General features: G+C 52.7%; 59 protein-coding genes, 1 rRNA gene and 1 riboswitch (1 of these 61 running past the window's edge). Of the genes, 49 read left to right on the top strand and 11 right to left on the bottom strand.

Translation table 11 applies throughout. From position 1 onward, the window contains the following. Positions 1-221, bottom strand: partial view of an amino acid permease gene (locus J2Z18_RS28120; protein ID WP_232239355.1) — the start only. 1,171 nt of this gene lie to the left of the window's left edge; only the first 221 of its 1,392 coding nucleotides appear in the window; it begins with the start codon at positions 219-221; the stop codon falls past the left edge of the window. Positions 222-396: 175 nt separating this feature from the next. Next, a riboswitch (Lysine riboswitch) is annotated at positions 397-589 on the bottom strand. Positions 590-748: 159 nt separating this feature from the next. Continuing rightward, positions 749-1,879, bottom strand: a complete 1,131-nt coding sequence (locus J2Z18_RS28115; RefSeq protein ID WP_028405763.1) for a virulence factor — start codon at positions 1,877-1,879, stop codon at positions 749-751. 710 nt (positions 1,880-2,589) lie between these two features. Between J2Z18_RS28115 and J2Z18_RS28110 the strand changes: the two genes are divergently transcribed. The 5 genes from J2Z18_RS28110 to J2Z18_RS28095 all read left to right on the top strand — a co-directional run bounded on the left by J2Z18_RS28110 (position 2,590) and on the right by J2Z18_RS28095 (position 8,065). Further along, on the top strand, positions 2,590-3,942 hold the full coding sequence (locus tag J2Z18_RS28110) for a cytochrome ubiquinol oxidase subunit I (protein WP_007131693.1): 1,353 nt from the start codon (positions 2,590-2,592) through the stop codon (positions 3,940-3,942). Next, positions 3,939-4,976, top strand: a complete 1,038-nt coding sequence (locus J2Z18_RS28105) for a cytochrome d ubiquinol oxidase subunit II (protein WP_028405764.1) — start codon at positions 3,939-3,941, stop codon at positions 4,974-4,976. Before J2Z18_RS28110 ends, J2Z18_RS28105 begins: the two co-directional genes overlap by 4 nt. A 4-nt stretch (positions 4,977-4,980) precedes the next feature. Beyond that, positions 4,981-5,082, top strand: a complete 102-nt coding sequence (gene cydS, locus J2Z18_RS31090) for a cytochrome bd oxidase small subunit CydS family protein (protein ID WP_007131691.1) — start codon at positions 4,981-4,983, stop codon at positions 5,080-5,082. A 137-nt stretch (positions 5,083-5,219) separates the two neighbouring features. Beyond that, on the top strand, positions 5,220-6,248 hold the full coding sequence (locus J2Z18_RS28100; protein ID WP_007131690.1) for an MBL fold metallo-hydrolase: 1,029 nt from the start codon (positions 5,220-5,222) through the stop codon (positions 6,246-6,248). 185 nt (positions 6,249-6,433) lie between these two features. Further along, positions 6,434-8,065: an ABC-F family ATP-binding cassette domain-containing protein gene (locus tag J2Z18_RS28095; RefSeq protein WP_028405765.1), complete on the top strand. Its 1,632-nt coding sequence runs from the start codon at positions 6,434-6,436 to the stop codon at positions 8,063-8,065. 124 nt (positions 8,066-8,189) lie between these two features. Here the strand turns inward: J2Z18_RS28095 and J2Z18_RS28090 are convergent, their stop codons facing one another. Next, positions 8,190-8,378, bottom strand: coding sequence for a hypothetical protein (locus J2Z18_RS28090; protein WP_007131688.1), 189 nt, complete (start codon positions 8,376-8,378; stop codon positions 8,190-8,192). Between the two features lie 240 nt (positions 8,379-8,618). Between J2Z18_RS28090 and J2Z18_RS28085 the strand changes: the two genes are divergently transcribed. Further along, entirely contained in the window at positions 8,619-9,494 is an 876-nt protein-coding gene (locus tag J2Z18_RS28085) for a cation diffusion facilitator family transporter (RefSeq protein WP_028405766.1), read from the top strand. Positions 9,495-9,680: 186 nt separating this feature from the next. On the opposite strand, the gene J2Z18_RS28080 is transcribed toward J2Z18_RS28085, so the two are convergent. Next, positions 9,681-10,016, bottom strand: coding sequence for a hypothetical protein (locus J2Z18_RS28080; RefSeq protein WP_028405767.1), 336 nt, complete (start codon positions 10,014-10,016; stop codon positions 9,681-9,683). Positions 10,017-10,206: 190 nt separating this feature from the next. Between J2Z18_RS28080 and J2Z18_RS28075 the strand changes: the two genes are divergently transcribed. The 3 genes from J2Z18_RS28075 (at position 10,207) to J2Z18_RS28065 (ending at position 13,036) form a co-directional block, all read left to right on the top strand. Next, complete coding sequence (locus J2Z18_RS28075) at positions 10,207-10,785, top strand: hypothetical protein (protein ID WP_007131685.1); 579 nt, start codon at positions 10,207-10,209, stop codon at positions 10,783-10,785. Positions 10,786-11,034: 249 nt separating this feature from the next. Then, complete coding sequence (locus J2Z18_RS28070; RefSeq protein ID WP_007131684.1) at positions 11,035-11,484, top strand: MarR family winged helix-turn-helix transcriptional regulator; 450 nt, start codon at positions 11,035-11,037, stop codon at positions 11,482-11,484. Between the two features lie 49 nt (positions 11,485-11,533). Next, on the top strand, positions 11,534-13,036 hold the full coding sequence (locus J2Z18_RS28065) for a DHA2 family efflux MFS transporter permease subunit (RefSeq protein WP_144870100.1): 1,503 nt from the start codon (positions 11,534-11,536) through the stop codon (positions 13,034-13,036). A 144-nt stretch (positions 13,037-13,180) separates the two neighbouring features. On the opposite strand, the gene J2Z18_RS28060 is transcribed toward J2Z18_RS28065, so the two are convergent. Further along, complete coding sequence (locus J2Z18_RS28060; protein WP_007131682.1) at positions 13,181-13,345, bottom strand: DUF1328 domain-containing protein; 165 nt, start codon at positions 13,343-13,345, stop codon at positions 13,181-13,183. 299 nt (positions 13,346-13,644) lie between these two features. Here J2Z18_RS28060 and J2Z18_RS28055 point away from each other — a divergent pair, with 299 nt between their 5' ends. The 11 genes from J2Z18_RS28055 (at position 13,645) to J2Z18_RS28005 (ending at position 25,779) form a co-directional block, all read left to right on the top strand. Next, positions 13,645-14,172, top strand: a complete 528-nt coding sequence (locus tag J2Z18_RS28055; RefSeq protein ID WP_007131681.1) for a DUF948 domain-containing protein — start codon at positions 13,645-13,647, stop codon at positions 14,170-14,172. 65 nt (positions 14,173-14,237) lie between these two features. Continuing rightward, entirely contained in the window at positions 14,238-14,759 is a 522-nt protein-coding gene (locus J2Z18_RS28050) for a hypothetical protein (RefSeq protein ID WP_144870059.1), read from the top strand. 91 nt (positions 14,760-14,850) lie between these two features. Further along, positions 14,851-15,195, top strand: coding sequence for a YflT domain-containing protein (locus J2Z18_RS28045; RefSeq protein WP_007131679.1), 345 nt, complete (start codon positions 14,851-14,853; stop codon positions 15,193-15,195). A 259-nt stretch (positions 15,196-15,454) separates the two neighbouring features. Further along, positions 15,455-16,630, top strand: a complete 1,176-nt coding sequence (locus J2Z18_RS28040) for a SpoIIE family protein phosphatase (protein WP_007131678.1) — start codon at positions 15,455-15,457, stop codon at positions 16,628-16,630. Beyond that, the gene (locus J2Z18_RS28035; RefSeq protein WP_210095665.1) at positions 16,627-20,286 is read left to right on the top strand and encodes a response regulator; all 3,660 of its coding nucleotides are present in this window, start codon (positions 16,627-16,629) and stop codon (positions 20,284-20,286) included. Before J2Z18_RS28040 ends, J2Z18_RS28035 begins: the two co-directional genes overlap by 4 nt. A gap of 111 nt (positions 20,287-20,397) precedes the next feature. After that, positions 20,398-21,264, top strand: a complete 867-nt coding sequence (locus J2Z18_RS28030) for a CheR family methyltransferase (RefSeq protein ID WP_028405770.1) — start codon at positions 20,398-20,400, stop codon at positions 21,262-21,264. A gap of 22 nt (positions 21,265-21,286) precedes the next feature. Further along, on the top strand, positions 21,287-22,969 hold the full coding sequence (locus J2Z18_RS28025) for a hybrid sensor histidine kinase/response regulator (RefSeq protein WP_210095664.1): 1,683 nt from the start codon (positions 21,287-21,289) through the stop codon (positions 22,967-22,969). 129 nt (positions 22,970-23,098) lie between these two features. Further along, on the top strand, positions 23,099-23,422 hold the full coding sequence (locus tag J2Z18_RS28020; RefSeq protein ID WP_007131674.1) for an STAS domain-containing protein: 324 nt from the start codon (positions 23,099-23,101) through the stop codon (positions 23,420-23,422). 30 nt (positions 23,423-23,452) lie between these two features. Next, entirely contained in the window at positions 23,453-23,902 is a 450-nt protein-coding gene (gene rsbW, locus J2Z18_RS28015; RefSeq protein WP_144870063.1) for an anti-sigma B factor RsbW, read from the top strand. Next, positions 23,899-24,669 (top strand): sigma-70 family RNA polymerase sigma factor, encoded by a 771-nt coding sequence (locus J2Z18_RS28010; protein WP_007131672.1) that lies wholly within the window; start codon positions 23,899-23,901, stop codon positions 24,667-24,669. Before rsbW ends, J2Z18_RS28010 begins: the two co-directional genes overlap by 4 nt. Before the next feature lie 129 nt (positions 24,670-24,798). After that, positions 24,799-25,779, top strand: coding sequence for a magnesium transporter CorA family protein (locus J2Z18_RS28005; protein ID WP_040739907.1), 981 nt, complete (start codon positions 24,799-24,801; stop codon positions 25,777-25,779). A 126-nt stretch (positions 25,780-25,905) separates the two neighbouring features. On the opposite strand, the gene J2Z18_RS28000 is transcribed toward J2Z18_RS28005, so the two are convergent. From J2Z18_RS28000 to J2Z18_RS27990, 3 genes are all read right to left on the bottom strand, one after another. Further along, on the bottom strand, positions 25,906-26,325 hold the full coding sequence (locus tag J2Z18_RS28000) for a DUF5665 domain-containing protein (RefSeq protein ID WP_144870065.1): 420 nt from the start codon (positions 26,323-26,325) through the stop codon (positions 25,906-25,908). A 136-nt stretch (positions 26,326-26,461) separates the two neighbouring features. After that, positions 26,462-26,872, bottom strand: a complete 411-nt coding sequence (locus J2Z18_RS27995) for a YtxH domain-containing protein (RefSeq protein WP_007131669.1) — start codon at positions 26,870-26,872, stop codon at positions 26,462-26,464. A 49-nt stretch (positions 26,873-26,921) separates the two neighbouring features. Next, positions 26,922-27,182 (bottom strand): GlsB/YeaQ/YmgE family stress response membrane protein, encoded by a 261-nt coding sequence (locus J2Z18_RS27990; RefSeq protein WP_007131668.1) that lies wholly within the window; start codon positions 27,180-27,182, stop codon positions 26,922-26,924. Between the two features lie 279 nt (positions 27,183-27,461). Here J2Z18_RS27990 and J2Z18_RS27985 point away from each other — a divergent pair, with 279 nt between their 5' ends. Both J2Z18_RS27985 and J2Z18_RS27980 read left to right on the top strand, forming a co-directional pair. Further along, entirely contained in the window at positions 27,462-28,478 is a 1,017-nt protein-coding gene (locus tag J2Z18_RS27985) for an asparaginase (protein ID WP_144870067.1), read from the top strand. Positions 28,479-28,533: 55 nt separating this feature from the next. Continuing rightward, on the top strand, positions 28,534-29,244 hold the full coding sequence (locus tag J2Z18_RS27980) for a pirin family protein (protein WP_007131666.1): 711 nt from the start codon (positions 28,534-28,536) through the stop codon (positions 29,242-29,244). Between the two features lie 172 nt (positions 29,245-29,416). Here J2Z18_RS27980 and J2Z18_RS27975 read toward each other — a convergent pair whose 3' ends face one another. Next, positions 29,417-29,641: a DUF1128 domain-containing protein gene (locus J2Z18_RS27975; RefSeq protein WP_007131665.1), complete on the bottom strand. Its 225-nt coding sequence runs from the start codon at positions 29,639-29,641 to the stop codon at positions 29,417-29,419. Between the two features lie 187 nt (positions 29,642-29,828). On the opposite strand from J2Z18_RS27975, the gene yyaC reads away from it, so the two are divergent. From yyaC to J2Z18_RS27950, 5 genes are all read left to right on the top strand, one after another. After that, positions 29,829-30,368, top strand: a complete 540-nt coding sequence (gene yyaC, locus J2Z18_RS27970; RefSeq protein ID WP_144878980.1) for a spore protease YyaC — start codon at positions 29,829-29,831, stop codon at positions 30,366-30,368. A 106-nt stretch (positions 30,369-30,474) separates the two neighbouring features. Next, complete coding sequence (locus tag J2Z18_RS27965; RefSeq protein ID WP_210095663.1) at positions 30,475-31,272, top strand: alpha/beta fold hydrolase; 798 nt, start codon at positions 30,475-30,477, stop codon at positions 31,270-31,272. Between the two features lie 170 nt (positions 31,273-31,442). Continuing rightward, entirely contained in the window at positions 31,443-32,126 is a 684-nt protein-coding gene (locus J2Z18_RS27960; protein ID WP_007131662.1) for a DUF6483 family protein, read from the top strand. Positions 32,127-32,152: 26 nt separating this feature from the next. Beyond that, positions 32,153-33,337: a class I SAM-dependent methyltransferase gene (locus J2Z18_RS27955; RefSeq protein ID WP_144870071.1), complete on the top strand. Its 1,185-nt coding sequence runs from the start codon at positions 32,153-32,155 to the stop codon at positions 33,335-33,337. Between the two features lie 324 nt (positions 33,338-33,661). Continuing rightward, positions 33,662-36,103, top strand: a complete 2,442-nt coding sequence (locus J2Z18_RS27950; RefSeq protein ID WP_210095662.1) for an O-antigen ligase family protein — start codon at positions 33,662-33,664, stop codon at positions 36,101-36,103. 341 nt (positions 36,104-36,444) lie between these two features. Here J2Z18_RS27950 and J2Z18_RS27945 read toward each other — a convergent pair whose 3' ends face one another. Beyond that, positions 36,445-36,759, bottom strand: coding sequence for a hypothetical protein (locus tag J2Z18_RS27945; protein ID WP_210095661.1), 315 nt, complete (start codon positions 36,757-36,759; stop codon positions 36,445-36,447). 153 nt (positions 36,760-36,912) lie between these two features. On the opposite strand from J2Z18_RS27945, the gene uptA reads away from it, so the two are divergent. From uptA to J2Z18_RS27845, 20 genes are all read left to right on the top strand, one after another. Continuing rightward, positions 36,913-37,533: an undecaprenyl phosphate transporter UptA gene (gene uptA / locus J2Z18_RS27940; protein ID WP_007131658.1), complete on the top strand. Its 621-nt coding sequence runs from the start codon at positions 36,913-36,915 to the stop codon at positions 37,531-37,533. Further along, on the top strand, positions 37,526-38,092 hold the full coding sequence (locus J2Z18_RS27935; protein WP_210095660.1) for a thioredoxin family protein: 567 nt from the start codon (positions 37,526-37,528) through the stop codon (positions 38,090-38,092). The genes uptA and J2Z18_RS27935 overlap by 8 nt, the downstream gene beginning before the upstream one ends. Positions 38,093-38,095: 3 nt before the next feature. Continuing rightward, positions 38,096-38,734 (top strand): MBL fold metallo-hydrolase, encoded by a 639-nt coding sequence (locus J2Z18_RS27930; RefSeq protein ID WP_144878984.1) that lies wholly within the window; start codon positions 38,096-38,098, stop codon positions 38,732-38,734. A 190-nt stretch (positions 38,735-38,924) separates the two neighbouring features. After that, a complete protein-coding gene (locus tag J2Z18_RS27925) occupies positions 38,925-39,113 on the top strand; it encodes a hypothetical protein (protein ID WP_028407080.1) in 189 nt (62 codons plus the stop codon). A 1,389-nt stretch (positions 39,114-40,502) separates the two neighbouring features. Then, positions 40,503-41,078, top strand: a complete 576-nt coding sequence (gene sigY / locus J2Z18_RS27920) for an RNA polymerase sigma factor SigY (RefSeq protein ID WP_007131654.1) — start codon at positions 40,503-40,505, stop codon at positions 41,076-41,078. Beyond that, positions 41,062-41,403: a YxlC family protein gene (locus tag J2Z18_RS27915; RefSeq protein ID WP_007131653.1), complete on the top strand. Its 342-nt coding sequence runs from the start codon at positions 41,062-41,064 to the stop codon at positions 41,401-41,403. Before sigY ends, J2Z18_RS27915 begins: the two co-directional genes overlap by 17 nt. Next, positions 41,396-41,605, top strand: coding sequence for a hypothetical protein (locus tag J2Z18_RS27910; protein WP_007131652.1), 210 nt, complete (start codon positions 41,396-41,398; stop codon positions 41,603-41,605). The genes J2Z18_RS27915 and J2Z18_RS27910 overlap by 8 nt, the downstream gene beginning before the upstream one ends. Positions 41,606-41,642: 37 nt before the next feature. Next, the gene (locus J2Z18_RS27905) at positions 41,643-41,837 is read left to right on the top strand and encodes a PLDc N-terminal domain-containing protein (RefSeq protein WP_007131651.1); all 195 of its coding nucleotides are present in this window, start codon (positions 41,643-41,645) and stop codon (positions 41,835-41,837) included. Next, entirely contained in the window at positions 41,834-42,766 is a 933-nt protein-coding gene (locus tag J2Z18_RS27900; protein ID WP_007131650.1) for an ABC transporter ATP-binding protein, read from the top strand. The genes J2Z18_RS27905 and J2Z18_RS27900 overlap by 4 nt, the downstream gene beginning before the upstream one ends. Then, positions 42,763-43,539 carry an ABC transporter permease gene (locus tag J2Z18_RS27895; RefSeq protein WP_007131649.1) on the top strand — a complete coding sequence of 259 codons (777 nt, stop codon included), beginning with the start codon at positions 42,763-42,765 and terminating at the stop codon, positions 43,537-43,539. Before J2Z18_RS27900 ends, J2Z18_RS27895 begins: the two co-directional genes overlap by 4 nt. Positions 43,540-43,639: 100 nt before the next feature. After that, entirely contained in the window at positions 43,640-44,020 is a 381-nt protein-coding gene (locus tag J2Z18_RS27890; RefSeq protein WP_007131648.1) for a hypothetical protein, read from the top strand. Positions 44,021-44,328: 308 nt separating this feature from the next. After that, a complete protein-coding gene (gene gatC, locus J2Z18_RS27885) occupies positions 44,329-44,616 on the top strand; it encodes an Asp-tRNA(Asn)/Glu-tRNA(Gln) amidotransferase subunit GatC (protein WP_007131647.1) in 288 nt (95 codons plus the stop codon). A 20-nt stretch (positions 44,617-44,636) separates the two neighbouring features. Further along, on the top strand, positions 44,637-46,094 hold the full coding sequence (gene gatA / locus J2Z18_RS27880) for an Asp-tRNA(Asn)/Glu-tRNA(Gln) amidotransferase subunit GatA (RefSeq protein WP_007131646.1): 1,458 nt from the start codon (positions 44,637-44,639) through the stop codon (positions 46,092-46,094). A 31-nt stretch (positions 46,095-46,125) separates the two neighbouring features. Further along, entirely contained in the window at positions 46,126-47,565 is a 1,440-nt protein-coding gene (gatB, locus tag J2Z18_RS27875; protein WP_007131645.1) for an Asp-tRNA(Asn)/Glu-tRNA(Gln) amidotransferase subunit GatB, read from the top strand. A 117-nt stretch (positions 47,566-47,682) separates the two neighbouring features. Continuing rightward, positions 47,683-48,144, top strand: coding sequence for a GNAT family N-acetyltransferase (locus J2Z18_RS27870; protein ID WP_007131644.1), 462 nt, complete (start codon positions 47,683-47,685; stop codon positions 48,142-48,144). Between the two features lie 52 nt (positions 48,145-48,196). Beyond that, positions 48,197-48,910 (top strand): MgtC/SapB family protein, encoded by a 714-nt coding sequence (locus J2Z18_RS27865; RefSeq protein WP_007131643.1) that lies wholly within the window; start codon positions 48,197-48,199, stop codon positions 48,908-48,910. A 214-nt stretch (positions 48,911-49,124) separates the two neighbouring features. Further along, on the top strand, positions 49,125-49,775 hold the full coding sequence (locus tag J2Z18_RS27860; RefSeq protein ID WP_007131642.1) for a hypothetical protein: 651 nt from the start codon (positions 49,125-49,127) through the stop codon (positions 49,773-49,775). Positions 49,776-49,800: 25 nt separating this feature from the next. Next, the gene (locus tag J2Z18_RS27855) at positions 49,801-51,120 is read left to right on the top strand and encodes a DUF4097 family beta strand repeat-containing protein (protein ID WP_007131641.1); all 1,320 of its coding nucleotides are present in this window, start codon (positions 49,801-49,803) and stop codon (positions 51,118-51,120) included. Between the two features lie 88 nt (positions 51,121-51,208). Beyond that, entirely contained in the window at positions 51,209-51,628 is a 420-nt protein-coding gene (perR, locus tag J2Z18_RS27850; RefSeq protein WP_007131640.1) for a peroxide-responsive transcriptional repressor PerR, read from the top strand. Positions 51,629-51,755: 127 nt separating this feature from the next. Further along, positions 51,756-53,468 carry a glycosyl hydrolase family 18 protein gene (locus J2Z18_RS27845; protein ID WP_210095659.1) on the top strand — a complete coding sequence of 571 codons (1,713 nt, stop codon included), beginning with the start codon at positions 51,756-51,758 and terminating at the stop codon, positions 53,466-53,468. Positions 53,469-53,609: 141 nt separating this feature from the next. On the opposite strand, the gene J2Z18_RS27840 is transcribed toward J2Z18_RS27845, so the two are convergent. After that, complete coding sequence (locus tag J2Z18_RS27840; protein ID WP_007131638.1) at positions 53,610-53,975, bottom strand: DUF2614 family zinc ribbon-containing protein; 366 nt, start codon at positions 53,973-53,975, stop codon at positions 53,610-53,612. A 224-nt stretch (positions 53,976-54,199) separates the two neighbouring features. On the opposite strand from J2Z18_RS27840, the gene J2Z18_RS30960 reads away from it, so the two are divergent. After that, complete coding sequence (locus tag J2Z18_RS30960) at positions 54,200-55,081, top strand: nucleotidyltransferase-like protein (RefSeq protein WP_007131637.1); 882 nt, start codon at positions 54,200-54,202, stop codon at positions 55,079-55,081. A gap of 733 nt (positions 55,082-55,814) precedes the next feature. Then, positions 55,815-55,985 (top strand): 16S ribosomal RNA (locus J2Z18_RS27830); the annotation flags it as partial.

The raw sequence follows: 55,985 nt of genomic DNA, 5'->3' as shown, positions 1-55,985 counted from the left end.
CCGAAGGCGGGACTGACGAACCGGGAGGCGTAAGTGCTAAACGAGCCGGCATCCGGCAAATACGTGGCCAGCTCGCCCAAGCTGGTCATCAGGAAGTATACCATCAGGCCGACGGCGGCATAAGCAATGAGTGCCCCGCCAGGGCCGGCGGAGGATATAGCCGTTCCGCTTGCCAGAAACAGGCCGGTGCCGATGGATCCGCCCAAGGCGATCATCGTCATATGACGGGCCTTGAAGCTTGGCTTCAGAGAGGCTGCTGGTGCTTTTCTAGAACTCAAGATCAAACACTCCTTCTATATAGTAAGAGATACGACTACAAGTCATTTTACCCCGAATAAAAAGAATAGACCCCAGGTCCTGTACCTGCGGTCTATGTGTAATCCGCATCAAACCCTCCATGAAGATAGCGCAACACGGGCGATTGCGTCATGCAATTCCCGTGACAGTTCCGTCCCTTTCGGCAACGACCCCAGCACAGAATACAAGAGTATATCCTGCACTTCGGCAGCCATGCCTTTCATCTGCGCTTCCCCGGCTCCTCTTCGCCTCGACGCGATTACTGATCATGTCTGCAACCTCTACCTCATCTTGGATTGATGAGGCTATCCTTCTATTCAGTTCTAACAAGAGATTCCTAGTATAAATCACATCGCGTGTGAGAATCAATGGTTAATTTTGTCGCCTGGAGTGTTGATCCGATTTCGTCCCGGCCATCCGCTTTAGGGGGCATGGACGGCATGACGCCCGCTTACGAGCGGGTACGCTTAGCCATTTGTTGCCACACCGTGCCGGCCGCTTCCTCGCCGGATTCGATCCGCTCCAGAGCCATGCGAGCCTGCAGGCTGACCTCGAATTCAGGGTCGTTCGCCGCCTCTTCGAGCGCCGAGCGCGCTTCTTCGGTTCCGACCTCATAGAGGAAGCGGGCGGCGCGCCAGCGTACGATCTTGCTGGTATCCTTCAGCGATTCGATCATAACCGGCGTAGCGGCAGCATCGCCGATATCGGACAGCGTATCGCCGGCTGTCCGGCGTACGGCCGGTGCGTCGTCACGCATTGCCTCGTACAGCAGCTCCATCGCATCAGGCGTGCGAATGTCGCCGAGATAAACGACGACAAGCCGCCGGATTTGCATCTTCGGATCCTGCAGCGCTTTGCGGAGCAGAGGGATATGCTTCTCGCTCGGCTCCAGCACCTCGAGTGCGGCATAGCGGACGCGCCAGTCATCATCCGAAAGGGCGGTCTCGATTTCTTCATCGCTCAGCTTGCGCCGCTGCTCCACGAATTCCTCGTCGTTGGCGCCGTGGGCGATCGCCTGCGCCACGACGCGATCCAGGCGCTCCTGCGGAAACGCCGCTTCCAGCTCCTGCTCGACCTCGCGCGCGATATCGGCAAGCTCGCCGTAGCGGACGCCGTATTCCTTCAGCTTGCGCTCTTTAATGAGGGTAGCGGTCGCAACCTCGGTCACCGCTTTGGTGAACCGGTCGGACAAGGCGATTCTCTCCTCCTTGGCGCCGCTCTTTACGCGGATCTGCATCGGAATGCCGCGGAAATACTGCACGAACACCTGGGCTTCGCCGAAGGCGGCCTCTTGTTCGCCTTCATTCAGTCCTGCTGCCAGACCCTCCTGGCCGAATATCTCCTGAACGGCGCCCAGGATGGAAGGCCAGTCCGCATTGCCTTTGCGATCGAGCGCGATGAAGTCCGCTGTATGGAACACGCTTTTCACACCAGGAATGTGCAGCAGCTGGCGGATCCAGGATGGAGCAGATCTTTCGTTTTCAACCGTATATGTTTTGCGTATGCCCGGCTCCAGCGTTTCGTCCAAGTGAAGCTTCATGGAGTTCGGGCTTGGGGTCGGTTCGATGAATGTAATCTTCATAGTTCAAGTATCGCCTCCTTATGCTCCTATTGTACCTCAGTTCCCCGCGGGAAAAAACATCGCATCCCGGCCTGGCCACCGGCAAGAGCGAATTTTTGGATAAAAAGAGGAAAGGTTTGTCAAACTATCCTTGAGCAGGACTGATTGACCTGAAGGCGACGACTAGCCTGACAGGATACCTAATTCTGTGCTTCTTACGGAGGACTTACATAGAAGCTTATATAGAAGATTTAGAAGAGCGATTCCAAAGTGGAGGGAGAAGACCGGGCATGTACCGTAAGCAGGAGAGAACGCTGGCCCTGGTGTGCTGGATCGTTGCCGCGATTATGCTGTACGGTGCCGTGAAAGGGTATCTGCGTTTCATCCATTTTTTCGGCTGATGCGAAGGAGAGGATGCGTGTTAGGCGGTTGCTAAACCGGAGCGATCCCGGATAACTAGAGTGCCCGGAGCGGTCTCGGAAACCGAGACGAGCCCAGGCCCCGAGCACCCGGAAGCGATCCCGGGGAGACGTTGTGCTCCCGGAACCCGAGCGCCCGGAGCGATATCGGGCAACCGAGGCCATCCCGGCAACCCAAGCGTCCTCAGCAGTCCCGGGCAACCCGAGCGCATCCGAGCAACCCGAGCGCACCCGAGCGCACCCGTGCGAGTCCGGCAACTCCGAGACGCCTGAGCAACCCGAGCAGCTATTAATATGAAGGAGTGAGCCTTAATGTCTTCACTGGATCCGGTATTAATGAGCCGGATATTGACCGGTTTGACCCTGTTTGTTCATATCGTGTTGGCGACGATCGGGGTGGGCATCCCGATTATGCTGGCACTGGCCGAATGGAGGGGGATCCGGACGGGAGATGACCATTATACGCTGCTGGCGAGGCGGTGGGCGCGGGGATATGTCATCACGGTTGCGGTAGGGGTCGTGACAGGGACGGCGATCGGACTGCAACTGAGCCTGCTGTGGCCGACCTTTATGCGCGTAGCCGGCAAGGCGATTGCACTGCCGTTGTTTATGGAGACCTTCGCTTTTTTCGTGGAGGCGATCTTTCTGGGCATTTATTTGTACACCTGGGACCGGTTCAAAAATAAATCGACGCATTTGCTGCTGCTCATTCCCGTAGCCATCGGCTCATCCGCTTCGGCTTTCTTCATTACCAGCATGAACGCCTTCATGAATCAGCCGCAAGGGTTTGAGCTGGTTGACGGCGTGTTCACGAACGTGAATCCGTTTGTCGCGATGTTCAATCCGGCAACGCCGACGAAGGTGAGCCATGTGCTGGCCTCCGCGTTTACGACGAGCGCAGGCGTGCTGGCAAGCATTGCGGCTTTTAGCCTTCTTAAGGGAAGCACGCATGTATATTTTAAAAAGGCGCTGAAGCTGACCGTCGTCTCCGCCTTCGTATTTGCAGTTGCCACGGTGGCCATCGGGGACTTCTCGGGCAAATTTTTGGCCAAATACCAGCCGGAGAAGCTGGCGGCGGCGGAGTGGCATTTCGAGACGATGACGAGGGCGCCGCTCATTTACGGCGGCATCCTCGATGAGAATCATGAGGTCAAATACGCTTTGAAAATACCGTACGCGCTCAGCATTTTGGCAGGCAACAACCCCGCAACGAAGGTCATCGGGCTGAACGAGTTCCCCGAGGATGAACGGCCGCCGCTCTCGGTCCATTATTACTTTGATCTCAAGGTGACGATCGGGGCGCTTCTCGTGCTGATTCCGCTGTTATATTTGTTTCGCCGCAAGCTTCCGGGCAAAAAGCCTTATCCAAAATGGCTGCTGCTCAGTATAGTGGCATTAGGGCCTTTAGCGATGTCGGCGATTTGGCTGGGGTGGTTTTTGGCGGAGATCGGAAGGCAGCCGTGGATCGTGCGCGGCTACATGAAGGTGGCGGACGCGGCGACAACCTCCACCAGCGTCGGCTGGATGCTGCTCCTGTTTATCGTATTGTATCTTGTGCTGTCGGTGTCTGCGATTCGCGTGCTCAGCCAGCTGTTCCGGAACAAGAGCGCCGAAGAGGAAATCCGGGCGCTGGGACTTGAAATCGAAGGAGAGGACCGCGCATGAGCTATGCAATGGTAGCCATTACGATATTATGGACATTTCTGTTCGGTTATTTGGTCGTTGCTTCGATTGATTTCGGCGCGGGCTTCTTCAGCTTTTACAGCGTGCTCACCGGACATCGGAACAAGATCCACAACATTATTCAGCGGTACTTGTCCCCCGTATGGGAAGTGACCAACGTCTTTCTGATCTTCTTCGTCGTCGGGCTGGTCGGCTTCTTCCCGGACGCGGCCTTCTATTACGGAACTGCGCTGCTCGTGCCCGGCAGTTTGGCGCTTGTCCTGCTTGCCATCCGCGGAGCGTATTACGCTTACCATACGTACGGGAGCCAGACCGAGACCCGGACCAATAAAGTCTATATGGCCCTGTACGGGGCGACAGGACTCCTCATTCCGGCTGCGCTGTCCACGATCCTCGCGATCTCCGAGGGGGGAATCATTGATAAGGATAACGGGAAGGTTGTGCTTCATTGGTACAGCTTCTTTACGAATCCGTACACCTGGTCCGTCATTATTTTGGCGCTGGTGAGCGTGCTGTATATCTCGGCGATGTTTCTGACCTACTATGCCCAGCGGGCAGGGGATGAGGTTGCCTTCGGGATCGTTCGGGGGTATGCGCTGGCATGGAGCGGGCCGACGATTCTCGCATCCTTATTCGCCTTCTTCCAGATCAACCATCAGAATCCGGTGCATTTTCAGAACATGCTGCATATGGCCTGGATGTTTATTGCTTCCTTCTTATGCTTCTGCATCGCCGCTTATCTCGTTTGGAAAAAAGTCAAGCTGGGCCTGGCCTTTGTCATGGTGGTGCTTCAATTTGCGTTTGCCTGGTATGGATACGGCAGGTCGCATTTGCCGTACATTCTATACGATTATATTCACGTCCATGAGAGCATCACCAACGATACGATGGCAGTCGCGCTCATCACCGCATTTGTGCTGGGGCTGTGCGTGCTGATCCCATCGCTGATCCTGCTGATGCGCCTGTTCCTGTTCGATGCGAATTACATTCGCGGCAAATCCGCGAAGAGAGGGTGAGACGATGGAGGATTTCGGTATCTTTGTCGCCCCGTTTCTGACCGTAGCGGCAGCCGTGGTGTTCCTGGCCGTCTATGTCGTCAAATATAAGGACCCTTCAGATTAATCAGGGGGAGTATTATTCGCGCCGGCGATTTGCTGATTCGCTGCATTTCATTTGCGTTATAAGAAACAACAAAGCGCAAAAGTTGAGCGGATAGGCCGGTACAGGGTACAATACTGGATATGGAAGGAGGAGGCTGCATGCCAAAAGTCCGCTATAACAATATCGATAATGTCAGCACGGACAAAACGTTAAAGCAGTTTAAGCAGTGGCGTGACGAGCGCCGTCAGAAGAAGAAGGACTATTCGTACGTCATTCCGAACCTGACGCCGGATTTGCCGTATTTGCACAGCAACCGGCACGAAACCTCCGTTACATGGGTCGGGCATGCGACCTTTTTCATTCAATATGAAGGTATGAATATCGTTACCGATCCGGTATGGGCGCGGAGAATGGGATTTACAAAAAGGCTCGGTGAGCCCGGAATTCCGATTCAAGACATTCCACCGGTCGACGTCATTCTGATCTCGCATTCGCATTACGATCATATGCATTTTGCGTCCATTCGGAAATTGTACCGGTCCGAGACAACGATTATCGTCCCGGTCGGACTGCGGCGCAAGATGGTCAGAAAGGGCTTTCGCCGCGTGATCGAGCTGCAATGGTGGGAATCGGCCACGATCGGCAGCGTGAAAATATCGTTTGTCCCGACCCAGCACTGGACGCGGCGCACGCCGTTCGACACCAATACCTCGCATTGGGGAGGCTATGTGCTGGAGCCGGCGCAGCAGGAAGGGCGGACGCAAGACGACGGCGCGGACCAGGACAGCTGCGACGTAGCACAGGGTGGGGAAGGAGCACGCCTGCTCCCGCCGAATCTGTATTTTGCCGGGGACAGCGGCTATTTTCAGGGCTTTAAACTCATTGGCGAACGGTTCAACATCCATATCGCCTTAATGCCGATCGGAGCGTATGAGCCGGAATGGTTCATGACCTCCCAGCATGTCAATCCGGAGGAAGCGCTGCAGGCGTTCCAGGACGTAAAGGCCGAGACGATGATCCCGATGCACTACGGAACCTTCAAGCTGGCCGATGATACGGCCAAGGAGGCGCTCGACCGCATGGAGGCGGAACGCCAGCGCCTTGGGATCGCAAAGGAACGCATCCGGGTATTGAAATACGGAGAGACGTTCAAGATCCAGCCGGAATGCCGGAATGCAGAGTCATAGTTCCCTGTCGATGATGCGGGGGGACGCGTGAATTGAATTGGACCTCTCACTATTCGCTGATTGTCAGAGCGGGTGGTGGGAGTTTTTTGTTTAAACTGTTTTTAATCCGCCGATACGCTTCGATAACTGCCGGACTTATGCTATAATGTGCTGTAACCACAGTGAAAAAGGATGGTAATGCGATAATGATCAGTACAAGCGGCGTAACGCTCCGCTATGGCAAACGAGCACTATTTGAAGATGTAAATATAAAATTCACGGCAGGCAACTGTTATGGCCTGATCGGCGCCAACGGGGCGGGCAAATCGACATTTCTGAAAATTTTGTCCGGCGAGATCGAACCGAACCAAGGCGAGGTTCATATGACCCCGAACGAACGCTTGGCCGTTCTGAAGCAGAACCATTATGAATATGACCAATATCCGGTTCTGGAGACCGTCATTATGGGACATGCGCGTCTGTACCAGATCATGAAGGAGAAGGATGCGCTGTATGCGAAGGCCGATTTTTCGGAAGAAGACGGTATGCGCGCAGGTGAGCTGGAAGGCGAATTCGCCGAATTGAACGGCTGGGACGCCGAGCCGGATGCGGCTGCACTCCTGATCGGTCTCGGCATTCCGCGCGAGCTGCATGACAAGAAGATGGCAGAGCTTTCCGGTAACGAGAAGGTGCGGGTTCTCCTCGCCCAGGCGTTGTTCGGACGTCCGCACAACCTGCTGCTTGACGAGCCTACCAACCACTTGGACCTCGAGTCGATTCAATGGCTGGAGAACTTCCTGATGGATTACGAAGGCACCGTTATCGTCGTATCCCATGACCGTCACTTCCTGAATAAGGTATGTACGCATATTGCGGATATCGATTTCGGCAAAATCCAGCTCTATGTCGGCAACTACGACTTCTGGTACGAGTCCAGCCAGCTGGCGCTCCAGCTGCAGCGTGAATCCAACAAGAAGAAGGAAGAGAAGATCAAGGAGCTTCAAGCCTTTATCCAGCGGTTCTCCGCCAACGCTTCGAAATCGAAGCAGGCGACGTCGCGGAAGAAGCAGCTGGAGAAAATCACGCTGGAGGATATCCGTCCTTCCAACCGGAAATATCCGTTCATTAACTTCAAGCCTGAGCGCGAAGCAGGCAAGCAGCTGCTGACCGTTGACGGAATCACCAAGAGCGTCGAAGGCGAGAAGGTGCTGGATAATGTCAGCTTCGTGGTGAACAAAGGGGATAAAATCGCATTTGTCGGGCCGAACAGCTTGCCTAAGACGACGCTGTTCCAGGTCATCATGGGCGAGACTGAAGCCGAATCCGGCGAATACAGCTGGGGGGTTACGACAACCCAAGCCTATTTCCCGAAGGACAACTCGGCGTATTTCGATGGCGTGGATCTGAACTTGGTCGAGTGGCTGCGCCAGTATTCCAAAGACCAGGACGAGACATTCCTGCGCGGATTCCTCGGACGCATGCTCTTCTCCGGCGAAGAGGCTTTGAAGAAGGCCAGCGTATTGTCCGGGGGCGAGAAGGTCCGCTGCATGCTTGCCAAGATGATGCTGAACGGCGCGAACGTGCTTGTGTTCGATGAGCCGACGAACCACTTGGATTTGGAATCGATCACGGCCCTCAACAACGGGCTGATTGATTTCGACGGAACGATTCTGTTCACTTCGCATGACCATCAGTTCATTCAGACGATTGCGAACCGGATTATCGAGATTACGCCAAGCGGCATCATCGACCGCGTCATGAGCTATGACGAGTATCTGGAGAGCGAAGAGATCAAAGCTCTTCGTGAACGCATGTATGCTGTAGAAGCTACCTCGTAATAACGCCGCGCCGGGTCCTCCCGGCAAGGGAACGTGAGGTACGATTAAAAAATGCTGCATCTCTTCATGAAAGAGACGCAGCATTTTTTTTCGCGTTTTCGGATAGCAGCGGTGGCAGGCTCTTTTAGGAGCCGCCGGTGCGGCGACGCTGATTGTTTGGTTTTTTGTTATTTTGGCTTTTCAGTTTAGGGGTTTGGCCAGGCTGGAACTGCCCCGGTTTGCCGGCAGCCGAGTTCTGCTGCTTCTTCTGCTCCAGCTTTTGACGGATGGCATCCGCCAAATTGATTTTTCGCGATTCCTGATTCTCGGGCATGGGATCACCCTCTCCTTCGTGGTTTAGCTGTTCTCATTTTATTCGTTTTTAAAACCCCCCGCAAGGGTAACAATAATTAATACTGTTTTTTACGAATGACCCGGGCTCGATGCGGTACATCCGGTGAAGGCGCTTATTAACATCGACGCGCAAGAATAGCCATAGCCGATGTGAATATGGATAGGATCAAGAGGTTCGCTTCATGCTGCCTTGTTAAGCTGAGTTAAAGGAGAGACGCGCATCGTGGATGTCTATGAGAATATAAAAAAGGGGGAGCGCGGGGCATGGGTCAGCATCGGGGCATACCTGGCGCTCTCGGCATTTAAAGTTGTAGGCGGCAGCGTATTTGCCTCCAGCGCTTTGCTTGCCGACGGCTTTAACAATATGACGGACATTGTAGCTTCGGCAGCCGTATTAATCGGCCTGCGCATCTCCCGAAAGCCGCCCGATTCCGACCATGCTTACGGGCATTTAAGAGCCGAAACGGTCGCTGCACTGATCGCATCATTTATCATGGCGTTTGTCGGAATTCAGGTGCTGGTTGAGGCGGGGCGGTCTTTTTTTGAAGGGGCCAAGCAAATCCCGAATGTATGGTCTGCGGGCGTGGCCGGCATTTCCGCGATCGTGATGCTGGGTGTGTACCGGTATAACCGGAATCTCGCCCGGCGCATAAACAATCAGGCCTTAATGGCTGCGGCCAAGGATAATTTATCGGATGCATTGGTCAGCGTGGGGGCGGCGGTAGGCATCATCGGCTCACAGTTCGGTCTCCCTTGGCTCGACACGGCCGCTGCAATTGCGGTAGGTTTGCTCATATGCCGGACAGCCTGGGGGATATTTAAAGAGTCGACCCACAATTTGACCGATGGCTTCGACGAAAGCCGCCTGTCCGATCTGCGGGCTACGATTGCTAGCACCCCCGGCGTGGAAGGGATCAAGGATATGAAGGCGAGAATCCATGGCAACCGGGTCCTGGTGGATATCGTTATTGAGGTAGATCCTCATATCAGCGTTCTCGAGGGGCATCGGATCAGCGACCGGATCGAGGAAAGAATGGAGAAAGTCCATGACATCATGAGCGTGCATATCCATGTGGAGCCCAAGGGAACTGGATGACCGTGTCCTGAAGCGAATCATAAGCATAAAACGCAAAGAAACCGTTCTGTTATGTAATGCGGGTAAAGGACCCAGCCATTGACGAATGAACGGTTTCTTTTATGCGCTTAATACTTTATTGCTTAGCAAGCAAAAACAGACTTACTAAAAATTATGTGTTTAATAGAGCAGCTCAGCGGCTTTAGATTAATCGACGTAAATCCAAGCGGTACCGAGCCAGGTATAAATTTCAACCCATTCTCCACCGCGAGCGTCTTCAAAGCGATTGCCGGTTGTATCGACTTTTTGCGGTGCCAAAGCGCCGACTTTTTTGCCGTTAGGTGCGTTATAGAAGTAGGTAACCTTGGTCAGCTCATGCATTGGCGTTGGGTTCAGGACCACTTCGTCAGGCTTAATGATCGGCTCTTCCGTATTGTTGTACGTTGCGTTTGTAACCGTTCCGGTGATCGGATCTGCGCTGGCAACGGCTGTAAGGGACAGGGCCAGAGCAAGTGCTGCGGTAATGCCTAAAGTTTTTTTCATCAATAAACTTCCTCCTTGGGACCGTAGAATGATTTGACAAAAACGTAATACCACAATCTGGATAACTTGAATCACTAAATTGTGGATCTTTTCGCTCAAAAAGTGACAAGCCTGTCTTCTTCATATATACTTTGAGACGAAAGAAGCCTATTATACAGCGATATTTTTACTTCGTAAAGGGGGGACTGCGATGGCGCGCCGAAAAAAAAGAGCCGGTCGATTTTTCCTGGTCATCCTGATCCTTTTGCTTGTCGTAGCCGGTGCTGCCGTCTGGTTTGTATATCCTACCCAGACTCTTGATTTAAAGTACCGTACCGTAGATTTCAAGGAAAAGCTGATGACGATGGTTTCGGACCGGGACACCCGCATGAAGCTGAGTATTGAGGAAGTATCACAGCTTAGCAAAAAGAATTTGGTCAAATATATGAATACCCATGACTTGGGCGTCGAAATTACAGGGGCCGATTTTCAAATGAACGGCACCGTGATGACAGCACAAATGAACGGCCGGTATGGCGTGCTGCCCTTTGGTGCTGTTTTGAAATTTCAAATGTCGGCAAGAGGAAGCCATCTCATCCTGAATCACCAATCCACGACAATCCGGGGCGTCGAGGTGCCTCAAAATGTGTTCATGCTGGAACCGATTGAAATCTCGATCAAGGATTATTTGCCGGATTTGGTAACCGTTAAGGATGTTAAGTTTTTATCTGACGGACTGGAGCTGAATTTTTCGCTCGATTGGATGTCCATACCGTCGCTGTTTAAGTAAGCGGATAGGCGAAAGACCCAGAAATCGAATCCATATTCGATTCTTCTGGGTCTTTTTTGATGTCAGGAATTTTTCAGAAAAACCAAGAAAATTAAATATGTAAAGATTGACACGAGTATTTTCGCCTACTATAATCATTAATTGTTTAACAAAAAATCTTTTAGTACTAAAGTATTTAGAGAGCCGTGTTTCGAGAGACCCGGGGCTCTAAATCAATCGGTGCTGGATGGTAAAGGAGCGGGCGGGACGATGCCGATTCGGAATGAAATCCTGGAGTTGGAGATGTTATTCAAGAAGATGCTTCGGACGATTCAGAATGAATGGCAGAAGGAAGGCTTCCCTAAACTAGGCAGGACGCAATATACGGCTTTGGAAAAACTTCATGAGCAGGGCCCCCTTCGGTTGTCGGATTTGGCCGATTCGATTCATGTTACCTGCGGGGCCGTGACCGGTATCTCGGACAAATTGATTGATGGCGGATTTGCCCGCCGTGTTCGGGATCAGGTGGATCGCAGAGTCGTTCATCTTGAAATTACCGAGCAGGGCAGTGAGCTGATTACCCAGCTATCCAAGAAGCGGAATGAATTGAGCGAGATGTTGTACGGTTTTTTGACGGATGAAGAAATTAAGCAGCTCGGCTGCTTGTACCGAAAGATAACAGCGAACATTGAGCATATCCAAGGTAAGCTGTCCACATAGAAAAATCCGTAGTTGTGCAAACTTACTTAAGAAAGAGAGTGAAGCGATGATGAGTACCCATACTGCGGTTCGCCCCGGCGAACCTGTTAAGAAAGGGCCAATTATAGCAGCCCTGATGATCGGCGCTTTCGTCGCCATCCTGAATCAGACCCTAATGAACGTTGCTCTGCCCAGCATCATGGAGAATCTGGCCATTAAGCCGACGGTTGCCCAGTGGCTAACAACCGGCTTTATGCTCGTAAACGGCGTTCTTATTCCTGTAACGGCTTATTTGATCGCGCGTTTTTCGACGAGGCAATTATTTATAAGCGCGATGCTTCTGTTTACGATTGGGACATTGGTCTGTGCCATCAGTCCGAATTTCGCATCCCTGTTGACCGGACGTCTTGTCCAGGCTGCAGGTGCAGGCATTCTTATGCCGCTGATGACAGTTGTGTTCCTGAACATCTTCCCGGTGGAGAACCGGGGCAAAGCGATGGGCATGATGGGTATCGCGATGATCTTTGCGCCTGCAATCGGTCCGACGCTCTCCGGCTACATCGTGGAGCATTACGATTGGCGCGTTCTGTTCTATATGATCCTTCCGTTCTCGGTGATCGCTACGCTGATCGGTATTTTCTTCCTGAAAAATGTCACGGAAGTCAGCCGGCCAAAGCTGGATATGCTTGCCGTCATTCTGTCGACGCTCGGGTTCGGCGGCCTGTTGTACGGCTTCAGTGATGCTGGCAATGACGGATGGTCAAGCACGCCGGTCATTTCGACGCTTGCCGTCGGTACGGTTGCGCTAATCCTGTTCGTGTGGCGCGAGCTTAAGGTCAAGGATCCGATGCTCGAGTTCCGAATCTTCAGATACAATATGTTCACGCTGACCACTCTCATTAACGTCATTGTTACGATGGCCATGTACGCCGGTATGATTCTGCTGCCGATTTATTTGCAGCAAATCCGCGGCTTCACTCCGGTTGAATCCGGATTGCTCATGCTTCCGGGAGCGATCCTGATGGGCATTATGTCCCCGATTACCGGCGCGATCTTCGACCGGGTCGGAGCGAAGTGGCTTGCCGTAATCGGCCTTGCCATCACGGTCATAACGACTTGGGAGTTCAGCAATCTAAGCGAAACGATGTCCTACGGTATGATCATGATCATCTATACGGCCCGTATGTTCGGCATGTCGATGCTGATGATGCCAATCCAGACCGCCGGACTGAACCAGTTGCCACGCAGCCTGAACGCGCACGGAACGGCCATGTCCAACACGCTCCGTATGATTTCCGGCTCGATCGGTACAGCCATTCTCGTAACGGTCATGTCTACGCAAGCTCAAAGCCATGGCGAGGCTTTGATGAAGACCGGTACGTTCGATCCGAATAACCAGGCGGATCTTCTTCGCCTGAGCCATGAGTCTACGATATATGGCATTAACTACGCCTTCGTCATTGCGACTTGGATCGCTGTCGCCTCGCTTATTCTGGCCTTCTTCATTAAGAAGACGAAGCCGGCGAAAGAGCCTGCCCCTTCGGGAACCAAGGAAGCGGCAACGACGGTGTAATGGAACATTACCAGATAACGAACTAAAAACGGGTGTCCCCCCTGCAGCATGGCCGCAGGGGGGACACCCGTTTCTTTTTGTGCAGAGGAGGAGGTTGCCGTTCCTCTTTATGTCTAAGCTGTAAGCAAAGAGCTTCTGATATCACTACATGCTTCGTCTGCGTCCGGTAAATAGAGTAATGATAAACAGGACGACGAAGATGAAGAACAGCACCTTCGCGATGCTGGCGGCAGCTTCTACGATGCCGAAGAAGCCGAAGATTCCTGCGATCAGCGCAATAATCAGAAAGATTACGGACCATTTCAACATAAGGATTCACCCTGCTTTCTGAATTGATTTTTGGAACAGTTTGAAGCAGTCGGATATGGTTCCTTTAGGGTGCCGGCAAGCCGAATATCCGGACCGGCTGGAATCTGACGTGGATCGTCTCTATGCGGCACCCCGCCTTCGTAGTGTTCTTTAACCGCGGCGATCCGAGCTGAAACAAGGCTGCTTGGCCGTATCCCGTGAATAAAGGTGCAGCTGGCCGGAGCTTGTTTCGCGGGCTGAGGGATAGGGTAACTATTGCGTAACCAAAACCAACATACGGGAAGGAGAGGTCGTACATCATGCTAACCCAAATCAGTGTTGCGATCATTGCTGTTGCTTTCGCGGTCCTGGTCGTTTATCTGATCAAGACGTTGAAGGCAGCGACCCAATCGCTCGAAAAAGTAACCCAAACCCTTCAGGAGGTTCGAACCACGATTGACGAATTGAGCTATGAAGTTAAACAGACGATCCGCAACACCAATGATATAACGGTCGATGTTCAGCACAAAATGAAGCAGATCGACCCGGTCATGGACACCGTTCGTAATCTGGGAGAAGCGCTGAGCGAGGTAACCTATGCGGTTAAACAGATATCCGCCGGCATGGTCAGCCGTTTCAAGCAGGCCCGGCTTGAGAAGAAGCAGCCGGTGGAAGCCGAGCAGCCGAAACATCTGCCTCTGACGGCCGAAGAACGTACGTTGCAATCCTATGACGCGGTATACCATCAGCAGGAGCAAAGCAAGCCGTCAAAGAGCCGGAATTGGCTCGCTTACGTAGATACTGCGATCGGGCTGTGGAACAGCTTCCGCCGCCAAAAAGCAAGATAAGCTGACGCTGATGTCAGGATGCCATTTTTACGTAAGCAGTTAAGCGGAAGAAAGGAGGAGGTCGCATGTGGAAGGTCATCGTCTTAGCAGCGGGACTTTTGATGTACTTGGGGGGTGAAGCGGGGAATCCTGCGAACACGGCAGGCATGTCCCCGGGGATCGTTCATGCCGCAGAAGCCGGGCAAGCACACAGCAGCGACAACTCTCCGCAGAGCTACGGATCGTTAAACGGCATAACCTTGACGGATCGCAAGCAGGACGTTATACGCAAGCTGGGAATGCCAGACCAGGTCAAGCGTGATGCTATAAGCGGAGTGACAGAGTTTCATTATAAAGATATGGAAGTCGGGATTCGACGTGGCTTGACCGAGTATGTTCATGTGAAGCCATCGGCCAAAAGCTTCCGGGTTGAGGACCGGTCGGTTGGAATGACTTCGGCACAGATCCGGACGGCGCTGGGCAAGCCGTACTTTAAAGCGGAGGACGGCGATGTATATTTGAACAACGGCCGTGCGCTGAAGGTATTTAAGAATCGTGAAACCGGACAAATAACCGGCGTTGATTTATTTTTCGATTATCTGGAGTAAAAGGTGTTTCAAAGCAGAGCGTTATGGTTAATAACCATTGGACTATAACCTATTATATCGAGTAAATCATCAAATAGGGGAGGTTTTCGTTATGGCATCAACAAATACGAAGTCTTATGCGAAAGTGGTGGAGAACGGGACGCTGGCCGTTCAGGAGGTTCAAAATCTGAGGCAGTCCGGTTATGATAACGACCGCATATATGTACTGGCTCATGATGCGAATCATACGGACCGGATTGCTGACGTATCGGATGCCAGCACGGTAGGTTTGAAGGAGGAAGGGGTAATCGATGCGGTGGCGAATTTCTTCCGCTCGCGCGGCGATGAACTGCGTGCCAAAATCGTATCCCTAGGATTTACGGAGGCGGAGGCGGCTTTCTATGAGAAGCAACTGGATCTTGGCAAAGTGCTTGTTGTTGCCAAAAGAGACGATTGACCTAAGCAGAAGCGGTGTCTGTGTTGATATTGAGGGAAGGCACAAGTATAGCGGGTCAAAGCATAGATAAGGAATGGGACTTTGAGAGGTCTCATTCCTTATCTGTGTTTTGCAAGAATACGTTATGGCCATCCGCTAGACGATGGAAATATCATGGAGAAGAGCCTTTTTCTTAGATGAGAGATTAGGATTATTCGTATAGTATACTAGTAGGAAAAATAGATTTCTTTCGTATCAGAGAGCGTTGAAGGAGAGGACAATGAGAATATTAATCGTGGACGACAATCCGACTAACGTCATTATTATTCGAGAGATCTTGAAGAAAGAGAAGTATCGGGACACGCTATCTGCATCTTCAGCGCTTGAAATGTTCGAGCATCTTGGCCTGGAAGATCACGGAAGGGCGAAGTGTCCCCGAAGAGCCGGGATTGACCTGATTCTGTTAGACATGATGATGCCGGAGATGGACGGAATCGAAGCTTGCCGTATTGTCCAGCAATACGATCATTTGAAAGATATACCCATTATTATGGTCACCGCCGTCGGCGATTCGAAGAAGCTTGCAGAGGCATTGGATGCCGGGGCCGTGGATTACGTGACCAAGCCGATCAATAAGGTAGAGCTCATGGCGCGTATTCGCCTCGCGCTTCGGCTGAAGCATGAGAAGGATTGGCATATTGAGAGAGAGCAGCGGGTCCAGGAGGAACTGAGGCTGGCGGCAAAGGTGCAGAACGCGGTGTTAAGCTCTCCGATTGAAGATGAATTGCTTGAAATTCACGCGCTATACCAGCCTTCGGCAGAGCTCGCCGGTGATTTATACGCGTGGTATCCGCTGGGAGATGGACGCTATGGCGTCATCCTGCTGGATATGATGGGGCATGGGATCACTTCGTCCCTCTTTTGCATGTTCATCGCTTCGGTCCTCAAGGACACGGTGACCACCTATGTTGAGCCGGAGAAGGTCATTCAGGAATTAAACCGCAGGTTCAACCAGCTGCATATCGAGGATCAATTGATCCAGTACTACTTCACGGCCATCTATCTGGTGGTGGATACCCGCCTGAAGCGGGTGGACTATGTAAACGCCGGTCATCCGCCCGCACTTTTCTTTGGGGAAGATGGAAGCGTCCAAACTCTGGATCAAGGCTGCTGCCCGGTCGGTCTGTTCGACCGGATTGACGAGATGGAGCCAAGAAGCCTTCATTACGAGGGCGACGGCCATTTGGTGTTGTACACGGACGGGATATTGGAACAGGTTCCGGGGGGGCATGACGAGAAGCTGGAAGATCTGAAGCAGCATTTGAGCGGCCCTCATCACTGGAGAGAGAACGAAGTCATGGAGCGCTATTTCGTCGACGATCCGTCCCAGGAACGTGAGGATGATAAATGTTTGGTCTGGATCACGCTTAGAGAGAGGGAGAGAACAGATTCATGAAACTTAGAAGCAAGTTAATTATCGGTTTTTCGACCTTGCTTGCCCTTATGCTCGTTCTTACATTGATCGGATACGACCGGGTCAGTTATATGAAAAGCCAGATGGATACGATATATGATGAGCGCTATGACAAGGTTCGGACTTCAAGCGCTCTTCGAGGTGAAGTCAATGACATGGCGCGTTTACTTACAAATGCGGTCATAAGCAATGATCAAGGCACCTTCTCCGTATCAAGGCAGCAGATTGAGACGATGACGGAGGAAGCATTCGAATATTTCAAGTCAATTAGTGGAACCGTCAATACCGCCGAGGAGCAGCAGCTCCTTACCCGGATTGATAAGGCGCTCAATGACTATATCGTGTATCAGAATAAAACGCTGGATCTGCTCTCGAAAGGCAGCTCGGCGGAGGCGAACACACTCCGCAACACCACGGGGCAGACCGTCCAGGAGGAGGCTCTGTCGAGCCTGAATGAGCTGAGTGCCTATCAAAATATGAAAATCTCCGACGATATTGCCGCCGCCCGGGCTGCCTATAACCGTTCGGTCCAAATCTTCATCTATATTATGGCAGGCGGGCTGCTGATCGGGCTTCTGGTTATAGCCTGGATCCTCCCAAGCATTACCCGAGGCATTAATGTGGTATCCATGATGCTGAAGAGCTTTGGGGAAGGCCGCCTGAAGGCGATCCGCCGCATCAAGGTAACGTCGAAGGATGAGTTTGGCGATGTGGCGCGCGTATTCAAGGAACTGTCCGATGACATTTTGGAGAAACAGCAAATTGAGCAATCCTATTTGCAGGCCCAGCAGGATCAATCCTGGATTAACTCGAACATGGCCAAAATGACGGAGCTGCTGCAGGGCATCCATTCGCTCGAAGAAGTCGGGCAGCGTTTCATTAGTGAATTTACGCCGGTGCTTGGCGCGCATTACGGCGCGATTTATATCCGCCAGGAGGACAAGCATCCCAACCGGTTGGAAATGAAAGGATCCTACGCGTACGAGGGAGATGGGGAGCCCAAGGATGCCTTCATGGTTGGAGAAGGGCTTGTCGGGCAGGCGGCGCTGGATAAGAAGCCGATTTTGCTGAATAGCCCGCCTGAAAGCTATATAAATATTCAATCGGCCTGGGGCGCCGCTAAACCAAGCTCCATTATGATTTACCCGCTGCTGTTCGAGGGTGAGGTGCTGGGGGTTGTGGAGCTGGCATCCTTTGAAGAGAGAACGGTGCTGCAGGAGCAGCTGATGTCCCAGCTTAGCGAGTCCCTCGGCATCATTCTGAATAATATTATGGGGCGTCTGCGGGTTGAACAGCTGCTTCGGGAATCCCAGGCGATGACGGAGGAGCTGCAGGTGCAATCCGAGGAGCTTCAGACCCAGCAGGAAGAGCTTCGCCGCACCAACGAAAATCTGGAGGAGCAGACGCAGGCCCTTAAGCGCTCGGAGGATTTGCTGCAGCGTCAGCAGGAAGAGCTGGAGCACTACAATACCGAGCTTGTAGCGAAGACGCGTGCGCTTGAAGAGCAAGTGCAGCAGGTCGAAGAGAAGAACTACGAAATCGAGAAGGCGCGCGAGCAGCTGGAGAAACAGGCGCAGCAGCTCGCAACGACAACGAAATACAAATCCGAGTTCATGGCGAATATGTCCCATGAGCTTCGAACGCCGCTGAACAGCTTGCTGATTCTCTCTCAGCTTCTGACCGAGAATAAGGAAGGAAATTTAAGCGAGAAACAGATCGAATATGCCCAGACGATCTATATGTCCGGTTCCGATCTGCTTAAGATGATCGATGAAATTTTGGACCTGTCCAAAGTCGACGCCGGCAAGATGGAGATCAATTACGAGGAGGTTCAGCTGCCGGAGATCGAAACCTTCGTGGAGCAGAACTTTGCAGCGGTTGCGGCCCGTAAGCAAATCGATCTTCGTGTACGCTTCGGGGAACGAATCCCGGAATCCATCGTAACCGACGGACACAGGCTGAAGCAGATTCTACGCAATCTGTTGTCGAATGCATTTAAGTTTACGACGAGCGGTTCCGTGGAGTTGAAGGTGGAGCTGGCGGATAAAGACCAGCTGCCGCCAAATCTGATTGCGGATGCCGACTATATTGCTTTCTCCGTGCAGGACACCGGAATCGGCATCCCGGCCGACAAGCAGGACTTGATCTTCGAAGCGTTCCAGCAGGTCGATGGCACGACAAGCCGCAAATATGGCGGTACCGGCCTGGGGCTGTCGATTAGCCGGGAGCTCTCACGGCTTCTTGGAGGCGGCATTGTGTTGGAATCGGCTGAGGGACAAGGAAGCTGCTTTACGCTGTTCCTGCCGACCCGCCTGCCTGAAGCAATCTCTCGGAGTAAGGGGGAGGCAGCGGCATCGATCGAGGCGCCAACGACCGAATTGGTAATGCCGAAAGCGAAGCTTGTAGCCAAAGAGGTTAGGCCAGCAGTCCAGGTTGACGACGACCGAACGAATTTAGGACCGACCGACAAGGTGCTCCTTATTATTGAGGATGATATCAAGTTTGCGAATATTTTGCTGGATATGGCCAGAGGCCGCGGCTTCAAAGGCTTGGTTGCCTTACAGGGCGACATCGGCCTGCAGATGGCCAAGTCGTATAAGCCGGATGCCATCATCCTAGATATCCAGCTTCCGGTCATCGACGGGTGGTCTGTCCTTGGCGAAGTGAAGAGCTCGGCTGAGACCCGCCATATCCCGGTGCATGTCATTTCGGTCGTGGATGAAGTCAAGCAGGGGCTTATGATGGGCGCCATCGCTTATCTGAAGAAGCCATCGTCCCGTGAAGCGCTCGAGAACGCATTTACGCATATCGAATCGTATACGGAGAAATCGATGAAGCATCTGCTCATCGTCGAGGATAACGACGTTCAGCGCAATTCGATCATCGAGCTGATCGGCCACGATGACGTGTCCATAACGGCTGTATCCACAGGGGCCGAGGCGCTCAGCGAGCTGCGGAAGAAGCGATATGATTGCATGGTGCTGGATTTGATGCTGACGGATATGACGGGCTTTGAACTGCTGGATCAAATTCGTGACGACGAGGATCTGACGGATCTCCCGATCATTATATACACCGGTAAGGATCTGGATTCGAAGGAAGAATTGCAGCTCCGGAAATACGCAGAATCGATTATTATCAAGGATGTGAAGTCGCCTGAACGGCTTCTGGACGAAACAACGCTGTTCCTGCACCGGGTAGAGGCTGATCTGCCGGAGGACAAACGGAAAATATTGCAGAAGCTTCATAATAAGGAAGAGCTGTTTGAAGGCAAGAAGATTTTGCTCGTAGATGATGATATCCGGAATGTTTTTGCCCTCTCCAGCGTGCTTGAAGGATACAACATGGATGTGACGTTTGCCGAGAACGGCCGCGAAGCGATCGAGCTGCTTCAGGAGAATCCGGATTACGATCTGGTCTTGATGGATATGATGATGCCGGAGATGGATGGCTACGAAGCGATGCGCCGTCTGCGGGAAATGCCTGAGTTCGAGAAGCTCCCGATTATTGCCCTGACAGCTAAGGCGATGAAGGAGGATCGGGCGAAATGCATTGAGGCGGGAGCGTCCGATTATATGAAGAAGCCGATTCAAACCGAGCAGCTTCTGTCGTTGATGCGGGTTTGGCTGTATTCGTAAACGGCTTTTATGGGTAATGAACAAATAGCATAGAAGTCTGCGTTCAAAGAGCCGGTTTTTTCAGCACTTTGAACAACCTCTATAAACATTTGGAAAGCGGTGCAGAGGGTAATGTCATCTAAGGACCATACTGAATCAGAAATATGGAGAGAAGATAACGGCAAGGAGCTGGAGCAGATCGAGATCGAGCTGCTGCTGGAAGGCATCCATCGCTTTTACGGCTATGACTTCCGCAACTATGCCATCCCCTCCCTCCGCCGGAGAATTTGGCATCATGTCCATGCGGAGGGCGTACAGACCATATCGGCGCTCCAGAATAAAGTGCTTCATGACCGCGAATGCTTCCAGCGGTTGGTATATAATCTGTCGATCCCGGTAACGGAGATGTTCCGGGACCCGAATTTGTTCCTGACGTTCAGGCAAAAGGTCGTCCCGCTGCTTCGCACGTATCCGTACATTCGGATATGGCATGCGGGCTGCTCGACGGGCGAGGAAGTTTATTCGATGGCGATTCTTCTTCACGAAGAAGGGCTGTTCGAGAAGTCGCGGATCTATGCGACGGACATGAATTCCCGTTCCCTTCAGCAGGCCAAAGAAGGCGTGTTCGACATCAGACGGATGAAGCAGTATACGAAGAATTATATGGAGGCGGGCGGTACCCGTTCGTTCTCCGAATACTATACAGCGAAATACAATTCGGTTATTTTTCAACCTTTCCTGAAGAAGAACATGATTTTTGCCGAACATAACCTGGCAACGGATCGCTCCTTTAATGAATTCAATGTGATCTTTTGCCGCAATGTCATGATCTACTTCAACGACGAGCTTCGGAATCACGTACACGGACTCTTCCATGAAAGCCTGAGCCACTTCGGGATTCTGGTTCTCGGAGCGAAGGAGTCCATTCATTTCACGGATTATAGCGATTCGTACGAGGCGCTGGATCGAGTCGAAAAAATTTACCGGAAGATTAATTAGAAAGCTTTTCTAGGAGGATTCCATGGGGTTTCACGAACCGATTCATATATTGCTGGTAGATGATCGTCCTGAAAACCTGCTTGCCCTTGAGGCTGTTCTGGACAGCGAACAGTATACGCTGGTTAAAGCAACCTCGGGGGAAGAGGCTTTGAGGTACTTGTTGAAGTATGATTTTGCCGTTATTGTACTCGATGTCCAAATGCCGGGCATGGACGGGATCGAAACCGCAAGACTGATTAAGGCGAGAGACAAGACGAAGGATATCCCGATCATATTCATTTCCGCTAACAGCAAGGAAGCGGAGCATTTGTTTGCCGGTTATTCCGCCAGCGCCATCGATTATATGGTGAAGCCGTTTATCCCTCAAATCTTGAAATCGAAGATCGAGGGCTTTGTCGATATGTATCAGACGAATAAGCGGCTGAAGATTCAGTCGATGCAGCTGCATCAGAAGACGCAGGAGCTTGAAAAAATCAATCAAGAGCTGATCAAGGCCAAGGAAGAGGCCGAGATCGCCGCCAAAGCCAAGACGGAATTTCTGGCCATGATGAGCCATGAGATCCGCACGCCGATGAACGGCGTCATTGGCATGATCGATTTGCTGATGGATACCGATCTGGAGGAGGAGCAGCGGGAGTATGCAACGATTATCCGGAAAAGCGCGGACTCGCTGGTTGCCATCATTAACGATATTCTCGACTTCTCCAAAATGGAATCCGGCAAGATGGAGCTGGAGGAATATCCGTTTGATCTTCATTCCTGCGTACAGGAAGTGTTCGGCCTGTTCTCCGGTGAAGCGGCCAAGAAAAGTCTGGAGCTTTCCTATTACATTGAAGATTCCATTCCATCGATGGTTTTCGGCGATATGGGACGTCTGCGTCAGGTCCTGATCAATCTCGTCTCCAATGCCGTGAAATTTACGAATGAAGGCGGCGTCTATCTGGTCGTGTCGCTCACCCAGGCTGAGGGGGACCAGTTGACGCTTCAGTTTACTTTGAAGGATACGGGAATCGGAATTTCCGCCGAGAAGATGGACCGCTTATTCCAACCGTTCTCCCAGCTGGATTCCTCGATGACCCGCAGATACGGCGGCACCGGATTGGGTCTGGCCATCTGCAAATCGCTGGTTCAAATGATGGGCGGCCAAATCGTCGTGGAATCCAAGGAGGAACAAGGGGCGACCTTTGTGTTTACCATTTGTGTCCGTGCGCATGAGGAGGATAACCACCGTTTGCGGGAAGAGCAGCAGAACTCAAAGTACAGAGTGCGCGGAGTAAATCAACCCAGAATTATGATCGTGGACGACCATCCGATAAATCGCAAGCTGATGGACAGCATGCTTGGCAAGATGGGCCTTCGTGCAGATATGGCAGAGAACGGCAAGCAGGCTGTCGACCTCGCGGCCAGTTCCAAGACCTCCTATGATTTGATCTTTATGGATTTGCAAATGCCCGTCATGGACGGCCTTGAAGCGGCACGTCAGATCCGGGGGTTATGTTCAGAAGAGGACCGTCCGGTGCTTGTGGCCATGACCGCTAATGTGATGGACGGAATCCAGAAGCGCTGCCAGGAGGCCGGGATGGACGAGTACCTGAGCAAGCCGGTCAAATTCAGCTGCGTGGAGCAGCTCTTGTCCCGTTATATTCCTTGGGAATCGGAAGATCAGGGGATGCATGCTTCCCCGATACGGATTGGTAACGCATAGGGCTTGCAGCGGGTACAGCAGGATCTGCGAATTCCCATAAATTAGCTTCGCCGCATTTGCTGCATTCTGATTGAACAAGCAACATATCGGGTTATGAAAAGAGAAAACAAATTTCGGGAGAGAGTGTCTATGAATACAAAAACGAATGATAAGTTCAATGCCAAGACTCATATGAATGATGGTGTATGCACCGTGTTTTTGAGCGGTGAACTTGATTTATCCGTCGCTCCTGATTTTCGGTTGGTCATGGAACCCCTTGTCGGCAACTCTGAAATAGACTTGATCGTCAACATGAAGGAAATGACATACATTGACAGTACAGGCATAGGTATTCTTCTATCGATCCTGAAAGCGAGACACGGCATGCAGGCCCGTTTTGCGGTTGAGGAAGTTCCGCCTCAAATTCAGAAGTTGTTTGATATGACGGGTATTGCGAAGTTCTTTCAGACATAGAAGAATTCCCATAGGAAAGGATCGAAAGAGATGAATTCAGATGTACAAACCGTAACACTGCGTTTGCCGGCCAATGCTGAGTATGTTGATATTGTCAGGTTGAATTTGTACGGGATCGCCTCGAAGATGGGGTTCTCGTATGAGGAAATTGAAGATATGAAGGTCGCCGTGTCCGAGGCATGCAACAATTCGGTACTGTATGCGTATGGGCAGGAAGGCGGCATGGTTGAGGTTCTTTTTCAAGTGGCCGATGAGTCGTTATCCATTACGGTCAGAGACGAAGGGGAGAGTTTTGACAGTGTGGGAACGGTTGGCAGCCCGACCCTCCATGATAAGGATCTCAGCGAGGTCCAGATCGGAGGACTCGGTTTCTATCTGATGGAGGCGCTGATGGATGAGGTGAGCGTAACGAACCAGACAGGGAAGGGAACCGAGATTACGCTGACCAAGCGCCTTGCAAGAAGTGAGGAGCGGGTATGAGTGATAAGGCGACTCCCCCAGAGTCCAGAGATGAAGCCGTAGACTTAATACGGGAATATCAGCAGACGAAGGATAACGACGTTGCAACCGTGCTGATACAAAAATATGAGCCGATGGTAAAAATGGCGGCAGGCAAGATTGCCCGCAATCGCCCCGACCTGTACGAGGATCTGTACCAGGTGGGCCAGATGGCTTTAATTCGCTTGCTTCAACAGTATGATATCAGCTTAGGGATTCCTTTTGAGCCCTATGCCATGAAGAGCATGATCGGTCATATGAAGAACTTCCTCCGGGATAAGTCATGGTATATCCAAGTGCCGCGCCGGATCAAGGAGAAGGGAGCTTTGGTGCAGCAAGCCATCGATGAGTTAATGGTGAAGCTGGAGAGATCCCCTGATGTGAAGGAGATTGCGGAATACTTGGATTTATCGGTTGAAGAAACCGTCGAAGTGCTGGCCGGACGCGAATGCTATCATTATGTATCATTGGATTCTCCGTTATCCCAGGAAGAGACGGGGGCCACGCTTGGTGAATTAATCAGCTCGGATGTGAATGATTTCGATTCCGTGGAGAAGCGCATGGATCTTCAACAGGCGATGAGCCAATTGAAGGAACAGGAACAGAAGGTGCTGCTGTTGGCATTTCAGGAGGGACAGTCCCAGCGGGCAATTGCCCAGCGGCTGGGGGTATCGCAAATGAGCGTTTCCCGTATCCAGAAACGCGCAACGGAAAAACTGAAGCAGATCATGTCGAGCAATCTCTACTGATATGGACAAGCCTCGGGATGACAGAAGCAGAAGTAACGGCATATAAGGCATGCTTTCCCCTCAATGAGGATAAGCGTGCCTTTTTTGGAATTAATAAAGATATACGCTCATAAGTGGAGGTGGGAGATGATGCTAAGACCGGATCAAAGCGATGGCCGTGATGTATATTCATTTGCAGGAGGATGGACGTGGTTTGATGTCCGGACGAATGACTGGCTGTCTCCGTGGATCGGCGAGCTCCGGATGCAGTACCCCTATTCGGGGGAATGGTTTGACCTTGCCTCGTCTTTAAAGGGGCGGAATTACTTGTCCGTCCGCTTTAAAGGGGGAGTGGAGCCCGTTCTTATGGGCACGATGCTTTACCATGTTACGGAGGGGGCTCCGCAGGTCAGCCGTTCGGAGCAGTTTTATTTTTATGTGGAAGACGGGATTCTGATCACGGTTAATCTGGATGATTACACACGCAGTGCCATGGCTGAGGAGGACAGGAGATCGATGCTCCATCAGTGCGAGCGGCCGATCGATGGTCTCTGTGTTCTTGCCCGTACCATCCTGCATTATTTCCATGAGGGTATGGATCGTTTCGAAGGGAATCTTCGCCTTGTGGAGCAAGACATGCAGAAGCACAACCGGCGATCGCTATTGGACCGGATTTTGACAGCGCGGTTTGAGCTGCTGGATTGGAACAACTTGTTCATTCCGTTTCAAGAGCTGATTGCGGCGATGAAGGAAGGATATCATGACAGCCTCGAAGGCAGCCGTTCTTTTCAGCAGCTTCGTCACCGGGTGGAGAGGCTTGAGCAGCTGTTCCGCCATTATGAGCGGGAAATCGATACGCTGGTATCGATTGATGATGCGGTGTCCAGCTTCCGGGGCAATGAGATCATGAAGACGCTGACGATTTTTACGGTCGTGTTTACACCACCTACCGTGATCGGTGGGATCTGGGGGATGAACTTCGAAAATCTTCCAACCATTAAAACATCATGGGGATTTACCGTGATCATCCTGATTACCCTTATATGGATGTCAGGCATCTATCTATGGATGCGGAGTAAGGGATGGACAGGGGATCTGCTTCGGGTGAAGTCCAGAGATAAAAATATATAAGATTCATCATAACATCTTCAAGATAACGAACAAAGGTCCCTTCCTAGGGCTTGCAGCCAACCTTAGGAAGAGACCTTTCGCTTTATGGGTTGCATGGAACAAGGGATAAGAAATCCGTCAACGCGGTTACCTTGCCTGATCGACATAGCCTTGCAGATCCGCTATAAAATCGCCGATCATCGGCACGTTGACGAAGAAGCTGAGAATGTAGCCGAGGAGACCGAGGACAAGCGCAGTGCCTAAGGTCAAGCCAAGCCCCCGGGCAAGCCCTGCCGTCAGATTAGCGATAATGCGTTTCTTGGGGTTCATGTAATTGTCGATCAAATCCTTCATCTCGGACTTTTCCAGAGTCCCCGCGATTTTGTCGAGCCGCGAGTTCAGCTTCTTCACCTCGTGCCGGAGCTCAAAGGGATGCTCCTGCACATCCTCAGGGACGGCAGCCTTCCGTTCTTCCTCTCTCGTCCGCGATTCGTAGCGCGGCCTACGCTCGCTTCGAGAAAGGCCGGCGAAACGCGACCCGCTATCATACGGATTTGCTTTACTCATGGATTTCCCCCCTTTCATGATGGGATATTCAATGAAGACATCTTTCGGCTGAAAAAAAGCTTCCCGGCCGGAACAACAATGGCCAGCTTTAGTCAGCTGGCCATGAAGCGACCTAATTCGGCCGTTTGTCGAAGGCTTAGTAATTCGTCGTTTGTTTCAAATCGCGGTTGACGTCGGAGGAGGTTTCCATCGCCTTGTCCTTCACATCTTGAGAGGCCTTGGATACCTCATCGGATACATCCGCAGACGCCTCCTTGATACTGGACATCACGCTGCTCCGGCCTTCGTTCACTGTGGCCATGACTTCCGAGGCCTTGCTGCCCACGGTCTTGGCCAGCTCGGTTGCTTTATCGCTTACCGAACTGCAGACCTCTTTGGTTTTATCGGTCACGACACTCAGCTTCTCGGACAGATCCCCGCGAAGCTCACGTCCTGGCTTTGGTGCGAACAGCAGCGCTGCGGCAGCGCCCACCAACGCTCCGATAAATACACCTTTGAAAAATGGAGAGCCGCTTTGAACTGGATATTCTTGTTCTGTGTGATTCATAACTTTCACTCCTTTAAGTTAATATAATGTGGAATATGAATACGAGACTTTAGGCTGTGCGTCGTTTAAACAATTTGGCAACGAGGCCGAGCAGGAACACGAAGATGGCGGTTCCGATAACGGCTGGGACGATCGCAAATCCGCCAATGACAGGGCCCCAGGCTCCAAAGAGCCACGGTCCGATCCAGGCGCCGATGAAACCGGCGATCATGGACCCGACGATACCGCCCGGCATTTCATGACCAACCAGCGCATCTCCGATAATCCCGATGATAATTGCCATGACGATGCTAATAACTATGCCCCACATAAAATCGCCTCCTTTTCAGAGCAATGACTTTCGAGTGGGCTTGCTTATCTCGTATTTAAACGGGAGCCCTGACCGTGAAACAAGATCAACAACAATCGACAATGAAATTAATGTCCGCCCGTTGTGGAATTTTGGCTCATGCCATTTGCTGATATTTGTCTTATACTGAATACAGATTTGCAAAAATTCAGGTTCATTGTCGGATGCGCTGTCAATATGACTCAAAACCTATTCACATAGGAATGCGCTGTATACGGAATATAGAAGGAGTTCATGCTCATGGAAAATGTATTGGTTCAAGAATATCGGGCGGACATGGTGGAGTGCGCCCACAATGGACATATATGTATCGTGAATGAGGAAGGAGCGATACAGGCATATACAGGCGATCCGGGTTTTGTCGCGTTTACCCGTTCTTCCGCTAAGACGCTTCAAGCGATTCCTGCCATTCGAGGAGGAATGGCGGAGTTCTACGGATTAACGGACGAAGAAATTGCCATCATGGTCGCTTCGCACCGCGGGGAGCACCGTCATATTGAAGTGCTTCAGCAATTCGCGCGCAAGGTGAACATTCGTGAAGATCTTATGGTTTGCGCACCCAGCTGGCCGCTTGATGATGCAAGCAAGGAAAGCCTCCTGCGCACAGACGGAGACCGGAGCCGCTGGTATCACAATTGCTCAGGCAAGCACTACGGCATGCTCGCATATTGCCAAATGGCCGGCCTGCCTTTAAGCGGCTATGACCAGCCGGATCACCCGCTGCAGCAGGAAATCCTAAGAACCATCGCCGATCTCGCCGGGCTTGCTCAAGGCGACATTCGAACGGGAACCGATGGGTGCGGGCTGCCGGTGTTCGCCATGCCGCTGCAGGCGCTGGCGACGGCCTACATGAAGCTGGCATGTCCTGACCGGATCAAGGACGAGGCAACAAGAGAGGCTGTGCTGACCATAACGTCTGCGATGAACGCATCCCCGTTCATGGTAGCCGGCAGCGGCAAGGTCGATACGGTTCTTCTGGAGGATAGCAACATTGTGGCGAAGGGCGGTTTTAAAGGAGTGTACTGCTTCGGTCTTAAGAAGGAAAAACTAGGTGTTGCCTTTAAAATCGTTGATGGATCGGAGGAGGAGTGGGGCTGGATTGCAAAATCCATCTTGGAGCAGATCGGTTATGCCAATAAAGAGACCATTTCGCGCTTGGCGCAGGCATTCCCGACCGACATTCTGAACGACAGCGGCCGCAAGGTCGGCAGGGCGGAGACGGTCTTCAAGCTGGGCCACGGTCCTAGTCCGAACTGATTAGATCAATTTCCGCCGGGGTATTGATTAATAAAACGGCGGAGGTGAACCGAGCATGATCAAAATCATGACGGCTGCGGAAAGACATACAACCCATCATAACGGAATACACGGTGAATTCAGCTTTTCCTTTGGAGATTATGTGGATCCGCATAATGAGCATTTCGGGAGCTTGCTGGCTCATAATGAATATAAGCTGGGTCCGCTGGAGGGCTTCGATCGAAGATTTCACCATGACCTGGTCATCGTTTATGTCGTGCTTGAGGGAATGCTGACGTATGAGGACGACACCGGCAATCAAGAATTGAAACCGGGGACCGTACATGTCGTAAACACGGGATCCGGCGTATATCATGCCGAAAGAAACAGCTCTCCCGCGGCGGATGTATCGTATTTGGAGATGTGGTTCCTGCCGGCCGAACCGGGTCTTCCATCCAGTTATCATGAAGGTGCTTTTGCAGGGCAGCCGCAGAATCCACTGTCTCCGATCCACATAACAGGAAGCGGGGCGGGGAGCCTGCCGATGACATTGGATGTGAAGATGTACAGCGGCAGGCTGGAGACCGGACATGAACTGACGTTGCCGTCCGAGGATCGAAGGATCCATGTATATGCCATTAGCGGCCATGTCGAAATCACGACGGAGGAAGGGGTGTTCGACCTTACCTCCGGAGATACCGCTCGAATTCAGAAATGCGATAAGGTCAAATTTCGCGGGAATGCGAGTGAAGGCTTCTCGGAGATGATGATCATTGACATGCCATAGGGATGAACCCAATAAGCCCCCGGTGCTCGTTTAGGACAGGTGAGCATCGGGGGCTTTGGTATGGTAAATGCGTTTATTCTGCAAGAGCGTCAAATCCAAGATTTGATCAGGCACGGACAGGGTGCCGAGGTACTGGCAAGAATATTCAGGCGAGGGGCTAGAGAGGCTCTAATTACTTGCCCCGAAGGCGGCCGAGCTCCGAGACGACCGCTTCGACTTCCGAGATGCTGAGGTTATGTTTGGTAATGACCATTTCATATAAGTCATAAATATCGTCGTATTGGCTTACCGAAAAAGCGGAAGCCTGCATGGCGGCCGCACTGGCCATGCGCAGTTTTGATTTGATCTGTTCAATCATATACTCGACGTTGGCTTGAGTCTTTTCATTCAAATCCATGGTTAACACCTTCCTCTCAGGTGGATTACGCAATTCATCCCTGTATTGTAACACGGCCCCGACAGAACGACCAATAGTTTTGCCAAGAACGAGGAGAATGGGGTAAAATCAGGGAAAACCCGTTGCCCATTTTTCGATTCCGGCACGAATGGAATCCATGGGCTGGATATTGATGAGGAGGTCCGTCATGAGCGATCAAGCAGGCAAGCTCCCGATGGCACAGACTGCAAGAGTCAGGATGTCGGGCCAGGAGCTGGGGCCATTTTTTCGGGAAATTTCCAAACGGCATGACGCTGAAGATGTTGTGTTCTTATGCATTGGAACCGATCGTTCGACGGGGGATGCACTGGGGCCGTTAACCGGAAGCCGACTTCTGGAATACGGCTTCCCGCTTGTGATCGGAACGCTGCAGGAGCCCTGCGATGCCGGGAACCTCGAAACCCGGTTGAAGGAGATTCCGGAAGGAAAGATCATGATCGCCATTGACGCTTGTCTGGGCCAGCCTTCTTCCGTAGGCTTTTTCTACACGATGGAGGGTCCGCTTACGCCGGCCGCGTCCGTGGGCGGCAAACTGCCTGCCGTCGGCCAGTATAGCGTTGCCGCCGTTGTCAACGTCCACGGACCGAAGCCCTATTGGACGCTCCAGGTAACATCCTTGTATCAGGTCATGCAGATGGCGGAGCAAATCGCTTCCCAGGCCGCCTCGGCCTTTGGCCTTAGGCCGTGAGACATTCGTTTCAACCGGGGATTTTTGGTTTAATTATAGAGCATTCTTTTATAAAATGTGGGTGTCTGGCTGACGGCATCCGCTGGATAGAAAGAAGGGTATCGCTATGGAAAAAGTACAATGCAACGGCACCACAATTTGTTATGTCGATCAGGGACAAGGGGAGCCGATCATCCTCCTCCACGGATTTTGCGGAAGCTCTGCCTACTGGGAGCAGCTTCTGCCGCACCTTCCCGGATATAGACTCATTGTACCGGATCTCCGGGGACATGGCCGGTCCGATGCGCCGATGGGATCGTATGCCATCGAGCAGATGGCGGATGATGTACAGCTCCTGATGGATGAGCTGGATATTCAGAAGGCTGTGCTGCTCGGTCATTCGCTCGGGGGCTATATCACGCTCTCGTTTGCCCAGCGTTACGCTTCTCGACTTCACGGCTTCGGCTTGATCCATTCGACCGGCTATCCGGATTCTGAGGAAGCGAAGGAGAAACGGGTGAAGGCGGTCAGTACGATACAAGGCGAGGGCATCACCTCCTTCGTGGATAACCTCGTGCCTGGCTTGTTTGCGCCGGACACTGAGAAGCTTAAGCCGGAGTGCATCCAGCGGGCGAAGGAAATCGGGTATTTGACACCTCCCCAAGGCGCAATCGGCGCTGCCTTGGCGATGCGGGAGCGTCCGGACCGCCGGGATGTGCTCTCTGCTTCGACGCTGCCGATTCTGCTGGTAGCCGGAGAGAAGGACGCCATAATTCCGCCGGAACGCAGCTTTACGACAGACCATGACAATGTGACGAAGGTCGTAATTGAAGGAGCAGGCCATATGAGCATGATGGAGACGCCGGAGAAGCTTGGCGAAGCAATCGTTGCTTATATGAAGTCGCTGCATGCGGAAAGTGAATGAGCGTTTTAATCGAATAGATGCATACGAATGAGCGGATATTCCCGAACAGGGGTATCCGCTTTGTTCTGGCCGCTGGCTTTCTGATTCCGAATAGCCTACAATTTAAACGTCAGCAATACACGGTAGATTAGCCATTGCCCATGTCAGGGATAATAAGGGGAGGCAAGCTCATGTTACGGAGAGATTATCTTATGCGGATGGTAGAGGATATGACCCAAATGATTGCCAAAGTATTTGCCCTGAAGCAGGAGCGCAAGCATACCGAGGCTTTATGGGAGCTCGACGACATGCTTCGGCGCCAGTTTCGTCTGAATTCCAAGCTGCTGCGTTCACTGTCGGCCTCCGATATCGAGCAGTTGTTTTACAATCACGGTTACTTGGAAGCAGACAGGCTTCAAGGGGCTGCCAGGCTGCTTGAAGAAGAGGCGGAGATCGAGCAGGAGCTGGGCCGTGAGGATGAGGCTGTTCATCTCTACACCAAAGTGCTTCAGCTGTATTTGAAATCCGCATTGAACGGGGCCGATCCCGGATTATTCGATTTGCCGGGGAGAATCCGGAGCGTTAAGGAACGGCTCCGCGCGTACGAGCTGCCCGCTCGGCTGGTTCGTGACGATATGGCCTATGCCGAGCAGGAAGGACGTTACGCGGATGCGGAGAATCTGCTTTATCAGCTTCTGCAAAGCGGGGGGATCGATGCCGATGAAGCGACCCGCTTCTATCATCGGCTTCTGCTGAAGCCTGCGGAGGAGCTGGAGAGAGGACAGCTCCCGCTTGCGGAGGTTCATGAGGGCATGGAGGAGCTGAGCCGGCGATTCATGCCGGGGAAGCAGGAAGAACTGTCCGGCCGGGAGTAGCCGGTCTATCTAATAAGGAAAGTGAGATGTACCCTTTGGAAGCTTTAAGAAAATTGATTCATAACATCATGGAGCAGTCTGCGTTAATTACAGCGACACTGAGTCAGCTTCGCAAACGGGAAGGCATGACCTACAGCAAGGTGACGGTCAAGCCGGTCGAGCTCAAGAGCAAGCTTCATTACCAGTTTGCCTACTATTCGGGCACCAAGGTGACGCACCAGAATGTGCCGACGGAGGAAGCGGAGGCCGTCCTGATCGATATGTTCGAGAATGTCTTCCGCCAGGCGATGATTTACACGCCGGAAGCCGATTATCAGGTTCTGATCTCGAAAAAATACAAGGTGTCGATTCTGACAAAGTCCCCGACCAAGACGTCTGTGGACATGTCCCATAACCGCAAGAAATCGTACATTCTTGAAGAAGGCGAGCCGGTTCCGTTTCTGGTAGAGCTCGGCATCATGAACGAGGACGGGAAGGTATTCGCACGCAGGTACGATAAATTCAGGCAGATTAACCGCTTCCTGGAGATGGTGGAGGATGTCCTCCCCCATTTGCCTGAGGATCGTCCGCTGACGATCGTCGATTTCGGATGCGGCAAATCGTATCTGACATTCGCGCTGTATCACTATTTGGCGGTGAAGGCGCGCAGAACGCTGAATATTGTCGGATTGGATCTAAAGGCGGATGTGATCGAACACTGCAGTATGCTGGCGAAAAAGCTGAATTACAGCCAGCTGCGTTTTCTTGTCGGCGACATCGCGGAATATGACGAATTGGAGCGGGTCGATATGGTCGTCACCCTGCATGCTTGCGACACCGCAACCGATGCCGCGTTGGAGAAAGCCGTACGCTGGGGGGCTTCGGTCATTCTGTCGGTGCCTTGCTGTCAGCATGAGCTGTTCGCCCAGATCAACAGTCCGGTCATGGAGCCGCTCTTGTCGCACGGCATTTTGAAGGAGCGCTTCTCGGCGCTGGCCACGGACGCCATCCGGGCGAAGCTGCTGGACCTGATGGGATACAAGACGCAGCTGCTGGAGTTTATCGATATGGAGCATACGCCGAAAAATATTTTGATCCGCGCGGTCAGCGGCTCTGCCGGAGAGCGGGATAAGCTGTGGCAGGAATATACCGCATTTCGCGATTTTCTGAAGGCCGATCCTTATTTGGAGCGGGCCTGCAGGGATTTGCTGCCGGATCAATCATCGATTTAACGTTAATAATCAGGGCGACAGAAGCGGGAGTGTCCGCTTTTGTCGCCTTTTTGTATGCCCTCACGCACTGAACCCCTACGATGCCAACCATATATCAAGCGGGCGGGGGTTCGCTTCAAATTGCATCAGGAGCGGCAAATCAAAGCGGCATCTACACACTTTAGAAATCGTTCGTTCCTGTAGAATATCCTCCCCCGGGCATGTCCACACTTGCTAATAGATCTTGAATATGGGAAATATGAGCCGTTCATCGTTTATACGTTCTAACCCTTAGGAGGGAGCGGCGATAAGGACGGCGAACGGACGGGAGGGGAGGCGGCACGAATGGCACAGAGGTGCTCATGGTATGGCGGTCTGCTGCTGACAGGGCTGCTCCTTACGGCCTGCAGTCAAACCGGCTGGTTCTTTGATTCGGATTTGTATTTGGCGGCTGCAAGCTGGGCGGGTCTTCTTTTGCTGGTTTTCGGTCTAGCGCGGATCAGCGGATACCGTCGGTCCTCTCACCACCGGGCTGCTCTTCCGGTTATTACGAGAGATCCTTACCGGGCAATTGCAGCGGTAGGTATCGGGGGAATCCTTGGGATCTATGTGCTGCATGGTCTTCAAGGACCCGTCAGCATGGAAGGTACGCTGAAGGAGATCGTCCTGTGGGGACTTTACGGTTCGTTTGCGGCGGCAGCCTGGGAAGTAAGCAGGACAGCGGAAGGCATGGCATCCTTGAGGCTGGGATGGCATCTTATCGGCGCGGTGTTATGCGGAAGCGCGCTGCTTCACGTCTATGGCGTGCTGGATCTGCCGTACGGTATCTATCATACGGCAGATCCGGCCGTTAGCGCGACTGGCGCGAGGCTTGGCGGCCTGCTGCAGTACCCGAATACGTTCGGGGCCGTGATGGCCGCCTTCCTGCTTGAGCGCCTGTTCGCGCTGGCGCCCGCGCTGCAGGCACGGCCGGGCGCGCTCCGCGCAGCGGCTGCGCTGCTGCCGCTGCCGCCCTACACCGCCGCGCTGCTCCTCACGGAGTCGCGCGGCGCCTGGCTCGCGGCCGCACTTGCGTGCGCGGCCGGGCTGGCCCTTGAGCGGCGGCGGATTGCGCCGCTCCTTATTGCCGCCGCAGCGCCTTTGGCGAGCGCGGCGCTGGTGTACCGCCAGCTGGCCGATGCCAAGCTGGCGCCCGCGGTGCTGCCCGGCCTGCTGTGGCTGGCCGGGCTTTGGGCCGGCGGCGTGCTCGCCGGCCTGCTGCTGTGCCGCTTGCGGCACAGCGGGGGCCCCCGGCGGCGCGTGCTGGCGCCGGCGGCCCTGGTTGCTGCGGCGGCGGGATGCGCCGCAGCGGGGCTTGTGATCCTGCACCAGGTGCAGGATCGGGCGCTTGGCGGCGCGGCTACGCTTAGCGCGCGCCATCTGATCTATAGCGACGCGTGGCAGCTGGCCAAGTCGTCGCTGTGGCTGGGACAGGGAGGAGAGACGTGGCGGCAGTCTTACCGCGCCATCCAGTCCCAGCCTTATGTCGGGGGCGAGGTGCACAGCGGGTATCTCGATATGCTGCTCAATACGGGCATTATCGGCCTGCTGATTGCCTGTGCCGCGCTGCTTGCTTTGATTGCAGGGATCGGCAGGGCATGTCCGAGACTGCTGCCGCCATTTCTCGTGCTGACGGTGCATGCAGCCATCGATTTTGATTGGAGCTATCCGCTGGTATGGCTGCTTATGCTGTGGCTGTCCGCAATGGGAACAATAATGGCTCCTTTGGCGTGTCGGACCATGAGGCAAGAAGAGGGGGAGAACGCTTTCGTGCGAGATGTTTCTATCACAGAACGCCCCCAACCCATCGGTGCATTGCGTCATCTCCTATCTAAGCCGACTGGAATATGGAGCCGTACCGCATCCCAGCGTTCGGGGCTGAAGGGCCGGATGTCATTCCCGCCCTCCGAATTGCGGAAACCGATACTGTGCTGGCGATCCCGTCTGCTGCACTGGATCTCGTCCCGTAAGCCGACCGTACGGTACTACCGACATCAACGCACCGACTCCCCCAAGGAGGGCTTTCGGCGATACTTCCCGGGCACTCCGCTTAAGCCATTCTGTATGCCGCACCGGTTTGCGCTCCGGCTGTCCGCACAATGGCATCGTCTCCCGCTTCTCCTTGGGTTCCTATGCTGGGCGGTCTTAACCGCTTCATTGGGCATGAGCGAGATGAAGCTTCGGTTGGCGGCTTCAGCGGGTGAGGCGGAGCGGGGCGGGTTGCTCCGAGCCGCCTTGTCGTGGAATCCCGCAAATACCGCGGCTGCGTTCGGCTTGTCCGAGCTGCTGCCGCCAGAGCAGCAAGTGATTGTGCTGGAGCGAAGCCTGCGTTATGCGCCTCAGCATGCAGGTTTGAGCTGGAGGCTCGCGGAAGCGCATGCGTTGGCAGGGCGTGCCGATACGGCCGCCGTTTGGTATCGCAAAAGCCTTGAGCTGGATCGCTACAGTTCCGATAAGCAGACGCGGGCGGTGCTGGCGCTAACCTCGCTTGCCGTGAAGCAAAGCGCCACCGGGGATGTGTCCGGAGCCGGACGCTCCGCTTCGGCGGCAATGGGTATGCTGAAGCGCTACCGCGCTCTCGCCGAAGGGGTTCATGCATCGCCTGGTCTCCGGAACGACCGGCGATTTCATTTGACGGCGCAAGCCCAGCGGCAGGCTGCCTTTTTAGAGGGATGGAGCGGGCGCGGGAAGCGGCAGCTGATCCGGCCGCGCCCGGGGCAGGCCCCAACACACCCGCCACTGCCCTAGCTGCTGCTTGCTCGCGGAAAGCTCTGGCTGCCCGCTTAAAGGCATGCTGTATTCACCGAGGCTTTGTGCGCTCCAAGTAGCGCGAATGCTCCCACCGCAAGCCTTGCTTTACATAGCTAGGTTGGCCATGCTCCGTCCCCAGCATTGCTGCTCCCAGCGCAAGCGTTGCTGTTAGTTACCTAGACCATGCTGCTCTCGCTGCAGGTAAACTGCACATTTAGAGCTCCCGCGCTCCCACCGGGTTCTGCCGCTCTCACCGAAGAAATTGCCACCCTAGCCGCGAGTCTGGCAGCAACCAGGGGCGGCGCTTGTTACTTAGGCCAAACGCGGGCCACGATGGCCTAACCGCCAAAGGCATCGCGGAATGCCGATGCGAGCTGCCGCTCCGGAACCTGCCACAGCTCCGCGATCTCGCCGCAGACCTCTTTTTCCCACCAGTCGCACAGCAGCTTTTTATTGCTGTAATTATCATGAATCCAGATCAGGTTGCCGATGACTTTCCGGTAGTACAGCTCCTCTCCTTGCTTAACGGCTTCCGGCGGAATGAATTGCTTCAGACGTTTGGCCGTCCGGTACAGTTCCTTGCTGCAGGCCCGCCTGATGCCGCGCGGCGAGGGGATCTTGCTGCCCGGTTGTTTGGTGTTCGGAGAATACATCGCTATTCACTCCTTTTGCTTCACCATATGTCCTTCTTCGGGCGAAAGTCACAGTGTCTCCGGCAAATGGGCGCAGTAGAAGGCATGTCCGGGGCTATGGTAGAATAGGCTAGTAGAAGAAATCAGCGCAAACAGAAAGAGGTGGGCCTTGGCGTGGAGTTCTTTTACGATATTGTCGGCCGGTTGTTTGAATGGATTCAGCAGCTGGGATACTTTGGGATTATGCTTGGCTTGATGGTGGAGGTGATCCCGAGCGAGATCGTCTTGGCCTACGGTGGTTATTTGATATCGCTGGGCGAGGTTCATTTTCTCGGAGCCATGCTGTTCGGGACTGTCGGCGGCGTACTGGCGCAGCTGTTTGTTTATTGGATCGGCCGCTATGGCGGCAGGCCGTTTTTGGAGAAGTACGGGAAGTACATATTGATTAAAAAGCATCACATGGATTACGCTGAAGAATGGTTCGCCAAATACGGCACCGGGGTTATTTTTACGGCGCGGTTTGTGCCTGTTGTGAGACATGCTATCTCGATCCCGGCAGGGATCTCGAAAATGCATGTGGGCCGCTTCACGCTCCTGACGACGCTGGCGGTCATTCCGTGGACGGCTTTATTTTTATATCTGGGCTGGATGCTGGGAGACCGATGGGAACAGATTGGCGAGAAGGCAAAGCCTTATACGCAGGAAATATTGCTGGGGGCTTTGGCGGTCATGATTCTTTATTTTTTGATCAAATGGATAAAATCAGCGAAAGTGAGGTCGAAACAAGATGAGTAAACATGTGGCTTCCTATTTGGGAACGGGTATCACCCCGCAGCAGTTTGTTGAAGGAATGCAGAAGAACCAAGAGGCCTTCAAAGCGGGATACGAGCAGTTCGAGTGGGCGAATCCCGAAGATCGGGAGTTCTTCGAAAGTCTAAATTACCGCGATGATCTGAGAGTGCTTATCCTGGCAGCGGATTGGTGCGGGGATGTTGTCCGTAACGTGCCGGTCGTATTTCGGGCAATGGAAACGGCGGGGATCCCGACAGAAGTGTTCATTCTGGAACAAAATTTTGAACTGATGGACCAGTTTCTTACTATGGGCGGGCGTTCGGTGCCGGTCGTTATTTTTGCCGATACCGGTGGTTATGTGATGGGGACTTGGGGGCCTCGGCCTGCGCATGTCCAGAAGCATATGATCGAGTTTAAACAGAACAATCCTGACCGCGAAGCCGCGGATTACCAGGACAACCTCGCTGCTGCAAGACAAAAAATCATCCAATCCTATGGGGAAGGATATGAGTTTCATGCCGTCATCATTAAGGAACTGCGTGAGCTCATTTCGGGGTTTTAAACGATGGCGCTTCATATTGAAACCTTTAGCTTGGGCCCTCTGGAAACCAATGCGTATTTGCTGACAGGCAGCGAGGAAGGCAAAGCGATCATCATTGATCCGGGCATGAATCCGGCTCCGCTTGTGAAGCGGATCGCGGATTTGGAGATTGAAGCGATCCTGCTGACGCACGCGCATTTTGATCATATGGGCGGCGTAGAGGAGATTCGCAAGCTGAAGGGATGCCCGGTTTATCTGCACACTATGGAGAGCGAATGGCTGACCAATCCGAAGCTGAACGGATCGACGAGATGGCCGGAGGTTTGTCCGCCGCTGTCCACCGATCCTGCTGAATATGATCTGGCAGATGGGCTAGAGCTGCAGCTGATCGGCGAAACCTTCAAGGTGTACCATACGCCGGGCCATTCGCCGGGAAGCGTCAGCTTTCTGTGTGGAAATGATCTCTTCTCAGGGGACGTTCTGTTCCGGATGGGGGTTGGACGTACCGATCTCCCTGGCGGGCGGGAACGGGATTTAATCCATTCCATCCAAAATACGCTGTATTCCTTTTCCGACGAGGTTGTCGTATATCCCGGACACGGACCCCGGACCAAAATCGGATATGAGAAACAGCATAATCCGTACGTGCCGGCCAGAAGCTAACATAATTACGACAAAAAACGAGAAATTTGTCTAGACAAACGAAGACAAGATTGATACAATACGGTTAATTAAATGTTACCCATTGCGAAGCACGCAGACTGTGGAATCCGTCCCGGTTTGCGTTCTTTTATTTTATGGGCCTTTATGCGCGGTTTTATGTTGGGGTTGGATGTTATTAGGGGGAGTCGCTGTGAGAAAAGATGAGTTGTCGCTTTTGGACGGATATGTAGCCGGAAGCAAGGAAAGCATGTCGAGAGACCATCATCTGCGAGCGCAACCGGAGATATCATCAATCGTGTGGAGTCGGCTGGTAAAGGGGGAAATGCTCGTCCGGCAGCCATGGCATCAGCGTCTGCAGTATAGAAGGTACCATGAGTAGGTAGGCTTGCATGGAGGCAGAGCGGATAACGTAGATCAATCAGGGCAAGGTGAATATTGTAGATCAATCAGATCAGAGCGGATAAGGTAACTCAATCAGGGTAGGACGGATAATGTAGAACAGTCAGGGCAGGGCGAGTAACGCAGATCATTCAGTAATGCAGGATCAGTCTGTATTATAGAATTAATCTGTATTGTAGAATCAACTAATAATGTAGAACAATACATGGTAAAGGTTTAGTTAGGGAAATGAGCCCAGTGCACCTTTTTATGATGGCGTCGATGGAAGTCATATTTGTTGTCATACAGGTATACCTTGAAGCTCCTTATTTAGGGCGCGGTGTTCAACGTGCGTTTCTAAATGAGGGGCTCTTTTATTTGCAGTAGCTTTGTTGTTCCGCTGTCCTGGAGCGCAAACTCCCTACTTTGTCCGGAACAAGTCCCTTTTAGGTACTTGAGAAGCGCAAAGGGCCCTCCATTGCCAGAACAAGTTCCTTTTAAGTACTTGAGGAGCGCAAACGGCCCTCAAATGCCGGATTTAGGTACTTGTGGAGCGCAAACGGCCCTACAATGCCGGAACAAGTCCCTTTTAGGTACTTGTGGAGCGCAAACCGTCCTCCATTGCCAGAACAAGTTCCTTTTAGGTACTTGTGGAGCGCAAACCGTCCTCCAATGCCGGAACAAGTCCCTTTTAAGTACTTGTGGAGCGCAAACCGTCCTCCAATGCCGGAACAAGTCCCTTTTAAGTACTTGTGGAGCACAAACCGTCCTCCATTGCCAGAGCAAGTCCCTTTTAGGTACTTGAGAAGCGCAAAGGGCCCTCCATTGTCAGAACAAGTTCCTTTTAAGTACTTGAGGAGCGCAAACGGCCCTCCAATGCCGGAACAAGTTCCTTTTAAGTACTTGAGGAGCGCAAACGGCCCTCAAATGCCGGAACAAGTCCCTTTTAGGTACTTGTGGAGCGCAAACCGTCCTCCATTACCGGAACAAGTCCCTTTTAAGTACTTGTGGAGCGTAAACCGTCCTCCATTGCCGGAACAAGTCCCTTTTAAGTACTTGTGGAGCGCAAACCGTCCTCCATTGCCGGAACAAGTCCCTTTTAAGTACTTGTGGAGCACAAACCGTCCTCCATTGCCGGAACAAGTTCCTTTTAAGTACTTGAGGAGCGCAATCGGCGCCCCAGCACGCGGTTTACTGCCCCTGCACATAGCCTGCTGCTCTTACGCTAGGGCCATTGAGGCCCTAGCGCCCTTGGCTTTGCCCTATCGGAACCCTTAGCTTTGCCCTATCGGAGTTCATGCACGCATCCTATTAGTTGCCCTTGCGTGTTATACCGATAAAAGAAAATATAAATCGATTTGAACGATTCCATAGAGCAGATCGTATTACGATGGAAGAGAAAGAAGGTGATGGTTTCGCAATGATCCTTGAAGAAGAGGATTGGATACGAAAAGCGCAGCAAGGCGATACGAATGCAATGGGGCAGCTTTTTAAGCACCATTACAGCTTTTTATATAAATACCTGCTGAAGATCACGATGGATCAGAACGTGGCAGAGGATACCGCTCAGGACACCGTGATTCGGTGCATGGAGAATTTGCAGCGATATAACGGGACCTCGTCCTTCTCTTCATGGATGATTACGATTGCCACCAGGCTCTATATCGACCGCACCCGAAAGCGGAAGCGGGAGAAGAGGTGGCTCGAGGAAGAGCACCAGCGGTCGGTCAGACGGCTTCGCTGGCAGATGGAGCGGCAGGGGGAGGAGTGGACCGATTTATTGGATGGCCTTGCCGGGTTGTCCGAAGAGCATCGGATCGCGATTCTGCTGAAGCATTATTACGGCTACAGTTACGAAGAGATCGGCGGTATGCTCGGCATACCGGAAGGTACGGTTAAATCTAGAACCGCTTATGGCATTAAGCAATTGCGGAAGGAGTTGAAGAAGGATGGCGAACAAGCCTGATAAGGAGGACGAGGTTTTGCTGGAGGGCTTAAGCAGGGACCTCGAGCGCCTGGAGCGGGTGTTTGACGAGGGACCGTCGCCCTCCTTGGAGGAATTTCAGCTGCTAGCGGCGCATACCCTTCGGCGGAAGCGGCGCCGGATGAAATACGAGCTTGTGCTCTTTATGCTGACAGCCTTGCTCATCGTAAGCATCGTTTGTATGGCAGCGATGGCCGCTCCGATGGTGCTGATCTTGATCCATGGAGCCAGCATGCTGGCAGGCATCGCGATTCTCGCAAGCTCCAGGAAACTAAGATCCGCGGGAAAGAAGGGATCCCATGAATGATGTAAGCACGGTCCCGGTATGGTTGATTGTACTGATTGTCGTGCTGGTTATGACTCAGGGAACCTCCCTGTTCGTTGACGCGCGCAAGCGCGGGCTCGGGAAATGGGCTTGGTTCTGGGGGATATGGGGCTCTACCACGTTTCCGCTGCCGCTGCTGCTTTATGTTTTGCTGGTGGTTCGGAGACAACAAAACGGGAAATGAGGGGACCGGTTTCTATTAAACATGAAGGGTGATCAAAATGGAGATCAATTGGGGATTAATCTGGCCGATTATTGCGCTGCAGGCTGTGCTGGCAGTAACGGCCCTGGTGTCTTTAACCAAGGCGGAAACGGAACAAATTCGAGGACCGAAATGGATGTGGGTGCTGATTATCCTGCTTGGGAACATCCTCGGCAGCGTCGCTTACTTCATCGGAGGGAGAAGGGCTTCATGATGGAACCTGTGCTTCGCATTCACAACTTGACCAAACATATGGGGAGCTTGACTCCTGTCAAAGGCATTTCATTCAACCTGGAGCGGGGCAGCTGCACCGCACTGCTCGGACCCAACGGAGCCGGCAAAACCACGACCCTGCGCATGCTGGCAGGCCTTTTATCACCATCCCAAGGAGAGATCCGATACGGGAATTCTGGGGAAACCGGTGCGGATAACCAGCGATGGCAAAAGCGGATCGGATACCTTCCCCAGTACCCGAAATTTTACGGTTGGATGTCCGGCCTGGAATATTTGATCTTCAGCGCCAAGCTGTCGGGCTTGCCCGGCAAACAAGCCAAGCTGCGGAGCCTTGAAGTGCTTGAAATGGTCGGCCTGCAAGAGGCCGCCAATCGCCGGATATCAGGGTATTCCGGAGGAATGAAACAGCGGCTAGGCATCGCCCAGGCGCTAGTGCACGAGCCGGAAATGATTTTGCTGGACGAGCCGGTATCCGCGCTTGATCCAATCGGGCGACGTGAAGTGATGGATCTGCTGGACCGGCTTCGTGGCGAGGTGACGATCCTGTTCTCGACGCATGTGCTTCATGACGCAGAGGAGGTCTGCGATCGCATGGTGCTGATGGTCGACGGACGAATTGCCGAACAAGGCGAATTGTCCGAACTGCGGGCGAAATACCGTCAACCGCTCCTGCTGCTGGAGGTTGAGCCTGGGGAGCGGGAAGCTGATTGGCTAAGAAGTTTACCGGAGAGACATTTTATCGAAGAGGCCGAAATTCGCAATCGTGCTGCCAGGCTGGTCGTTCAAGATATGGATGAAGCAAGGGCGGCATTGGTGCGGGAAATGGCCGATGCCGGAATCCGGTTTCAGCGCATCGAAGCAGGGGCTTCCTCATTGGAGGATATGTTTATGAAGGTGGTAGGGGCATGAGCATGTTTTGGATTCATTTTAAAAAAGAAATGTTGGAAGCCGCACGGTCATATAAATGGATATGGGTACCTGCGGTATTCCTGCTCCTGGGCGTCATGCAGCCGGTCATGATGTATTACTTGCCCGACATCTTGATGATGTCCGGCGATATTCCGCCGGAAGCGGCTGCATTGATTACGGTACCGCCGCCTGAGGAAATCCTGGCCTCTACTTTGAGCCAGTTCAGCACGATTGGTCTGCTGGTACTTGTGCTGTCCGCCATGAATACGGTGGCAGGGGAGCGCTCAAACGGAACGGCGGAGCTCGTGCTGCCCCGGATATCATCCGTGCTGCCCATGATGATCGCCAAGTGGGCGGCGATGATGTCTCTGCTGATTCTTTCGTTCGTCCTGGGCTATGCAGGCTCGGCTTATTATACTTCTCAGCTGATTGGTACGCTGGAATGGGGCCCGATGCTCGGGGCGGGTGCATTCTACATCGCTTGGCTGGCTTGGATCGTAACCCTGGTGCTCCCGCTCGGGGCGGTGCTTCGCGGTCCAGCTGCGGCATTCATCGCTTTGGGCTCGGCGGCCGCGCTGACGATGCTCGCTTCCTTGCTCCCTTCGCATCTTCAATGGAGCCCTGGCCGTTTGAGCGCAATCGCTACGGAATGTCTGACAGGCGGAGATCCATCAGCGTGGGCACCTGCAGTGTCGGCCGTGTGCTTTATGGCCCTGTCAACGATAGCGGCGACTCTGCTGCTGAAGCGTCGGCCGTTGTTGCCGCAAGCCTAGTTTCGACGGAGTTCGGTTAGATTTCCTTATTGAGCATGGACATCTCTAGCTTTTTCTAGTAGACTATGGAGATAAGGATAGACAACTCAGGAGGTAGACGATGCTTCGTTTAGGGGAAAAGATTACAATCGTCGCGGACGCCTTTGAGCAGAATCTTCCAATCGGTCAATACGGATATTTGATCGCCTATGACCGAAATCCGGACAATGCGTTTGATTACGTTATTCGGATTCCGAACCTCAACCGTAATTTTTTCGTTCCGGCAAGCGATGTCGAGCTGGAATCTGTCGTGTTGAAACAGGAAGCCGAGCGGATCGAGCGGGAAGCGCTCATCGATTTCGCCCTGTCGACATATAACGAGAAGCTGTTCCATCAGGTGATGAACGGCGAACTGCAAGCTGTTGAAGAAGAGGAAGAATCGAAAGAAACGATGTCCCAGGCCGATTTCATCAAGCAAGTGAATCTTCGTGCCTGGATTTAGAAGAGTCGGCTTTAGCCGGCTCTTTTTTGTTTGATATCAGAAAGTATAAGGCCTCTGGCGATCTGCTGCCTGATAACGAAAGAGAAATTAGCCCCGTTATCCATCGTTCAGTGCTCCTAGTCATCCTAAGTTCGCACGGATTCGTCCTGGACAAGCCTCGCGAATGATTCATCCCGGAAAAAAACGGTGGGGACCCGAGCTTTCCGTTTCGATTGAATCTTGCATGCTTCTACAATATAATGAGAAAAGTTATCGAGACAGACTTTACCCCTTTCATCATCAGGGGCACGAAGGAGGAAGTCCAAGCCATGAGCATTACGGTCAAAGATGTTCAGCATGTTGCCAAGCTGGCTCGTCTGAACTTGACGCCGGAAGAAGAAGAGATGTTTACCGGCCAACTGAACGCGATTTTACAATATGCCGAGAAGTTAAATGAACTGGATACAGACGGCGTAGAGCCAACCACGCACGTTCTTCATCTAAGCAATGTCATGAGGGAAGACGAGGTTCGCGAGAGCCTGCCGATTGAGAAGGTGCTGCTGAATGCGCCGGATGAAGAAGACGATCAATTCAAAGTACCAGCTGTACTGGAATAGCCTGAAGGGAGGAGACATACTTGAGCCTGTTTGATTTGAAATTGTCGGAAATACATAACAAGCTTCATGATAAGGAGCTTTCCGTATCCGATTTGGTGGACCAAGCCTTTACAAGCATCGGTGAGCGTGAGGACCGGGTGAAGGCTTTTATTACGTTGGATGAAGAGGGAGCGCGTTCGGCGGCCAAGGCCTTGGACAGCAAGCTGGCCTCCGGCGAGAGCCGCGGTTTACTGTTTGGCCTTCCTGCCGGCATCAAGGATAACATTGTAACGGAGGGACTGCGGACAACCTGTGCAAGTCAGTTCCTGTCCAATTTCAATCCGGTGTATGATGCGACGGTTGTCGGCAAGCTGCGTCAGGCGGATATCGTGACGATCGGCAAGCTGAACATGGATGAATTCGCGATGGGGGGCTCGAACGAGAACTCCAGCTTTTATCCGGTTCGCAATCCGTGGGATCTAGAGCGGGTTCCGGGCGGCTCAAGCGGCGGTTCCGCTGCGGCTGTAGCTGCGGGCGAAGCTTACTTCACGCTCGGCTCCGACACCGGCGGATCGATCCGCCAACCCGCTTCCTATTGCGGCGTGGTCGGACTGAAGCCGACGTATGGACTCGTATCCCGTTTCGGCTTGGTTGCATTCGCATCCTCGCTCGACCAGATCGGACCGATTACGAAAAATGTCGAGGATTCCGCGTACGTCCTGCAGGCGATCGCCGGATATGATCCGATGGATTCGACTTCCGCCAAAGTGGACGTGCCGGATTATTTGAGCGCGTTGACCGGCGACATCTCGGGACTGCGTATTGCCGTGCCGAAGGAGTATCTGGGCGAAGGCGTCGATGCCGAAGTGAAGGAAACGGTCATGAATGCGTTGAAGGTGCTCGAGAGTCTCGGCGCCGTATGGGAAGAAGTTTCCCTTCCGCACACGGAATATGCGGTAGCGACGTATTACTTGCTGGCTTCCTCGGAAGCTTCTTCGAACCTGGCCCGTTTTGACGGCGTACGTTACGGCGTTCGCGCCGATAACTCGGGCAGCCTTATCGATCTGTACCATGAATCCCGCAGCCAAGGCTTCGGGGATGAGGTAAAGCGCCGGATCATGCTGGGAACATATGCGCTCAGCTCCGGTTATTACGATGCTTACTATTTGAAGGCGCAAAAAGCGCGGACGCTGATCAAGCAGGACTTCGACAAGGTATTTGAGCAGTATGACGTGGTGATTGGACCAACTGCGCCAACGACGGCATTCAAGCTGGATACCCAAGTCGATGATCCGCTGACGATGTACTTGAACGATATTTTGACGATTCCGGTCAGCTTGGCCGGTGTACCGGCCGTGAGCGTGCCTTGCGGATTTGCGGACGGATTGCCGGTTGGCATGCAGATCATCGGCAAGGCGTTCGACGAGTCGACGGTTCTGCGCGTTGCGCACGCCTTCGAGCAGAATACGGACCATCACAAGCGCCGCCCTGAGCTGTAAGACGCGTGGAAGAAGGAGGGAAAACGAGAGAATGTCTACATCAAAATATGAAACGGTCATCGGACTGGAAGTCCATGTCGAGCTGCACACGAATTCGAAAATTTTCTGCGGATGCTCCACGGCGTTCGGGGCTCCGCCGAATACCCATACATGCCCGATCTGCCTCGGTCATCCCGGCGTACTGCCGGTGCTGAACCGCCAGGCCGTCGAATATGCGATGAAAGCTGCAATGGCACTGAACTGCACGATCAGCGACGTCAGCAAGTTCGACCGGAAAAACTATTTCTATCCGGACTCGCCGAAAGCCTACCAGATTTCGCAATATGACCAGCCGATCGGACTGAATGGATGGATTGATATCGAGGTAGACGGGAAGACGAAACGGATCGGGATTACCCGTCTCCATTTGGAGGAAGATGCGGGCAAGCTGACGCACGTTGATGGAGGCTACGCATCGCTCGTTGACTTTAACCGGGTAGGAACACCGCTGGTCGAGATCGTATCCGAGCCGGAAATTTCCTCGCCCGAGGAGGCGAAGGCCTATTTGGAGAAGCTGCGTGCGATCATGCAGTACTGTGAAGTTTCCGACGTGAAGATGGAAGAGGGCTCGCTTCGCTGCGACGCCAATATCAGTCTCCGTCCTTGGGGACAGAAGGAGTTCGGAACGAAGGCCGAGCTGAAGAACATGAACTCCTTCCGCGGCGTGCAGCGGGGGCTTGAATATGAGCAGTTCCGTCAGGCTGAGGTACTCGATGAAGGCGGTGTGATCGTTCAGGAGACCCGCCGCTGGGATGAGGCGCAGGGCAAAACGTTCTCGATGCGGGGCAAGGAGCAGGCGCATGATTACCGCTACTTCCCGGATCCTGACCTGGTATCGGTGCATATCAGCGAGGAGTGGAAGGAAGCGGTCCGCGCGACGATTCCGGAGCTGCCGGATGCGCGGAAAGCACGATATACTTCGGAGTACGGTCTCCCGGATTATGATGCGGCCGTCATTACGGCTTCCAAGCCGCTAGCGGACTTTTTCGAGGACAGCCTGAACTATACGAAGGATGCCAAGTCGGTGTCCAACTGGATCATGGGCGATTTGCTGGGGTATTTGAACGCGAACAATCTGGAGCTTTCCCAGGTCAAGATTACCGGACAAGGCCTCGGTGAAATGATCGGCTTGATCGAGAAAGGCACGATCAGCAGCAAGATCGCCAAAACGGTCTTTAAGGAGATGCTGGAAAGCGGCAAGCTCCCTGCCCAAATCGTTGAGGAAAAAGGACTTGTCCAAATCAGCGACGAAGGCGCGATCAAGAGCATTGTGGAGCAGGTGGTTGCGAATAACCCGCAATCCGTGGAGGATTATAAGGCCGGCAAGCAGAAGGCTATCGGCTTCCTGGTTGGTCAAGTGATGAAAGAGAGCAAAGGAAAAGCAAATCCTGCGCTCGTGAATAAACTGCTGGTAGAAGTGCTAAACGGCTGATCAAGGCGATCTTGGCATCAACCTATACCAGCAGGGATCTATCCGATATGAAAGGAGCTTGTCCCTCTGACAGGGGCAAGTTCCTTTTTAAAATATGCGATGAAGGAGCTTACCTCAATGATTACCCGTTTATCTCTTGAAGACCGGGACACGGTACAGCAAATATGGAGTCTGCAGCATATGGCCTATCCGCTCGAGGCCGAATTGATCGGCTTCTCTGAAATTCCGCCGCTGCTCGATACGTTTGAGACGCTGCGTGAATGCGGGGAAACCTTCTATGGGTATATAGATGATGATGGAGAATTGATTGGCGCCATCGCGGTTGAACCGGAGCCGCATCAGGTAACGATCTCCCGAATGATGGTGCATCCCGGCCATTTCCGGAAAGGGATCGCCGGCTCGCTGGTCCGGCACGTCCTGGACAGCTACGGGGAAGTTCCTTTATTTATCGTTTCGACGGGAACGCGGAATACGCCGGCCGTCGCCCTGTACGAGAAGTTCGGTTTTGTGAGGGATCATGCCTTTGAGGTCGCTCCGGGTGTGGAGCTGACCGAGTTCCATCTCAGGGTTCACCCGTAGAAAAAACAAGTTTAAACTTGGAACGCAATCATCATGAGGAGGGCACTGCATTTTGAATAATCCATGGGTGATTGACAATGTGACGATACTGCTTCGTCTGCTGCTCTCCATGCTGCTTGGAGGCCTGATCGGGTTTGAAAGGGAGCGCTCGAACCATGCCGCCGGTTTGCGTACGCATATTCTGGTATGTCTCGGCTCTGCGTTAATTATGCTGCTATCCATCTACGGCTTTGCGGATTTTGTTGCCGAAGTCAATGTGCGGATCGACCCTGCGCGTCTGGCTACCGCCGTCATTACCGGCATCGGATTTCTTGGAGCGGGCACCATCCTGTTCACGGGCAAATCGATCACCGGCTTGACGACGGCAGCCTCGGTTTGGGTCGTGGGCGCCATCGGGCTTGCCGTGGGGGCGGGTTTTTATTTTGCGGCAATCGTGTCGACGCTGTTGATCCTGTTAAATCTGGTGGTCTTCAATAAGCTGGAGCAGCGTTATATACGGGGAAGCAAGCTCCATCTGATTACCGTGCATGCTGCAAACACGCCCGGTGTCCTGGATGAGGTATCCGGGATTCTTGAGGAGCAGGGCTTCGTTATCAAAAAATTGGTCGTGAATGAACGCAGTACGGTTCCTTACGGTGAATTACAGCCTGCGCTTCCGATGCTGGAGATTTCCCTGCAGGTTTTAACCGACCGGAGATTCGAGCCGGTTGAAATTACGCGGCGCATACGGACCATTGGGCAAGTCTGCATGGTGACGGCGGAATGATACATGATGAAGGATAACGTTACTGAAAAATGGCAGCTGCTGATCAAAGGCAGCTGCCGTTTTTTTAGGGGAAACTCCTGGCCCTGCATAAGGCCCTGGAAGGGCTCTATCCAGTTTTTTGCCAGTTACTTCACGCTTTGGTTAGGGTACTATCAAAGAAAACAGCGAACGCCGCGATCTACGCAAACACGGTATGCCGGAAGGAGGGAAGGTTATGCGTACAGCACCGGAACAAAGAGCCGCTCGCGGGAACAAGCCGCGCAAAATTCGTGTGAAACGGTATCGGGGCATGCGGGGCAGGCAGCGGAAGCGCATCGCCCTTTTATTGGCTGCGCTCATCCCGGGCATGGGTCATATTTACCTTGGCATGTACCGCCGGGGAATAACATTCATCATGCTCCTGCTGCTGGATATCTCCGCATTATTGTATTTTTCCTCGATCGGTATGCAGATTAATGTTCCTTTACTCGTCGTGCTTGGACTGCTGATCCCGGTCGGCTATTTCTATAATGTGTATGATGCGCTGCAATCAGCCGAGGTGATCATTTCCCATAAGAGAAGGAGCGAGGGCGGCGGAGCCTCGGTTATTGACGGAAAGCGAAGAGGAAATCCATTTCGCGGCGAGCGGGGAGCTGCCTTTGGCATTACGCTGGTCGGCTGCGGAGCCTTGCTCATCTTATTCCATAACAAACCGCCGTGGCTTCAAGCCGTTATTCGCGATTATGGCACGGAAGCTACTGCAGTGGTGCTGATTGCCGCCGGGATATGGGTTGCGGTTCGGGAAGCGACTCGGCATCGTAAGAGCAAACGCAGCTTTCGCGGAGGGGACGCTTCTTCCCAGGAAGACAAGCAATTAAAGATATAGCATAAGCGGCGAAGGGAGGAGACGGATGAAGCCTAGAGTTAGAGTAGGGCGCTATACAGCGGCGGTATTACTGATCAGCACCGGGGTATTATTGCTGATGGACGAGTGGAAAGGGACAGACTATGTGTTCTTGCTCCAATGGTGGTGGCCGATGCTGTTCGTGCTGCTCGGGATGGAATACTTGGTGCGTTATTCGTTGTCAGTCGTCCTGGGACGCCGGAAGGAATTCCGGTTTCGCCCCGATCTCCGCGGCGTCGGCCTTGCCGTCTTTCTAACGGCGTCCGTATTCGTAATCTCCCAGCAGGAGCATTTTCTGCATTTATGGAACCGCGTCAGCTTGAATTTGACAGCGGCCGGCGTCGACTACAGCGAAGCGGCGGACAATCGCTTTGACAAGCCTGTACTGGAAATCCCGGCTGAGCTCAGCACGGAGAAGATCGTGATAGATCATCTGAACGGCGACATTTCCATCGTGCGGCGGAATGTGGATGATATTATCGTTGAGGCGGAGATTTGGGTCGATCAGGAGGAGCCGAGCATGGCCGCAGCCATCGCTGAGCAAAGCATCGTTGAAGCCACGGAGGGAAGCACCGTCACGATTCGCTCGAAAGGAAAATCATACGGGGAATCGGGCAAAAGGCAGCCCCGTATCAATCTTAATATAACGCTGCCGGATGACAGACGGTTCAATATGGAAGTACGGACGATGAACGGCGCGATCTCGCTTAGAGACGTGCAGGCGATCGATAAAATCTCGCTCGAAACCGGCAACGGTCCTATCTCGCTTGCTGGCATCTACGGAAACGTGACGGGGAAGACGCTTAACGGGGAGGTTATGGCCCGGGGGATTATCGGCGATGTCAAGCTGTCAACGAACCGGGGGAGCATGACCGCTGTCGACATTGCAGGCGAAACGGATCTCAGCTCACAAGTCGGCAACATGACGGTTAAGCGGGCATTAAACCATATTCGCGTTCAGACCAGAAACGGCCATATTCTGGTTAGCGACGTTCCGGCCGATCTGAGCGCAGAGTCGTTGAACGGCAGCGTGACGATCCGCTCAACGAAAGTCGGAGGCGATTGGAACATTTACAGTGCGGTGGGAGAAATGAAGCTCCACATTCCGCTTGAAGGGGATTACAAGCTGGAGGGGACGATCAGCTACGGCCGTATTTTAACCACGCTGCCTAATCTGTTCATCGAGCAGAAGACGATTTCCGGGGAATCGGGCGCTGGCGAGCATTCGATCAAGATTGAGGGCAACAGCGATCTGAACATCTACCGAAGCTACCCGGAAAGCTCCGAGAGCATCAACAACAGGGGCATGGCGCCTCTGCCGCATTGACAAAAATCCAACAGCCGCCGTACAATAAAGGATAAGAGCGGCTTAGGCTGCGGATAATCCTAGTTCAACTTGAAGGCGGTGGGCAACCATGGCAACTTCCGTGCAGCATGCGCTGGAACAACTTAAAACGACCGGTGTCCGTATTACGCCGCAACGTCATGCGATTTTAACATATTTGGTGGAATCCATGGGCCATCCGACTGCGGATGATATTTATCGGGCTCTGGAGCCGAATTTTCCAAGTATGAGCGTAGCTACTGTATATAATAATTTGAAAATGTTTATTGAAGCCGGTATGGTGCGCGAATTGACTTACGGCGATAATTCCAGTCGTTTCGATGCGAATGTATCGGATCACCATCATATTATTTGCGAGAAATGCGGAAAAATTGAAGATTTCAGCTACCCGTCCCTTAAAGATGTGGAAGTGCAGGCTGAGAAGTGTACCGGGTTTGAAGTAAAGGGGCTTCGGATGGAGCTGTACGGGCTCTGCAAGTCCTGCAAATAAACATCGGTTAAGTAAGAAGAACGCGCGGAATCCACGATTCCACACGTTCTTATTTTTTTGAAGCCATTTGTAGGCGTACCCAGAACATGAATAGCTGGGGAAACGGCGGGGATAAGGAGGAGAGGTATTGGCAAGGAGAAGATATCGAAGAAAGCGTCGTGCCAGGAGAGGCTCCTTTTATATAGGTGTCATACTGATTGCTGCGGGGATCTGGTGGATCATGAATGATTTGGCGTCGAATTCGAAGCATATCGTTCCGGACTGGCTAGGAATGGACAAACCGATCTTCGTTCAAGGAGAGCTTATGGAGCATTCTGCCCGGGGGACAAAGGCGGATCTGAAGCTGCCGCTGCCGGTGATCCAAGAAGCGGTCGACAGTAATATCCGTTATGAGCCGGATTCGAAGTCCATTATTATAACGACCACGGAATCGGTGCTGCGGATGAAGATTGGATCCCGGGAGGGCGAGCTGAACGGCAAGCCGCTAACTTATCCGGTTGCACCCGAGCTCGTTGACGGCATCGTGTATGTTCCGATGAAGCCGCTTAAAGAGCATTACGGCATAGCGGTACATGAGGATGGGGCCGACGGGGCGGTTATCCTGATGCGGGCCGGCGATTCGATTCAGCTCGCTGAGGTCGCGCCGGCCAAGCCTGACGGAACGGTTGCGATGAGAGAGGGCATGGGGAAAAAATCGCCGATCGTGCTCGATCTTTCAGCTGGGCAGCGTCTGCGCATATGGCGTGAGGAAGCAGGATGGTATTTTGTACAAACGGATAACGGATATACCGGATATGTTCCGGTGGAGCGGGTTGCGAAGAGGGATCTGAAGGAAATTCCGGTTATCGCCCAAACGCCGTCCCGAGCGGAGCGCGAGTGGAGGAATAAATCCGTTAATTTGACGTGGGAGGCCGTGTATACGAGAAATCCAAGCCCTGATCATATTGAGCCGATGCCTGGCGTGAATGTGGTCAGCCCTACTTGGTTCAGCATTTCCGATGCGGAAGGCAGCGTCAAATCCAAGGCTTCGTTGCCGTATGTTAACTGGGCGCATAAACGGAACATGGAGGTGTGGGGTCTGCTGGACAACAGCTTCGACCCTGAGCTTACGACCGAAGCGCTGTCGACGTATGAACGGAGATCCCGCATAATCGGGCAAACACTTTCCTATGCCAAGCAGTATAAGCTTGACGGAATTAATATCGATTTTGAGAATGTTCATACCAAGGACAAAGATAAGGTCGTGCAATTCGTGCGTGAGCTGAGACCGTTCGCAAAGGATCGGGGCTTGATCCTCTCCATCGATGTGACGCCGAAGTCCAACAGCGAGATGTGGTCCCTGTTTCTGGATCGAAAACGGCTTGGGGAAGCGGTCGATTACATGATGGTAATGGCTTACGACGAACACTGGGCATCCAGTCCTCGAGCCGGATCGGTCGCCTCGCTTCCATGGGCGGAGCAGTCGGTTAGACGCATTATCGAAGAGGATGGAGTACCGCCATCCAAGCTGGTATTAGGCGTGCCGCTATATACAAGGGTATGGACTGAAAAGAGCGATGGAGGAGAAGTCAAAGTCTCGTCCAAAGCCATTGGGATGGAAACAATGCAGACTCTGCTTAAGGAGCGAAAGCTTTCGGGAACCCTTGATTCAGCGACGGGACAAAACTACGTACAGTTTAAAGAAGGCGGCGCCACGAACCGAATATGGATGGAGGATGGCGTATCCCTTAAAGCCCGCGTTCAATTGGCTAAAAAGCTGGAACTTGGCGGCATTGCGGCATGGAATCGAAGCTTCGCAGTCCCTGAGGCATGGAAAACGCTAAACACGATCCATGATTAGATTTACGGCAATCCTTGTGTTAACTATTGAGAAAATAAATAAAACCGGTTATCCATAAGGGTAACCGGTTTTTTGTCTGTTTATGAGGTTTATAAAAGGGCTGGCGGCCAATCCTTGGATAGGCCGATCTTGAGCGGTCTGCTAGGTCGTGCTCTTCTGTGACTCCAGTTCCTCTGCGGTGATGTTGGCCTGGTTCGGATCCAGTGTCAAGATGGTGTGGCAGAACATGCAGCGGTCGGTTTTACCCAGCATCTTGGTCAGCTTGTCGCACTCCGGACACTGGATTTGAACAGCATTCGTGGAGAGCATCCCGGCCCAGAAGTAAATGGCCAGACTGCCCATCATCATAATGAGACCGAATACTAACCCGACTCCTGCAAATACTTTGCCGGCTTGGCCCCAGAAGACGATACCGGCCGTTCCGAGGACCATGAGTCCCATGCCCAGCATGGTCAGCAGCAGGCCCCATGTGCGGAAAGCGTTGATTTTTGCGTTCTTAAAGATCATGGCTTCATAATCTCCTGTTCTTAAAATGTTTAATGGACTGTTCCATGAATAAAACGAGCATAGTTTGATTACAGCATCTAAAAAATGGGTTGCATTCTTGCTAAGTGAAGCAATCCGGTGTCCCTTTTTTCTTATCTCCTAAAAGAAGGAACTGACATGGACATGTAGAATTACATTATAACTGAAATGGCTGAAGTTCGCCAAGGAATGTATGGAGGGGAACCGTGGAATTAGCCAACTTTTCTTTATATTATGGAAATACGGTAGATGAAGGAGCTATTGGAGCGATCGCATACCGTAATAAGAACGATGCAGTACTTGGCTCGCCTGTTCATGATTTTGAGATGAATCTCGTTGTCGTCTATGATGGGATACCTGACGAGCCTCCCAACCAGCATTCTGTAGTGAACGGTGATCGGTGCCAGGTGATCAGCATCGGCATGGATGCATTGGAGCATGAGCTTCTTGAAGGGGAGCATAAAGTATTGATTCGGTGTTTTCTCGAAGGGGATATCATTAGTGATCATGAGGATCGCCTCGCCAAGCTTCGACGTGATTTCTTAAGATTCGCCGAGCCGATTCGGGAGCGAAAGCTGTTTATTGGGTTTGCTCATTTTTTGCAGAAATATGTGGACATCAAGCTGCTGATCAAGCAGGACCGGATTTTGGATGCATATCATACGCTTCTGGACGGGCTTCATTGCTGGGCCGAGCTGGAACTGATCGAACGGGGCATTCATCCGGAAATTGCGGTATGGGAGCAAATGACGGGACTCAATACACCGGTGCGGAAATTGTACGAAGAGCTTACGGTCAGCACGGAAACGCTTGATCAGCGGTTAGAGCTTGCGCTCCTAGCCTATGAGTTCTCGATGGTCTCAAAGCTGGAGAAGTGTGCGGCATTGCTTCTGCGCGTGATGCGCAGTCGCCGCACGCCGTGGACGATTCAGGAGCTGATCCTCCATCCGGAGCTTGCCCCGGTGGCTGCAGAGCTCCAGATCGTACTGCGCAACCTGGTGTATCGATCCTTGGTTAAGGAAGCGCCTGTGTGCAAGGAGTCCCGGCATAGCGGCTTCTCTACCATCCGATATTATTCGGAGTGCTGAAGAAGGACGAGAGTCCTTCTTTTTTTGTTTCTTTAATAAGCGACACCCGGAACGTGATGTGATTTTATTTTGTTCAACAAGTGATTCACCCGGAATGTAATGTAATGATGGATAGACAAATGAATAGACAGATGGATAGACAGACGGATGGATAGATAGTTAGATGCTGCATGGGACTTGTCGTCGTGGCAGGCAAGCCATGCCATGCAGATCATTCCTATATGAGTGTGAGGGGGCTGGTCTGCACTTACAAGGTTCCGATACTGATCAAGACCACCGGCAGAGCACAACGTTTCATCATTAAGAGTAATCGTCAATAAGGATCGATTCTCTTTTCATAGAAGCAACACAGCGAGCAATATAGGATTTCGTTTGTTATATGAAGTCGAATAAAAAAATTATAAAGAATGTTGACGAACGCAATCGATCTGTGATACATTATAACTCGCCCCTCGAAAGGGACTTTGGTAATTCGGTTGAGAAAATGTCGAATTAAAAAGTTTTTTAAAAAAAGTTCTTGACGAAAAGATGGGCGATATGATATATTATAAAAGTCGCCGCTGAGATGCGGATGACGATGAGAAACACAAGTTGATCTTTGAAAACTGAACAACGAGTGAGTGAAAACGAACCGCTTCGGCGGGGAGTTACAATAGAGAATTGAACAAATTCTCGTCAGTTTTTCTAAATGAGCTTAATCGCTCTTTCAATTCATCATCCGAAGGGATGATCTTTATTGGAGAGTTTGATCCTGGCTCAGGACGAACGCTGGCGGCGTGCCTAATACATGCAAGTCGAGCGGACTTGAAGAGGAGCTTGCTTCTCTGAGAGTTAGCGGCGGACGGGTGAGTAACACGTAGGCAACCTGCCCTCAAGACTGGGATAACTACCGGAAACGGTAGCT

The organism is Paenibacillus lactis (genome assembly GCF_017873605.1).
In the GTDB taxonomy this organism is placed as follows: Bacteria; Bacillota; Bacilli; order Paenibacillales; family Paenibacillaceae; genus Paenibacillus_AQ; species Paenibacillus_AQ lactis.
Note: the sequence above shows the minus strand (reverse complement) of the source record. Positions and strands in the feature narration are given on the sequence as shown.

What these genes read in the sequence shown, in the direction of transcription:
- J2Z18_RS28115 (WP_028405763.1), bottom strand. Translation starts at nt 1,879, where the DNA reads ATGAAGATTACATTCATCGAACCGACCCCAAGCCCGAACTCCATGAAG.
- J2Z18_RS28110 (WP_007131693.1), top strand. Translation starts at nt 2,590, where the DNA reads ATGTCTTCACTGGATCCGGTATTAATGAGCCGGATATTGACCGGTTTG.
- J2Z18_RS28105 (WP_028405764.1), top strand. Translation starts at nt 3,939, where the DNA reads ATGAGCTATGCAATGGTAGCCATTACGATATTATGGACATTTCTGTTC.
- cydS (WP_007131691.1), top strand. Translation starts at nt 4,981, where the DNA reads ATGGAGGATTTCGGTATCTTTGTCGCCCCGTTTCTGACCGTAGCGGCA.
- J2Z18_RS28100 (WP_007131690.1), top strand. Translation starts at nt 5,220, where the DNA reads ATGCCAAAAGTCCGCTATAACAATATCGATAATGTCAGCACGGACAAA.
- J2Z18_RS28095 (WP_028405765.1), top strand. Translation starts at nt 6,434, where the DNA reads ATGATCAGTACAAGCGGCGTAACGCTCCGCTATGGCAAACGAGCACTA.
- J2Z18_RS28090 (WP_007131688.1), bottom strand. Translation starts at nt 8,378, where the DNA reads ATGCCCGAGAATCAGGAATCGCGAAAAATCAATTTGGCGGATGCCATC.
- J2Z18_RS28080 (WP_028405767.1), bottom strand. Translation starts at nt 10,016, where the DNA reads ATGAAAAAAACTTTAGGCATTACCGCAGCACTTGCTCTGGCCCTGTCC.
- J2Z18_RS28075 (WP_007131685.1), top strand. Translation starts at nt 10,207, where the DNA reads ATGGCGCGCCGAAAAAAAAGAGCCGGTCGATTTTTCCTGGTCATCCTG.
- J2Z18_RS28070 (WP_007131684.1), top strand. Translation starts at nt 11,035, where the DNA reads ATGCCGATTCGGAATGAAATCCTGGAGTTGGAGATGTTATTCAAGAAG.
- J2Z18_RS28065 (WP_144870100.1), top strand. Translation starts at nt 11,534, where the DNA reads ATGAGTACCCATACTGCGGTTCGCCCCGGCGAACCTGTTAAGAAAGGG.
- J2Z18_RS28060 (WP_007131682.1), bottom strand. Translation starts at nt 13,345, where the DNA reads ATGTTGAAATGGTCCGTAATCTTTCTGATTATTGCGCTGATCGCAGGA.
- J2Z18_RS28055 (WP_007131681.1), top strand. Translation starts at nt 13,645, where the DNA reads ATGCTAACCCAAATCAGTGTTGCGATCATTGCTGTTGCTTTCGCGGTC.
- J2Z18_RS28050 (WP_144870059.1), top strand. Translation starts at nt 14,238, where the DNA reads ATGTGGAAGGTCATCGTCTTAGCAGCGGGACTTTTGATGTACTTGGGG.
- J2Z18_RS28045 (WP_007131679.1), top strand. Translation starts at nt 14,851, where the DNA reads ATGGCATCAACAAATACGAAGTCTTATGCGAAAGTGGTGGAGAACGGG.
- J2Z18_RS28040 (WP_007131678.1), top strand. Translation starts at nt 15,455, where the DNA reads ATGAGAATATTAATCGTGGACGACAATCCGACTAACGTCATTATTATT.
- J2Z18_RS28035 (WP_210095665.1), top strand. Translation starts at nt 16,627, where the DNA reads ATGAAACTTAGAAGCAAGTTAATTATCGGTTTTTCGACCTTGCTTGCC.
- J2Z18_RS28030 (WP_028405770.1), top strand. Translation starts at nt 20,398, where the DNA reads ATGTCATCTAAGGACCATACTGAATCAGAAATATGGAGAGAAGATAAC.
- J2Z18_RS28025 (WP_210095664.1), top strand. Translation starts at nt 21,287, where the DNA reads ATGGGGTTTCACGAACCGATTCATATATTGCTGGTAGATGATCGTCCT.
- J2Z18_RS28020 (WP_007131674.1), top strand. Translation starts at nt 23,099, where the DNA reads ATGAATACAAAAACGAATGATAAGTTCAATGCCAAGACTCATATGAAT.
- rsbW (WP_144870063.1), top strand. Translation starts at nt 23,453, where the DNA reads ATGAATTCAGATGTACAAACCGTAACACTGCGTTTGCCGGCCAATGCT.
- J2Z18_RS28010 (WP_007131672.1), top strand. Translation starts at nt 23,899, where the DNA reads ATGAGTGATAAGGCGACTCCCCCAGAGTCCAGAGATGAAGCCGTAGAC.
- J2Z18_RS28005 (WP_040739907.1), top strand. Translation starts at nt 24,799, where the DNA reads ATGCTAAGACCGGATCAAAGCGATGGCCGTGATGTATATTCATTTGCA.
- J2Z18_RS28000 (WP_144870065.1), bottom strand. Translation starts at nt 26,325, where the DNA reads ATGAGTAAAGCAAATCCGTATGATAGCGGGTCGCGTTTCGCCGGCCTT.
- J2Z18_RS27995 (WP_007131669.1), bottom strand. Translation starts at nt 26,872, where the DNA reads ATGAATCACACAGAACAAGAATATCCAGTTCAAAGCGGCTCTCCATTT.
- J2Z18_RS27990 (WP_007131668.1), bottom strand. Translation starts at nt 27,182, where the DNA reads ATGTGGGGCATAGTTATTAGCATCGTCATGGCAATTATCATCGGGATT.
- J2Z18_RS27985 (WP_144870067.1), top strand. Translation starts at nt 27,462, where the DNA reads ATGGAAAATGTATTGGTTCAAGAATATCGGGCGGACATGGTGGAGTGC.
- J2Z18_RS27980 (WP_007131666.1), top strand. Translation starts at nt 28,534, where the DNA reads ATGATCAAAATCATGACGGCTGCGGAAAGACATACAACCCATCATAAC.
- J2Z18_RS27975 (WP_007131665.1), bottom strand. Translation starts at nt 29,641, where the DNA reads ATGGATTTGAATGAAAAGACTCAAGCCAACGTCGAGTATATGATTGAA.
- yyaC (WP_144878980.1), top strand. Translation starts at nt 29,829, where the DNA reads ATGAGCGATCAAGCAGGCAAGCTCCCGATGGCACAGACTGCAAGAGTC.
- J2Z18_RS27965 (WP_210095663.1), top strand. Translation starts at nt 30,475, where the DNA reads ATGGAAAAAGTACAATGCAACGGCACCACAATTTGTTATGTCGATCAG.
- J2Z18_RS27960 (WP_007131662.1), top strand. Translation starts at nt 31,443, where the DNA reads ATGTTACGGAGAGATTATCTTATGCGGATGGTAGAGGATATGACCCAA.
- J2Z18_RS27955 (WP_144870071.1), top strand. Translation starts at nt 32,153, where the DNA reads ATGTACCCTTTGGAAGCTTTAAGAAAATTGATTCATAACATCATGGAG.
- J2Z18_RS27950 (WP_210095662.1), top strand. Translation starts at nt 33,662, where the DNA reads ATGGCACAGAGGTGCTCATGGTATGGCGGTCTGCTGCTGACAGGGCTG.
- J2Z18_RS27945 (WP_210095661.1), bottom strand. Translation starts at nt 36,759, where the DNA reads ATGTATTCTCCGAACACCAAACAACCGGGCAGCAAGATCCCCTCGCCG.
- J2Z18_RS27935 (WP_210095660.1), top strand. Translation starts at nt 37,526, where the DNA reads ATGAGTAAACATGTGGCTTCCTATTTGGGAACGGGTATCACCCCGCAG.
- J2Z18_RS27930 (WP_144878984.1), top strand. Translation starts at nt 38,096, where the DNA reads ATGGCGCTTCATATTGAAACCTTTAGCTTGGGCCCTCTGGAAACCAAT.
- sigY (WP_007131654.1), top strand. Translation starts at nt 40,503, where the DNA reads ATGGAAGAGAAAGAAGGTGATGGTTTCGCAATGATCCTTGAAGAAGAG.
- J2Z18_RS27915 (WP_007131653.1), top strand. Translation starts at nt 41,062, where the DNA reads ATGGCGAACAAGCCTGATAAGGAGGACGAGGTTTTGCTGGAGGGCTTA.
- J2Z18_RS27910 (WP_007131652.1), top strand. Translation starts at nt 41,396, where the DNA reads ATGAATGATGTAAGCACGGTCCCGGTATGGTTGATTGTACTGATTGTC.
- J2Z18_RS27905 (WP_007131651.1), top strand. Translation starts at nt 41,643, where the DNA reads ATGGAGATCAATTGGGGATTAATCTGGCCGATTATTGCGCTGCAGGCT.
- J2Z18_RS27900 (WP_007131650.1), top strand. Translation starts at nt 41,834, where the DNA reads ATGATGGAACCTGTGCTTCGCATTCACAACTTGACCAAACATATGGGG.
- J2Z18_RS27895 (WP_007131649.1), top strand. Translation starts at nt 42,763, where the DNA reads ATGAGCATGTTTTGGATTCATTTTAAAAAAGAAATGTTGGAAGCCGCA.
- J2Z18_RS27890 (WP_007131648.1), top strand. Translation starts at nt 43,640, where the DNA reads ATGCTTCGTTTAGGGGAAAAGATTACAATCGTCGCGGACGCCTTTGAG.
- gatC (WP_007131647.1), top strand. Translation starts at nt 44,329, where the DNA reads ATGAGCATTACGGTCAAAGATGTTCAGCATGTTGCCAAGCTGGCTCGT.
- gatB (WP_007131645.1), top strand. Translation starts at nt 46,126, where the DNA reads ATGTCTACATCAAAATATGAAACGGTCATCGGACTGGAAGTCCATGTC.
- J2Z18_RS27870 (WP_007131644.1), top strand. Translation starts at nt 47,683, where the DNA reads ATGATTACCCGTTTATCTCTTGAAGACCGGGACACGGTACAGCAAATA.
- J2Z18_RS27860 (WP_007131642.1), top strand. Translation starts at nt 49,125, where the DNA reads ATGCGTACAGCACCGGAACAAAGAGCCGCTCGCGGGAACAAGCCGCGC.
- J2Z18_RS27855 (WP_007131641.1), top strand. Translation starts at nt 49,801, where the DNA reads ATGAAGCCTAGAGTTAGAGTAGGGCGCTATACAGCGGCGGTATTACTG.
- perR (WP_007131640.1), top strand. Translation starts at nt 51,209, where the DNA reads ATGGCAACTTCCGTGCAGCATGCGCTGGAACAACTTAAAACGACCGGT.
- J2Z18_RS27840 (WP_007131638.1), bottom strand. Translation starts at nt 53,975, where the DNA reads ATGATCTTTAAGAACGCAAAAATCAACGCTTTCCGCACATGGGGCCTG.